Below are 50,238 nucleotides of genomic sequence, written 5' to 3'. Positions count from 1 at the left end.
TCCACCAATTTCTAGTCCCCTTCGTCTAGTGGCCTAGGACTCCGCCCTTTCACGGCGGCAACAGGGGTTCGAACCCCCTAGGGGACGCCAATACGGCTTGTCGGTTTAGTCCACCGGCCGGCCATCAAAAAAACCGCCTTCGGGCGGTTTTTTTGATGATACCCACTGATACCGCTGGGGCTTGCAGTGGCCCCTCAAGTCGTGCCTTCCACCGGGATGGTTTCGGTGTTCTTTATTTCTCGCAAGGCAAAGTTGGAGTTCACCTGCGCAATGCCCTGCAAGGTAAAGATCTTTTCGTTCAGGAATCGGTCATAGCTGGCCATATCCGGCACGATCACCCTCAGTACGAAATCTGCATTACCGGTAACCGCAAAACACTGGAGCACCTCCGGGTAACTGCTTACCTGCTGTTCAATCTCTTCGGTGCTGTCTATGGTATGCCGCTGCAGTGAAAGATTGACCAGCACGCACAGCCCCTGACCGATGCTTTCCGGATCCACTCTTGCGCTGTATCCCCGAATGATGCGACTTTCCTCGAGAGCCCTTACCCGTCGCCAGCAGGCCGCCGGTGACAACCCTACCTGGTCTGCCAGTAGCTGGTTACTGATACGCCCGTCCTGCTGCAGCACCGACAGGATCCGCCTGTCCAGCTTGTCCAGTTCAACCTGTTTCATTTGGTAACACCTGATTTTTGTCAAAGGTTCTTTCTTGTTATTGTCTTTTATCAAACATCCTTTCGCAAATGACTGAAACCTCACTCCAATAAGCAAGCACCTTTTGCGGACTTCCCTCTAGAATTCTGGTCATAAAATCGACAACAAGGAGGGCGCCATGTCCGCCGATACCCCCCAACTCGACAATTACAAACTGGAAGATCGTTACTTGCGGGAGTCCGGTCGGGTTTTCCTGACGGGAACCCAGGCTCTGGTGCGAATACCTCTGATGCAGGCAGCCCTGGATCGCAAACAGGGGCTGAATACCGCAGGAATGGTCAGCGGTTACCGGGGGTCTCCCCTGGGGGCATACGACCAGGCCCTCTGGCAGGCCAAAACCCTGCTTGATGACAACCGTATCGACTTCGTGCCGGCCATAAGCGAGGACCTTGCTGCCACCATCATGTTGGGCACCCAGCAGGTGGAGACCGATGATGACCGGCAGGTGGATGGTGTTTTCGGGCTCTGGTATGGCAAGGGTCCCGGGGTTGACCGCGCCGGTGATGCCCTCAAGCACGGCACCACCTATGGTTCATCCCCCCACGGGGGTGTTCTGGTGGTTGCCGGAGATGATCATGGTTGCGTGTCCTCCTCCATGCCTCACCAGTCCGATGTAGCTTTCATGAGCTTCTTCATGCCCACCATCAACCCGGCCAACCTTGCCGAGTATCTGGAGTTCGGTCTCTGGGGCTACGCCCTGTCCCGATACAGCGGCTGCTGGGTGGGGTTCAAGGCGATTTCCGAGACGGTTGAAAGCGCGGCTTCAGTGGAATTGCCCCCGCTGCCGGAATTCGTGACGCCGGATGATTTCACCGCGCCCGAAAGCGGTCTCCACTACCGCTGGCCCGACTTGCCCGGGCCCCAACTGGAAACCAGAATCGAACACAAGCTGGCCGCGGTTCAGGCCTTCGCCCGGGCGAATCCCATTGACCGTTGCCTGTATCGCAACCCGGAAGCCCGTTTTGGTATTGTGACCACCGGCAAGGGCCATCTGGACCTTCTCGAGGCCCTGGATCTGCTGGGCATTGATGAAGACAGGGCCCGGGATATGGGGCTGGATATCTACAAAATCGGCATGGTCTGGCCGCTGGAGCGCCGCGGTATCCTCAACTTCGTTCATGGAAAAGAGGAAGTTCTGGTCATTGAAGAGAAGCGCGGCATTATTGAGAGTCAGATCAAGGAATACATGTCCGAGCCAGATCGCCCGGGAGAGGTGCTGATTACCGGAAAACAGGATGAATTGGGGCGCCCGCTGATTCCCTATGTTGGCGAGCTGAGCCCAAAGCTGGTTGCCGGCTATCTCGCAGCCAGGCTTGGACGTTTCTTCTCTGTGGATTTCAGTGCCCGCATGGCAGAGATCAGTGCCATGTCCACCGCCCAGGATCCCGGGGGCGTCAAGCGGCTACCGTATTTCTGCTCTGGCTGTCCTCACAATACATCCACCAGGGTGCCTGAGGGCAGCAAGGCTCTCGCCGGCATTGGTTGCCACTTCATGGCTTCCTGGATGGGTAGGAACACGGAATCTCTGATCCAGATGGGCGGGGAAGGGGTCAACTGGATTGGCAAGAGTCGTTATACCGGCAACCCCCATGTTTTCCAGAACCTGGGCGAGGGTACCTATTTTCACTCCGGATCCATGGCCATCCGCCAGGCAGTGGCAGCCGGGATCAACATCACTTACAAGATCCTGTTCAACGACGCGGTCGCCATGACCGGAGGGCAGCCGGTGGATGGCCAGATAACCGTCCCCATGATTGCCCAGCAGGTCGCATCCGAAGGCGTCCGCCGGGTTGTGGTGCTCAGTGATGAGCCGGAAAAGTACAATGGCCATGAGGATCAGTTTCCAAAAGACGTCACCTTTCACGACCGCTCCGAGCTGGATACGGTTCAGCGGGAACTGCGGGATATCGCCGGCTGCACCGTGCTGATCTACGACCAGACCTGTGCCGCCGAAAAACGCCGGCGGCGCAAGCGTAATCAGTTCCCGGACCCGGCCAGGCGCGCCTTCATCAATCACCACGTGTGCGAAGGCTGTGGCGACTGCTCGGTGCAGTCCAACTGTCTTTCAGTGGTGCCCCGCAAAACCGAACTGGGCCGAAAGCGCAAGATCGATCAGTCTTCGTGCAACAAGGACTTTTCGTGCGTCAATGGCTTCTGTCCCAGCTTTGTCACGATTGAAGGCGGGCGGTTGCGTAAATCCCGGGGCATGGACACCGGCTCCGTGCTGACCCGCAAGCTGGCCAGTGTGCCGGCGCCGGAACTGCCCCGGATGACCGGATCCTATGACCTGCTCGTTGGTGGTGTTGGCGGTACAGGTGTGGTCACCGTGGGCCAACTGATCACCATGGCTGCGCACCTGGAGTCGCGGGGCGCGTCGGTACTGGATTTCATGGGCTTCGCCCAGAAGGGCGGCACCGTTCTGAGCTACGTGCGTATGGCGCCATCGCCCGAAAAGCTGCACCAGGTGCGGATCAGCAATGGTCAGGCCGACGCGGTTATCGCCTGTGATCTGGTGGTGGCGTCATCCCAGAAGGCTCTGAGTGTGCTCAGACCAAACCATACCCGCATTGTTGCCAACGAAGCGGAACTGCCCACTGCTGACTACGTGCTCTACCGTGATGCCGATATGCAGGCGGAAAAACGGCTGGGCCTGCTCCGGGATGCGGTGGGCGAGGACCATTACGATCAGCTTGATGCCAATGGTATTGCAGAGAAACTGATGGGTGATACGGTTTTCTCCAACGTCATGATTCTTGGCTTTGCCTGGCAAAAAGGGCTGCTGCCGCTGTCCCGGGAAGCCCTGATGAAAGCCATCGAGCTCAATGGTGTGGCCGTTGATCGCAACAAGGAGGCCTTCGGTTGGGGGCGCCTGGCCGCGGTTGATCTGAACGCCGTAACGGTCCTGCTGGATACCGGCCAGGCAAAAGCTGTGGAGGTAAAATCCGAGCCAACCCTGGATCAACTCCTCCAGACCCGTCACCGGCACCTTGTCAGCTATCAGAGCCAGCGTTGGGCCGATCAGTACCTGAACAGTGTTGCTGGAGTCCGCAAGGTTGAGGAAGCACTGGGGCACAACAACCTGCTGTTGACCCGGGCCGTGGCGCAGCAGCTTTATCGGTTCATGGCCTACAAGGACGAGTACGAAGTGGCCCGCCTCTTCACGGAAACCGATTTCATGAAAGAAGTGAATGACACGTTCGAGGGCGACTTCAAGGTCCATTTTCACCTGGCTCCCCCGCTACTCAACGGCAAAACCGATGCCCAGGGGCGTCCCAAAAAACGCCGCTTCGGCCCCTGGATGCTGGGTGCCTTCAGGCTGCTGGCGAAATTCCGCGCCCTGCGGGGAACCCCGGTGGATCCGTTCAGCTACTCCGCAGACCGGAAGCTGGATCGCGCCATGCTGAAAGACTATCAGAACCTGGTGGCCCGCATAGGCCGGGAACTGGACGCGAGCAACTATGAGACCTTCCTGCAACTGGCGGAACTTCCAGCGGATGTGCGCGGCTTCGGGCCGGTGCGTGAGCAGGCGGCAGAAGGAATCCGGGAGAAACAGGCCCAACTGACAAAGGCGCTGGACACTGGTCGCCCGACCCTCATCCGCACTCAGCCGGCCGACAGGGAGGTGGACCATGTTTGAAGTCCTGAAGTCTCTGCCACCGGACCCGATCCTGCAGCTGATGCAGGCGTTCCGGGAAGACTCCCGACCGGACAAGGTGGATCTGGGGATAGGCGTTTACAAGGATGACGCGGGTAATACGCCCATCATGGCCGCCGTGCATGAAGCCGAACGGCGTCTGCTTGAGGGTGAAATCACCAAGAGTTACGTGGGGCCGGCGGGTTCCGCTGGTTTCAATAGCGCAATGGCGGAGCTGATCCTGGGAGTCAACAGCCCGTTGATCCAGAGCGGTCGGACCGCCGTCGTCCAGACTCCGGGTGGCTGTGGCGCCCTGCGCATGGGAGCCGAGTTTCTGCGCCTCTGCAAGCCGGACACCACGGTGTGGGTGAGTACCCCGACCTGGGCCAATCACCTTCCCCTGCTGGGAGGCGCCGGCCTGACCATCCGCGAATATCCGTACCTGAATCCGCAAACGTTGCAGGTAGACTTCGATGCCATGCTGGAAACCCTCGAGAGGGCGGAAGCGGGTGATGTGGTGCTGCTCCATGGCTGCTGTCATAACCCCTCGGGCGCGGACCTGAGCCTGCCACAATGGAAGGACGTTGCCAGCCTGATCCAGCGCAAGGGGCTGCTGCCTTTCGTGGATATGGCCTACCAGGGGCTGGGCGAGGGGCTGGAACCTGATGCGGCGGGCCTGAGACACCTTGCGGGTGAGGTGCCGGAAATGCTGATTGCCGCGTCCTGTTCCAAGAACTTTGGTCTGTATCGGGAGCGCACGGGAGCACTTGTTCTTGTCTCAGGTACGGCCACCATCAACTCGGCGGCCACCAGCCAGCTGCTGAGCATCATCCGCTCCCATTATTCCATGCCGCCGGCCCACGGTGCCGCCATCGTGGAGACGGTGCTCGGAGATGACGGGTTGCGGGCCCGGTGGCAGGACGAGCTGACAGGAATGTGCGAGCGGATCCTGCACCTGCGCCATGCTTTTGCCGAGGCACTTGCGCCGGTGGGTGATTTCGACTTTATTGCACGGCAGCGTGGCATGTTCTCTTTTATGGGGATCAGCCCGGCGCAGGTGAACCGGTTAAGAGAGGAGTATGGCATATACATGCTCGGGAGCAGCCGGGTCAACGTGGCAGGGCTGAATGACCGGGTCCTGCCAGCGGTGGCAGATGCCTTGCGCGACGTCCTCAGGTAGGCAGCCAGCTTCAATTTCAGCAGATCAGACACTCAATCCGACAAAAACAACTAGCCGGAGACCACTATGAGTCAGAACACCCAACCACACCAGCAGGCCAATAACCTCTGGTCTTCACGGATGGCTTTCATCCTCGCCGCTGCCGGCTCGGCTGTCGGCCTCGGAAACATCTGGAAGTTTCCCTACATCACCGGGGAAAACGGCGGCGGCGCTTTCGTGCTTATCTATCTCGCCTGTATTTTCCTTATTGGGGTACCAGTATTGATCGCCGAAACCATGATCGGCCGTCGGGGTGGCCAGAGCCCCGTGGCGACCATGCGTACCTTGACCAGAACCGAGGGCACTGCCAGGGGATGGAGAGCGATCGGCTGGAACGGTGTTATCGCCTCATTCCTGGTGCTATCGTTCTACGCGGTTATCGGTGGCTGGGCCCTGGTCTATATCGGTAAGGCCGCTGCCGGTCTGTTTACCGGCGCGGACGCAGAAGCCATCGGTGGCCAGTTCGGAGGGCTGCTGGCGAACCCGTGGGAGCTGTTGCTCTGGCACTCGGTGTTCATGGCGATTGTTGTGTTTATTGTTGGCCGGGGAATCCGTTCCGGCCTTGAAAGAGCGGTGAATACCCTGATGCCATTGCTGTTTGTCCTGCTGATTGCCATGGTGTTCTATGCCATGAACAGCGGCAGCTTTGGTCGGGCTGTGAGCTTCATGTTCTCGCCGGATTTCAGCAAGCTGAGCACAGGTGGGGTGCTGACAGCCCTGGGCCATGCGGCTTTCACTCTCAGCATCGGCATTGGCGTGCTTATGGCCTATGGGTCCTACCTGCCGAAAAACGTCAACATCGCCAGAACAGCAATGACCATTGCCGTTCTTGATACCAGTGTTGCATTGCTCGCCGGGCTTGCCATCTTCCCGCTGGTGTTTGCCAACGGTCTCGAAGCCGGGACAGGTCCGGGCCTGATCTTCGTGACCCTGCCGCTGGCTTTCGGTCAGATGAGCGGCGGTGCGCTTTTCGGCACCATTTTCTTCGCCCTGCTGCTGGTAGCAGCCATTACCTCCGCCATTTCAATGCTGGAACCGGTGGTGGAGTGGCTGGAAGAGCACAAGGGCGTCGGCCGGGCCAAAAGTGCCCTGGGTGGCGGGCTGGCAATCTGGTTCATCGGTATCGGCACGGTGTTGTCGTTCAACGTGTGGGAAGATCTGCACCCATTGGGCTTCATCGCCTTCTTTGAAGGCAAGACCGTGTTCGACCTGCTGGACTTCCTGGTCTCCAACCTGATGATGCCTCTGGGCGGACTTGCCATTGCCCTGTTTGCAGGTTGGGCCATGAAGCGGGAAGGCCTGCCGGGTGATATTGGTCTGGAGGGCGGGGCGTTCAAGGCCTTTATGTTCGTGCTTCGGTACCTGGCGCCTGCCGGCATCGCCGTGGTATTCCTCTACAACCTGATCTAGTGTCCCGCCTGGCCTCCACGGACGGGGGCCGACGTACCGGGCAGGCTCAGCGCGAAGCAATCGCCCCTTTGCCAACGCCCTCGTAGGCCTTGACCCGAAGCGTGTCACCCGGAAACTCGGATTTCAGTCGCTCTGCAATGTGCGCCGCAATCAGCTCCACCGTGGTATCCGAGTCCAGCATATAAACCCGGCTTTCCGGTATCGTCAGCGCAAACTCCCCCTGGTTCGCCTCATACTCGAAGGTGACATAGGCTGTGCCATCCCCGGCCACCCAGCGCTGGGTCACGTCCTCCTCGGACCCCACGTAGATATCCTGCCAGAGCTTCGCCCAGCGATTCTCCAGGTCCCGATCCCGGTGCCCATTGCGGTCAATTCGGATGGGGGAGCGATGCCCGTGGGCAATGCGCTGGCAGTTGCCCAGGTGTTTCTTCAGGCCATGAACATAGTGGTAGTAAGCGCCTTCGATGACATCCTCCCGCAGCGAAATCTCCACGTCCGTCACATTCGCCGGCAGTACTGTCCGCAGTTCCTGCTCAAGAAGGGCGGCAACCGCGGACGGTACAACCCTCTCGCAGGACAGCCAGACCACCGCTTCGTCCGGTGACTGATGGAAAATATGCGTGCCGTCTTTCAACTGCCAGGTGAAGCGGTCAGGCTCATCTTCGTTCCATTCGAGCCCTTGATAGCCTCGGGGAATCACCAGCCGGTGATCCACACGTTCGTCGATGACCCGCTTGATGGTGCGTTTGACGTTACTGAAATCAAACACCATGCCCTGATCGTCCAGTTCACCGCCAAGAACCACGTCCACGATCCAGCTTTCGCCAACCAGCCCGCGGGTAGCGTCCAGGTAGGCGAAGTCGATAACCGTGAGATTGTCTACGAAAAGGTGATTCATCGGAGGAGCCCGGCAAGATGAGGTTGATTGATGGGCGAATTCTAGCAAAAATCCGCCAACGCTAGCAGCTTTGCATCCCGGGCAGGGCGAAAACATTGGAGCAGGTGGGCATGAAGACAACCGGTACAGGCATCCATGATGGCTTTCCCGTGCTGGTATTGGCCGCAGGTGCCTCCCGCCGGATGGGCAGGGCCAAGGCCTTGTTGCCCCTGCATTCGGGCACGCTGCTTGATCACGCGATTGGTCAGGCAAGGCACCTTGGTGGCCCGGTGACTGTTGTGGCAGGAGGCTGGTATCCACTGGTTCGTTATCGCTGCCGTGTACAGCCATCAGCCTGGATCTATGCCCGGGGCTGGCGTGAGGGGCTGTCGGCCTCGCTGAAGACCGGTTTTGCGAGCCTGGGAGCCTCTGCGAGGGGGGTGTTTGTCGTACTGCTGGACCAGCCCCTGATTCATCGGGATTCGCTGACCGCGCTGGCGGATGCTGCCTGGAGCAATCCGTTGCAACCCACTGCCGCAGACCTGCACGGTAAACCGGGTGCGCCTGCCTATATCCCCAGGCGTTTGTGGCCACAGGTAATGAAGCTTGAGGGGGACAGGGGGGCGGCCTCTGTACTGGCGGCCAATGCTGCTGGCAGGATTGTCATGGCCGGCGCCGGCTCGGATGTGGATACACCCGAAGACTGGCGCCGTATCAGGCGCCAGCTAGCCGAACAATCCTGACAGCCAGGCAATGCCCACTGCGAAAATGCCCAGACTTGCAGCCAGGCCCATGGTGTAGATTCGGGAGGTGGCTGAGCGCTGCTGGGCAACAAACAGGTCAATGGTACGCTGGGCGATATCCTCGGCGGTTTCCCGGGAAATCTCGTGCGCCTGCTGAATGGCTTCGGACTGCAGTGTCTGCCAGAACTCGGTATCAATGGTCTGCACGCTGGTGATGTGGTCTTTCAGCTCTGCCATGTGGTCACCGGTGAAACCGGTAGTGCGGGACAATTCCTTGCGAAGGTCGGCCAGTTCCCGGGCCAGGTTCAGGTTGACCTCCGCCGCTACGTCATCACGAAGATTACGGGTGCGCTCTTCGATCATCGCAGTCACCGCGTTCAGGCGTTCCTCGATTGCGGTTTCCTGTTTCTTGCCGGATTCATCCAGCGCCCGCTTGAGGTGGTCAAACTGTTCATCGAACAGTGAGCTGAGAAGTTCGTGCAGGCGATTGTTGATGTGGGTTTTTACCGCCGAACGGGCGATCTGTTCGATCAGATCACTGGTCAGCGGAACAACCTGTGGTCCGTCGGTGGCCTGGGGGGCACCATCGGCTTTTGGCGACATTTCCAGGGATGCATCGGCGGGGATGTCCAGAGCGTCTTCCTCCGGCGCGCGGGCAGTCGCAGCCGGTTCCGGTGGCTCGGGCAGGGTACCCTCGGTCACATCACTGTCGAGTTGTTCCAGAACCAGGCTGAGGCCATCCGTTTGTGGAGGCTTGGTAAGGATGTTGTAAACCCCGAAATTGCGGGCCTCCTCCATGAACGACTGCGATTTCTTGGAGGTGCACATGATGATTGGGATCGCCGCGGTTTCCGGGTTTCCCTTGATGGCTTTGGTGGCTTCCACGCCGTTCATGCCAGGCATCAAATGATCCATGAAAATGACATCGGGGCGTTTGTTGGAGTTGAGGAAGTCCAGTGCTTCCTCTGCCGAGCCGGCCATGTTGACTTCCATATCCCGGCCTTCCAGAAGTTTGCTCAGGGCAAACCGTGCCACTTTCGAGTCGTCCACCAGGAGTGCATTCTTGATCGCCATGTCACAACCTCAACCTTTACTGCATGTGTGTTCATTACCGGGCTGATAGTTACCAGCCTTCCAGATTCGGGCACTGTGTTGCCCGATAGCTCTTGTCCCGATAACAAACACCGGGTTCCTTGGTCCGGGCAGTGAATACCTCCCCGGCCGCCGTTGTCAGGCGTACCTGTCCGTAGGGTTCGCCATACCGGAAGGTTGCTTCGATCGAACTGCCATTGGGGTTGCGCAGCAGCCCCTTGCCGTGAAACGAACCTTCAATGTATTCGCCTTCGTACTTCTTGCCGTCGGCAAACACTTCCTTGCCTTGCCCATGAAACTCGCCATTGGAGAATTCCCCTTCGTAATGGCGGCCGTCCGGGTAGGTGAGGGTGCCTTCGCCATGAAACTCGTCGTTACGGAATCCGCCAACATAAAGCATGCCATCGGACGTGGTGAGGGAGCCGTGTCCATTCAGTTCGCCCTCGGACCACTGTCCCGTGAGTATGTCGCCATTGGCCATTGAAAGTGTGCCCTGGCCATTGAACTGGTCGTCTCGGAACTGACCGGTATACCGGGTATCGTCTGCATCCCGCCAGGTGCCTTCACCGTGCCGTCGGCCCTCGCGCCAGTCGCCTTCGTAGCGGCTTCCATCCGGGTACCAGGCGGTACCTTCGCCATCAAACTCACCGTCGACAAAATGCCCTTCATAACGAAGGCCGTCCGCGTTCTCATAGGTGCCATCGCCGGTTCTGACGCCGCCAACCCAGGTGCCGTTGCGGTAGTCCACATGGGTGTAGGCTTGCAGCTTGCCCACCAGTGTCTTTTCATTGCCGGCTTCCAGGGCCACGGTTTGCTGCCAGGGCTTGTAGCCTGCCTTGCGGATAACGACTTCGTATTGGCCGGGTTCCAGTTCCAGATCCAGTCGGGTGGCACCATAATCCTTGCCGTTAATGGTGACTTCGTCATCATTAACATTTGACCGCAGTACCAGCGTGCCGGTTGTCGGGCGAGGCTGTTCGGATTGATCCGGGGACACGTCCTTTCGGGATTCCTGCATTGCCGAGGATGGCTCTGCGACCGCCAGCATCTCCGGATCTTCCGGTAACTCGGGAATAAAGAAAGGTTCGGCAGTGATGGAGTTGCTACCCGGAGATGGGGGCTCTTCATCAACCGATGGCTTGCCGGATGCGGCAATAGCGCTGTCTTCCAGTGGCATTACAGGGGGAGCGGTTTCAACAGATTCCGCGGTTTGCTCGTCCTGGTAAAGATCGCCGGAGGGAGCTTCAGCTTCGGCTTCGGGGGGCTCTGACGTGGCCGCAACAACGGTTTCTTCGGTGTCCGGCTCACTGGCCACTGAGTCCGTACCCATGGAGAGCTCATTGCGTACAGACGCAAAGCCGGCTGTTACCAGAAGCATCAGGGCCAGTGCGTTGACGAACAGCAGTGGTCTGAAATCGACCATGGGCAACCTCTCAATTCCGAGTGCTTGTGTGACTACACAGGCTTATATTACCCAGTCGGGGCAATCATATGTAACACAAAGTCACGGAACTTAACGAGAATGCAGGACAAATCACACTTTGTCCGGAAGCTGGTCATGGTTGAGCTGTTCCCAGGCGCGCATGTAGACATCGGCCTCATACTGGTAGGGCGATTTGAACGGTGTCAGCACGAAATCGAATACCAGAAAGAAAAACCCGACAGATCCCCATGCGATCACCAGCGTACTTATGGTATTGGCCTGAACTTCCGGGTTGGCACCGACAAAACTCTCGAGTAAAGGGATCAGATCCGAGGCCAGGACCACAGGATTGAAGCTTGAAAGCACAAACGGTATCCAGAAGGCGAGGAAAACCGGAAAGAATCCGAAGGACCACAGCAGCCGGCGCAACAGGTATATGCCGATAGCGCGCCAGTACCGCTGCCTGATTTCGGGAACCCGGCGTATACGTTCCAGGTAACGGCGACGTTCAGCCCAGTACGCGGCCACTTCCGGGGCATGGACGTGGTGGCGCTTGCCGGTCGCCTTCTCGCCGGCGCCTGGTGCGCTCTCCGGACTTTCCGGAGACTGGTTACCCTGAGTTTCAGTGGTCATGGGATCGGCTACTGCCTTGTGGCTTCGGGTTAGTGCATGATAATAGAAAGTACGTGTTACCCTACAATCCCCATTTGGTTAAAGACAGGATAGTTTTAATGGCGGCAGTGATCGAAAACACAGTCCATCCGGCGTTCGAGAAGCTTCGCAGTCACCGGATCAGCACGCTGAATGTAACGGTTGAAGAGTATTGTCACCGTAAGACCGGTGCCCGCCACCTGCATCTGGCGGCGGACAACGACGAGAATGTGTTTTTTGTGGCCTTGCGGACCTTCCCCATGGATTCCACCGGCGTGGCCCATATACTGGAGCATACGGCGCTTTGTGGTAGTGAGCGATTTCCCGTGCGGGATCCGTTCTTCATGATGATTCGTCGCTCCCTGAATACCTTCATGAACGCGTTTACCAGCAGCGACTGGACGGCATACCCGTTTGCCAGTATGAACCGCAAGGATTTCGACAATCTGCTGACGGTGTACCTGGACTCGGTGTTTTTCTCCTCGCTTGATCCACTGGATTTCGCCCAGGAGGGCCATCGCCTGGAGTTTGACAAGCCGGACGATCCCTCGACGGACCTGGTTTACCGGGGCGTGGTCTACAACGAAATGAAAGGTGCCATGAGCGCGCCCACGTCACAGTTATGGCAGAACCTGTCCAGTCACCTGTTCCCGACCACCACCTATCACTACAACAGTGGGGGTGAGCCCGATCATATTGTCGACCTGAGCTACGACGACCTGTTGCGTTTCTACCGCCATCATTACCATCCCAGCAACGCGATTTTTGCCACCTACGGCGACATTCCTGCTTATGAACACCATGAGCGGTTCGAGGAACTTGCCCTGAAGCGGTTTGATCGGCTGGATGTGGAGTTGCCGGTCCGGGACGAGAAGCGGATGTTCTCCCCGGTGCGCGTTGACCAGAGTTACGCCGTCAGCGAAGGCGAGGAAACCGGCCACAAGACCCATATTGTGATGGGCTGGTTGCTGGGGCACAGCTTTGACCTGCAGGAAAACCTGGAAGGCCAGTTGCTGGCCAGCGTGTTGCTGGAAAACAGCGCCTCGCCATTGATGCGGGCGCTGGAAACCACGGAACTCGGTCATTCCCCATCCCCCATGTGTGGCCTTGAGGATTCCAATCGTGAGATGACCTTCGTGTGTGGCATCGAGGGCAGTGAACCGGACCGGCAGGGCGAGCTGGAGCAGTTGATCGAGCAGACCCTGGCAAAAGTGGTGGAAGAGGGCGTCAGCGAGGATCGGCTGGAAGCCATCCTGCACCAGCTGGAACTGCATCAGCGTGAGATCGCAGGTGACAGTTTCCCCTACGGCCTGCAGCTGATTATGACGGCCATTTCGCCGATGGTTCACGGGGGCGATCCGGTGGAGCTCCTGGACCTGGAGCCTGTACTGGAAAAGATGCGTGAGAAAATCCGGGACCCCGGGTACGTGCCCGGCCTGATTCGGCGCAAACTGCTGGAGAATCCACACCGGGTGACACTGACACTGCGCCCTGACGACAAGCTGGAAAGCCGTCGCCAGGCGGCGATCCGTGAGGCGCTGGCCCGCCGTAAGGCCTCGCTGACCGATGACGAGGTTCGCCAGATTATTGACCGCGCCAGAGCACTTGAAGAGCGCCAGACCCGCAAGGATGACGATTCCATCCTCCCCAAGGTGGACCTCTCGGATGTGCCGCTGCAACTGCCTGAACCGGAAGCGCGGTTTGCCGGCGATATGTCGGCGACTATCTACGCTCGGGGGACCAATGGCCTGGTGTATGAGCAGGTGATCGTGCCGGTGCCGAACCTGACTGAAGATGAACTGCTCCTGCTGCCTTATTACACCACGCTGATTCCCGAGGTGGGCTGTGGTGATCTGGACTACCTGCAGATGCAGGACCGGATTTCCGCCGAATCCGGCGGGATCAGCGCCTCGTTTTCGGCCAAGGGGCGGATCGATGATGTACAGGACCTGTCCGGTTATATTGTGTTCAATGGTAAGGCGCTGGCAAGAAACCGCGAAGCATTGACCCGCCTGCTCAAGGATGTGTTCGACGGCGCCCGCTTTGATGAAAAAGAGCGGGTTCGCGAACTGGTGGCCCAGATTCGCGCCCGCCGCGAACAGGGGGTGACCGGTAGTGGGCACGCCCTGGCGATGGGTGCTGCGTCCCAGGGCCTCAGCCCCGGGGCATGGCTGTCGTTCCGGCTGGGAGGCCTGGAAGCCATTCGCGGTGGCAAGGCTCTGGACAAGTCCCTGGAGGAGCCGGCGGAGCTGGAGAAGCTGTGTGAGCGCCTGGCTGCACTGCACGAACGAATCCGGCGCCAGTCCCGTGAGTTCCTGTTGATCGGTGAAGACGAGCAGCTGGATTCCATGCTCGGAGAACTGAAAACCGTGTGGGGTGAATCGAACCCCGGTGGTGGCGAATCCTGGAAGCCGGAACCGGTCAGCTACCAGACCCGGGAAGCCTGGCTCACATCAACCCAGGTAAACTTTTGCGCCAAGGCCTACAGCACCGTTGCTGTTGATCATCCCGATGCGGCGCCGCTGACAGTACTGGGAGGTTTCCTGCGTAACGGGTACCTGCACAGGGCTATCCGCGAGAAGGGGGGCGCCTATGGTGGCGGTGCCGGCCAGGACAGCGTTAATGGGTCCTTCCGGTTCTTCTCCTATCGGGATCCCCGGCTGGGTGAAACCCTGGGAGATTTCGACAAGGCCCTGGAATGGTTGCAGGAAGAGCAGCACGATCCCCAGGAACTTGAAGAGTCCATCCTGGGTGTGATCGGTCAGCTGGATCGCCCGCGCTCCCCTGCGGGTGCCGCGCGCCATGCCTTTCACAACCGTTTGTTCGGGCGTTCTCCGGAGCAGCGTGCCCGGTTCCGGGAACGGGTTCTGGCGGTGACGCTGGATGACATGAAACGCGTTGCCCGGGAGTGGCTGAAACCGGAAAACGCCAGTGTGGCAGTGGTCACCAGCTTCGAGAACCGGGATGCGGTGAAGGAGCTGGGTCTGGATATCCAGGAGCTGTAGATTTCCCGTTGAGGCAACAGGCCGGCGCCCCGTAACAGGACGCCGGCCTTTTTACGCGCGGACTAGCGGTTCCGTTTGAGCCCTGTGGACACCATGATGCGGGTTGATATTTCTTCCACCGAGTAAGCCGTGGTGTTGAGGTAGGGAATTCGCTCGCGGCGATACATCAGCTCAATCTCTTCTATTTCGTGCATGCACTGTTTAAGCGACGAGTACCGGGAATTGGGTCGGCGTTCGTTGCGAATAGTGGCAAGCCGCTCGGGTTCAATGGTCAGCCCGAAGATCTTTTCCTTGTGACCGCGCAGGGCCGCCGGCATTTTCTGGTCTTCCAGGTCCTCCTCGGTAATGGGGTAATTCGCTGCTTTCACCCCGTACTGAAGCGCCAGGTACAGGCAGGTGGGGGTTTTGCCGCTGCGGGAGGCACCGACCAGTATCAGGTCCGCCTCATCGTAATGCCGGGTACGTGCACCGTCGTCGTTGTCCAATGCGAAATTGACCGCCTTTATGCGTCGCTCGTAGCTGCCCTCGTTATTGATGGAGTGGGATTTGCCGACGGTGTAGGAGGACGAAGACTGCAGTTCCTGTTCCAGCGGGTTCAGGAAGGTTCCGAAGATATCCACCATGAAGCCGCTCGCCCCGGCAATGACATCCCGTATGTCACTGTCGACAATGGTGTCGAAAACCAGGGGGCGAGCCCCGTCCGTCTCGGCTGCCTTGTTGATGCGTTTGACCATTTCCCTGGCTTTGTCAGCGTCGTCAATGTATGGCACGGTAATGCGCTCGAAATCTATTTTCTCGAACTGTGCCAGCAGGCTGTGCCCCAGGGCCTCGGCGGTCAGGCCAGTACCATCGGATATAAAGAAAGCAGTTCGTTTCATGGTGTGTAGTCCGGCTCCGTATTTGGCGGGTTCCCTAGGTAATTCCCACAGGTTACAGTATCATACACGCCAAGTTCGAGAGCCCGCAGTGGAGAATGCAGCAATTGCAGGGTCAGGGTTGCGTGAGGGCCACCTCCACCGCTCCGGTATCGCTCTTTGCCACAACGAATCAAGGGAGACACGCTTTGGAAGATTACATTATCTGGTTTGACCACCTGGGAATGTCAGACGTTGACCGGGTCGGGGGAAAGAACGCCTCCCTCGGTGAAATGATCAGTAATCTCGCCAATGCAGGTGTTACCGTGCCCGGCGGTTTTGCCACGACGGCCCATGCCTATCGTGAGTTCCTCGCCAAAGACGGCCTGCGGGCAAAAATCGATAACGCTCTCGACGCCCTGGATATCAACGACGTCAACGAACTGGCGCGGGTCGGCTCGGAGATTCGTCAGTGGATTCTCGATACCCCGTTCCCGGAAGCCTTGGAAAAGCCTCTGGCAGACGCCTATGCAAAACTGCAGGGGGGCAATGACAGGATGGCGGTGGCTGTGCGTTCATCCGCCACAGCCGAAGATCTGCCGGATGCCTCGTTTGCAGGCCAGCAGGAGACATTCCTGAACGTGGTTGGGCTCGAGCAGGTTCGCACCTCGGTGAAGGAAGTCTTCGCCTCACTGTTTAACGACCGCGCCATTTCCTACCGTGTTCACCATGGCTTTGATCACAAGCAGGTGGCTCTCTCTGCCGGTATCCAGAAGATGGTTCGCAGTGAAACAGCGGCCAGCGGTGTCATGTTCACACTGGATACCGAGTCCGGCTTCCGGGATGTGGTGTTTATCACCGGTTCCTATGGTCTCGGCGAGACAGTGGTTCAGGGGGCGGTCAACCCGGACGAGTTCTACGTTCACAAACCCACCCTTGAAGCCGGAAGGCCTGCGGTTCTGCGCCGCAATCTGGGTAGCAAGGCCATCAAGATGGTTTACCACACCGATCCCTCGGCAGAGCAGTTCGTGGAAACTGTGAAAGTGGAGCAGGACGACCGCAACCGTTTCTGTATTACCGACGCGGAAGTGGAAGAACTGGCCAAACAGGCCATGATCATTGAAAAACATTACCAGCGCCCGATGGATATCGAGTGGGCAAAGGATGGCGACGATGGCCGCATCTATATTGTTCAGGCCCGCCCGGAAACTGTGAAAAGCCGTGCTTCCGCCAATGTCATGGAGCGCTACCTGCTGAATGAAACCGGTACCGTATTGGTGGAAGGTCGCAGTATCGGCCACAAGATCGGCAGTGGTCCGGTCAAGATCATCACCAGCATCAAGGAAATGGACCGGGTTCAGGCGGGTGATGTGCTGGTCACCGACATGACCGATCCGGACTGGGAGCCGGTGATGAAGCGGGCCTCCGCCATCGTGACCGACCGGGGTGGGCGAACCTGTCATGCGGCCATCATTGCCCGTGAGCTGGGTATTCCTGCCGTCGTGGGTTGCGGTGATGCGACAGAGGTACTGAAAGATGGCCAGGAAGTGACGGTTTCCTGTGCCGAGGGCGACACTGGCCTTATCTATGAGGGCAGCCTGGACTTCGAGCTGAAAGAGAATACCGTCGACTCCATGCCCAATATCCCCTTCAAGATCATGATGAACGTGGGCAACCCGGACCGGGCCTTTGACTTCCAGGCGCTGCCCAATGAGGGTGTTGGCCTGGCCCGCCTGGAATTTATCATCAACCGCATGATCGGTGTGCATCCCAAGGCGTTGCTGAACTTTGACGGCCTGCCGCGGGATATTCGTCAGACCGTGGAGAAGCGGATCTCCGGGTACAGCTCTCCGGTGGATTTCTACGTTGATAAACTGGTGGAAGGTATCTCCACCCTGGCAGCAGCCTTCGCGCCCAAGAAGGTGATTGTCCGCCTGTCGGACTTCAAATCCAACGAATACGCCAACCTGATCGGCGGTACCCTTTACGAGCCGGACGAAGAGAACCCGATGCTGGGCTTCCGCGGTGCCTCCCGCTATATCTCCGAGACATTCCGCGACTGTTTCGAACTTGAGTGTCGAGCCCTGAAAAAAGTCCGTAACGAGATGGGGCTCACCAATGTGGAAGTCATGGTGCCCTTCGTGCGGACCGTGGGTGAGGCCGAGCAGGTTGTGAATCTGCTGGCTGAGAACGGACTGAAGCGCGGTGAGAACGGGCTCCGGGTGATCATGATGTGCGAGTTGCCCGCCAATGCCATCCTGGCGGAGCAGTTCCTTGAGCATTTTGATGGCTTCTCCATCGGCTCAAACGATCTGACCCAGCTAACCCTGGGCCTGGACCGGGATTCCGGTATCATCGCGCACCTGTTTGATGAGCGGAACGACGCGGTCAAAGCGCTGCTGGCCAGTGCCATTCAGGCCTGCAAGAAGGCCAACAAGTACATTGGTATCTGTGGTCAGGGCCCGTCCGACCATCCGGATCTGGCGAAGTGGCTGATGGATCAGGGCATTGATTCTGTCTCTCTTAACCCGGATTCGGTCCTGGATACCTGGTTCTTCCTTGCTGACGAGAAAATTGACTGACCAATCGAGAAAAAGGAGGGCGCACGCGTGCCGATTGTAACCCCAGATCTGTGTGATGATCACCCGGAAGTACTTGTGGTAGAGCCGGGATTCCGGAATTTCGGCGCCGTGGATGCGTTCGGCGGCGAGATTGTGACGGTCAAGTGCTTTGAAGATAACTCGGTCGTCAAAGAGCAGGTTGCTCTTCCGGGTAACGGCCGGGTCATGGTGGTTGATGGCGGCGGTTCCAAACGTGCTGCGCTGCTCGGTGATATGCTGGCGGAGAAAGCGGCGGATAACGGATGGGCGGGGTTGATCATTTACGGCTGCATCCGGGATGTGGACGTGATCGCCCGGACTTCGCTGGGTGTTCAGGCACTGGGTACACATCCGCGTAAAACCGAAAAGCGGGGCGTGGGTGATCTGAATGTGCCTGTGACGTTTGGTGGCGTGACCTTCCACCCCGGCCACTACGTCTATGCCGACAACAACGGCATCGTGGTATCCGGGAAGCCGCTCAAGACTGACTGATACGACCAGTTGCCCGGCAGTCGCCTGCGGCTGCCGGTTTTATCCGTCTGATCATCCTGATCAGCGTTTGACCTGAACAATCTCCACGCCCAGCAGATACCCATCACCTTCGGGTTCACACCGCAGTACACGACAAAGCGTTTCGAAGGGAGGAAACTGGTCGTTGGTGGATGGCAGCAGGGTATGGATTTCGTCCCCTTCCGAAAACGCTCTCTCCACGAAAAGTTGCATGCCGGCGCCACTGAGGTCCTTGCAGATACCCGGAAAAGCGACACCGTCTCCATCCGTGAGCTCGATTTCCGAATTCATCTGCATGCGATGAAAATCGCGTTTCTCTGAGTAGTCTTTCATGAACTCCGACATCCCGACACCTCACCACGGTTGTTTTGTTCTTTATAATCGCAATGGGTGGTAGCGTCAAAGAATACGCGGGGTATCAGGCCCAGTTGTCCGTTTTCCGGGCAGGCTTCAGCAGTGGAACCACCAGGGCAAGAATGACACCCAGCAATACCAGGGCCGCGCCCAGCAACATGAAGTCCGACTCTTTTTTCCCTTCAAGCCGTTCCTTCTCGGCGGTCAGTACCTCCAGCTCATTGCGAAGCTTCTGGTTCTCCTCGCTCAGTTCACTGTTGCGGCGGTCCAGGTTAATGGAATCGGACGCTACTTCCTTGATGTTGCTGAGTTCTTCGCTGAGCTTTCCGGCGCGGGATTGCAGGGCTTCTTCGGAGTTTCTCAGCTCGTCGCGCTCGCTGGTGACCTCTTCAAGCTGTTCCCTGAGTTCACCAAGTTCATTGCGGGTTTGTTCCAGCTGCTTGTTGGCCTGTTCAAGTCTTTGCCTGGCGACAGGCGTTTCGGTGACGTAGCGGGAATTGATCCAGCCTTCGATGCCCTCAGGGGTCCGTACCCGGCTGTAGCCGGAATCGGACGTTTCCAGGAGCTCCAGGGCCGTGCCACTGCGAACTCCGGAATGAAGAATGCGGTACTGTGTCCCCTCGCCACTGCGAATCGGGGCATAGAGTGAATCGTCGACATAGACGGTCTTTGCATGGGCTGAGGCTGCAGCAACCATCAGTGCAAGAAAGCAGAAAATCAGACGTAAAGGCGTCACTGGTTTTGTTCCCTGATGCAGCGATTTGAGGCGCAATTTTGTCACAGATACCGGGCCATACAAGACAGCGTTCATTACAAAACACTCATGGAAGCGGATGCCGGCGCCAGGAGCCAGGTCATGGGAGTACGACCTTGAAGGGTTTGACGGTGACCCGCTGGTACACGCCGGCGTCCACGTAGGGGTCAGCGTCCGCCCATGCCTGTGCGGATTCCAGGGAATCGAACTCGGCGATGACCAGACTACCGGTAAATCCGGCATCGCCGGGTTCCGGGGTATCGATCGCGGGATGGGGGCCGGCAACGAGTAACCGGCCTTCGCCCTTCAACTGGTTGAGCCGGTCAAGATGAGCAGCGCGGGCGGAAGCCCTCAACGGCAGGCTGTCTTCAACGTCTTCGCTGATTATGGCGTAATACATGGCATTCTCCGGATATTTGCTGACACGGGGCAGTGCCGGGCTGATACACTGGCGCTGCCTACTATCTCTGAAATCGGAAACGATGTGACTATAACGCAAGAAGCTGAATTCTGCATTGATCTGCACTGCCACAGTACCGCCTCGGACGGTGCCCTGCCTCCTGAAGAGTTGGTTCAACGGGCGCGGGAGAAAGGCGTAACCCACCTCGCGTTGACGGATCATGACACGATAGCTGGGCTGGGCGACGCGGAAACGGCAGCGGCGGCCGTTGGTATTTCACTGGTGGCGGGTACCGAGTTGTCCTGCGTCTGGCGCAGCCACACCATACACATTGTCGGGCTTGATTTTGATACCGCCAACCCGGGTCTGAACGCTGCTCTGGTGCGGCAGAATGATAACCGCTGGCGAAGGGCACGGACAATTGCCGAAAAGCTGGGCAAGTTGAAAATTGAAGATATGGTGGAAAAGGCCACCATCAAGGCCGGCGGGGATGTGCCAGGGCGGCCCCATTTTGCCCGGGTGCTGGTTGATGAGGGCGTGGTCAAGGACTCCGCTCAGGCGTTCAAGCGTTACCTGGGTACAGGCAAGGCCGGAGACGTCAAGGGCTTCTGGCCGTCCCTGGAGGAGGTTGTGAAGTGGATTACCGACGCGGGCGGAATCGCAGTACTGGCACACCCGCGCAAATACAAGCTCACGGCCACCCGATTGCGTTCACTGACCAGCGATTTCCGCCAGGCCGGGGGCCGGGCCATTGAAGTGTCCACATCCGGCCAGTCCAGCGGTGACCTCGGCTTTCTGGCCGAGCTGTGCCGTCGGGAAAACCTGCTGGCCTCCCAGGGCAGTGACTTTCACTTTCCCGGAGCGCCCTGGTGCGAATTGGGTTCCATAATGAAAATGCCAGACGGGCTGGAGCCTGTCTGGCATCATTTCAGAAAACCGGTCGGTGTTACTGCTCCGGTTTAATCCGGAGCGTGGAACAACAGATACAGGTCGGTCAGCGAATCGGGAATCGCATCGGACATATCCCGGGACAGTTTCGGGCTGTTGCGGACATTCTGGAAGTCCTCGTCTTCGAACAGGCCCGACAGTGTCAGCATCGGTACCAGCAGGTCGGCGGTTTCTTCCTCTCCCGCTTCCAACCAGGCATCCTCGTTTTCGAGGAAGGTGTCCACAAAGCCTGCACACCAGTTCTCGAGCGCATTCATCGGGTCACCGTCTTCCGGCTCCGGCAATTCCAGGGGCTGCCCCATGTCGAGAGCATGGGCCATATCCCTGGAAAGCCGTTCCACGGCACTGCGGAAGGTATCCGGAATCCGGCCATCCGGCGCCTGGTCGGCGCCCGTGGCCAGTCTGAATATATCCTCAGTGCTTAATGATACCGGGCCTACCACGCTGGCGCAGACTACCCCGTGCAAACCGAAGAAATCCAGGGCGTCGTCACCCCAAGGTTCCGCGAACAAGATGTCTTCCAGCGCTTCGATGTCCGAATCTGATAGCATTCGTCAGTCACTCCCGGCCTTTTTGGCCTCTTCGGCTGCCCGCTGACGTTTACGGACTTCCCTCGGATCATTGTAGGCTCGGCCCGGTGTTACCGGTACATCCACCTGGTCGGTTTGCTTTTCAGGCTCCGCTGCCGCTTCTTGGGCTTTTTCGGCGGGCTTGTCTTCCTGTCCGGGCTGTTCAGCTTCCGCTTCTTTCGCAACCGGCGTTTCAACAGCCTCCGGTTTAACGTCCGGTTGTTTGCTGGTGTCGTCTGTTGCTTTTGGCTCTGATTCTGCCTTTGCTGCCGGCGCTACGGGCTGTTCTGCCTTTTCAGGTGCGGGACTTGCGGCCTCCTTCGCAGGGGCATTGTCCGCCGGGGTTTCGGGCTTGCTTTCGGCGTTCTGTTCCGGCTTCTCTGTTGCTTCAGGCTCTGCCTCTCCGGCAGTTGCAACCGGAGTTGGCTTTGCTTCCCCGGATGATGACCTGGCAGCAGCTTCTGGCGCGGTGTCAGTGGCGGTTTCAGCCTTCTTTGCTGCAGGCTTTCTGCCGGAGGACCGGCGCGGACGGGCAGGGCGCTTTGGTTTTTCCTCGCCCTTTGCATCGGCACCGCTGTCTTTGGTGTCGGCAGATCCGGCCTGGCTGGTATCCGTTTCAGTTTCCGGCGCTTTGTTTTCATCGACGGGTTTTTCAGCAACCGGGGATTCAGCAACGGATTCCGCCTGCTCGGCTTTGGCCACCTCTACAGGCGCTGCGGGCCGGGGCTGCTCCGGGGTGGTGTCTGCAGCAGCAGGTGAAGTTGCAGCTGCATTTTCGTCCCGGGCCTCTACAGGCTTTTCGGTCGCCTTCTCTTCAGGCTTGTCTGCAGGCTTGCTCTCTGGTGCATTGGCTGCAGCCACATCCGGTTTTCCGGCAGGCAGTACCACGGGTTTGTTTTCCGTTGAGTCCTCCGGCTGGGTATCTTTCTGATGCTTCTCACTGCGAGCAATCTTCCGATCTGCCGGTGTGGAGGCCGGAGTTTCCGCAGGGGAGCCATCGCGATTGCGATTGCGCCGCGGCTTGCGGCGCTTCTCGTCGGAGCCGGGCCTGTCGGCGGCAGGCGCTTTCTGGGTGCTGTCCTGCTGCTCCTGCTTGTCTTTTACCTCTCCGGTACCTTTCTGTTCCCGGGTGTCCTTCTGGTCGCGGCCCTGGGGCTTGTTGCGGCCCTGGCCACGGCCCTGGGGCTGGCCGTCCTTGCGATTGCTGTCCTTGCGGCCATCCGCGGTCTTGTCGCCACTGCCCTGCTGGGCCTGACCCGGACGTGCCTGGTCTTCGCCGCGATTGCGGTTGGCGCCACGATTACGGCCACGGTTATCGTCAGTGCGGCTGCTGTCACCACGGTTGCCCCCGGCCTGACGCCGGTCTGCGCCGCTGCGGTTGCCAGGGCGATTGTCGTCCCGGGCTACCCGGGATTTGCGGCGATCCTGCCGACCCTGGGTGCGGCGCTCATCACGATCGGAGCGGCTGGGCTGTTCCCGCTTTACCGGTGGCTCACCGATAACTTCCTCACCACTGAAGAAATCGGCAATCTTGCGGCCGAGCTTGCGGAACAGGCCTTCGCCCTGGTCTGCGGATGCCGGTTCCGCTGCCTTGTTCTGAACCTGTGCCTGGGCCGGCGCAGGCGCCGGGGCGGCGGGGCGAATGGCTTTCACCGCTGCCTGTTCGCGCACCGGCGGCTGGGCGGCCGGGGCTTCGAATATTTCTTCTTCGCGCTCGCTGTATTCCTGCGCCACCTGGTAGCTGGATACGTGCTCCACGCCAGCTTCATCATCACGCATACGCAGGATTTCAAAGTGCGGGGTTTCCATGTGGGGCGCCGGAACCACCACAACTTCCACTTCCTGACGGGCTTCGATATCAGCCAGCTGCTTGCGCTTTTCGTTCAGCAGGAAGGTGGCAACGGCCACGGGAACCACAGCGCGGACCTGGCCGGTCTTCTCCTTGGAAGACTCCTCGTAGATCAGGCGCATGATGCTCAGAGCCAGGGATTCGATGCCACGAATGGTGCCCTGACCCTCACAGCGCGGGCAGACCTCACTGCGGGTTTCACCGAGTGACGGACGCAGACGCTGGCGGGACATTTCCAGCAGGCCAAAGCGGGAAATCTTGCCCACCTGGACCCGGGCGCGATCGATTTCCAGCGCTTCGCGCATTTTCTGTTCGACTTCCCGCTGGTGTTTTGCCGGGGTCATGTCGATGAAGTCGATGACAATCAGGCCGCCCATGTCGCGCAGGCGCAGCTGGCGGGCAATCTCTTCCGCCGCCTCAAGGTTGGTCTGAAGCGCCGTTTCCTCAATGTCATGGCCTTTGGTGGCCCGTGAGGAGTTGATATCAATGGACACCAGGGCTTCGGTCGGATCAATAACAATGGAACCACCGGAAGGCAGTTTCACTTCCCGCTGGAAAGCCGTCTCGATCTGGCCTTCGATCTGGTAGCGGCTGAACAGAGGGATTTCATCGCTGTACAGCTTGATCTTGTTCTCGAACGAGGGCATGACGGCGCGGACGAAATTCAGGACGTCCTCGTAAACCGTGCTGGCATCAATGAGTACCTCGCCGATGTCCTGGCGAAGATAGTCGCGCACGGCTCGGATGATCACGTTGCTTTCCTGGTGGATCAGGAAGGGTGCCTTGCGCTCGCCGGCAGCCTGGGTAATGGCTTCCCAGAACTGGACCAGGTAATCCAGATCCCACTGCAGCTCTTCGGTAGTGCGGCCGATACCGGCGGTGCGCACAATAATGCCCATGGATTTTGGCACCTGGACGTCATTCATGGCTTCTTTGAGTTGTGCCCGCTCGTCGCCCTCGATGCGCCTGGAGATGCCCCCGGCGCGGGGGTTGTTAGGCATCAGTACCAGGTAGCGGCCGGCAAGGGAAATGAAAGTGGTCAGGGCGGCGCCCTTGTTGCCACGCTCTTCCTTGTCCACCTGAATAATGACTTCCTGACCTTCGGAGACCACATCCTTGATGTTGATCTTGCCTTCGATCTGGCCGGGGGATTTCTTGAAATACTCCTTGGAGATTTCCTTGAGAGGAAGAAAGCCGTGCCGGTCGGCGCCGAAATCCACGAAGGCGGCTTCCAGACTTGGCTCTACACGAGTGATACGTCCCTTGTAGATGTTGGCTTTTTTCTGCTCGCGGGAGCTGGATTCGATGTCCAGGTCGAACAGACGCTGGCCGTCAACCAGGGCTACGCGCAACTCTTCTGGGTGAGTTGCATTGATCAGCATTCTTTTCATGGAAAGAAATGGTTCCTGTCGTTTGGTTTGGACAGAAAACCCGGGGGAATGGCATCAGCGAAGCAGAACTTGCGTGCCGTGGGCCCCTTGTTTCAGGAGCAAGCCGACGGCCAGACGAATCAGATCCCTGCGGGAAGTCTTCCCGGGGTTCCGAGGCCACCGCCGACAGTTCGTCTGCCCGAAGGCAGGGAGGTGTCGTGTAGGGTTAATGTCTGTTGACGCATGTTATCCGTTTTCAGGTTCACGCGGGTGCCTGGGTCTCACGTCGTATTCGTATGCTGGACGGCCCGGCCCTGCGTGCTGGTAAAGATTCTTCGCGATGTCGCCCGACGGTTTTCCGTACGGTTTTTGTTCTCCCGGTTTCCGGTCAGTTGTCGTTTTCGACGTCTTCCGTTTCAATCCGGGAGGATTCGGTCGCCGTACCCGCTAATGATTGGGCTTTCGGCGTTCAAACTCTCAAATAGTGTCGGTATACTTCTGCCGCTCCGGCTTCTGGCATACTGGCCAGGCCGTAGACAAACGGTAGAGCACGCCGGAATATAACAGTATTCGCCCGGCCCTTCAATCCCGCAGTTTTTTGGCGGTAAGGTAAGCATGTCCAGATCTCCCAGGCATAAACAATCCTCATCCTCTGTGCGCCCGGACAGAGGCTCGCGGAGCAGTCAGTCGGCGGGCGCCGGGGCTTCAGAGGTCAGGCAGGGTGTGCGAAAGGTAGTGGTGGGTGAGGACAACGCCGGCCAGCGGGTGGACAACTTCCTGATGGCGCAGATCCGCGATGTGCCCCGCAGCATTGTCTATCGCATCATCCGTAAAGGCGAGGTGCGGGTAAACAAGGGGCGGGTCAAGCCTGATACCCGCCTCAGCACAGGGGATGAAGTGCGAATTCCCCCGGTAACCCGCAAGGAGAAGCCGGAACAGGTGGTGCCCGGCTCCCGGGTTCAGGGGGTGATGCAGGATGCGGTCATTTTCGAGAATACCGAGATGCTGGTGGTCAACAAGCCCTCCGGTATTGCGGTCCATGGTGGCAGTGGTCTGGACTTCGGGCTGATCGAAGTGCTGAGGGCGGCCAGGCCCGAGGCAAAGTTTCTGGAGCTGGTGCACCGGCTGGATCGGGACACCTCCGGCCTGGTGATGGTGGCGAAAAAGCGGTCTGCACTGCGGTATCTTCAGGATGAGCTGCGCCACAAACGCATTCGCAAGAAGTACCATGCGCTGGTGGCAGGAGACTGGCCGCCGTCGGTCAGGCGGGTGAATGAGCCACTGTTGCGTTTTGAGCTGGGCTCGGGTGAACGGCGGGTCCGGGTGGACAGTGCCGGGAAAGAATCTCTCACGCTGTTCCGGTGTCTGGCATCCTATAATGGCTACAGTCTTGTGGAGGCCTCGCCGGTTACCGGGCGGACGCACCAGATTCGGGTTCACTGTGCCTGGGCGGGTCATCCGATTGCCGGGGATGACAAGTATATGGATGATGTAAGTCTTCGGGCCTTCCGCGCGGCAGGTGGGCAGCGCCTGATGCTCCATGCCCGGGCGCTGGACTTTACGTTGCCGGTATCCGGCGAGGCCGTTCATCTTGAGGCACCCTACGATGCGGCGTTTGGCGATACCATAGCCAGGCTCGCAGCCCGCCGCGAGGCATCCGAATAACCGGTCATGCCGATCAGGCTATTGAGCATGACCACAGCAGAGTAGTAAGAATGGACGTAAAGGTTGTAATTTTTGACTGGGACGGAACCCTGGTGGATTCCGTCGATCACATCGCCGACAGCCTGCACCAGGCTGCCACTGAACTTGGCTACCCGGAACTGGAGCGCGAGGCCTACCGCGACATTATCGGTCTGGGCATGATCGAGGCACTGGAAAAACTGTACCCTGGTATCAGCCGCGAGGAAATGAACACGATTCGCGAAGGTTATGCCCGCTACTTTTTTTCCAAGGTGACCACACCGCAAAATGTCTTCGAGGGAATGGCCGATGTACTGGCCGACCTCCGGGGAGGTGGGCGCGGGTGCTCGGTGGCCACAGGGAAAAGTCGCCGTGGCCTCGAGGGCGCGCTGATTTCGAGTGGCCTTGGGCCACACTTTGACATCACCCGTTGCGCTGATGAAACCCGCTCCAAGCCGGATCCTGCCATGCTCGGAGAGATTATCCGTTTCTATGGAATCGAGCCGCATCAGGCGGTAATGATCGGCGATACCCGTTACGATCTCGAGATGGCGCAGCGCATCGGAATGCCGTCCATCGGAGTGGAGTGGGGCGTGCACAAGCGGGATGTACTGGGGCATTATTCACCGCATGCGATCGTCGATTCAGTGAAGGATCTGCGGGACGTGCTGGGCCTCTGAACCTTAACAGCAACAGGATGAGTCAATGAGCGATTGGGAGTCAGACAGGAATCCCGGCTGGGGGAGTGAACCAGAGAGTGGTGCGGGAAGACAGTCCGGTGGCCGCAGATCACCGGCAATGCCCCCGGAATCAGCCCGAGACTGGAAGCTGATCGAAAAACTGGTGATGTCGCTCCAGTCGGAGCAAAGAAGGAGCCGGCGCTGGGGGATTTTCTTCAAGCTGCTGACGTTCGGGTACCTTTTTGCATTGCTGTTCATGATCAAGTTTCCCCTTGGTGGGGCTCTGGATTCCGCAGCTAAAGGCGAGCATACAGCGCTTGTGGAGGTCGATGGCACCATTGCCGCCGACGAGCTGGCCAGTGCGGACAATATTGTCGGTGCGCTGCGTGAGGCGTTCGAGGCGGAAAGTTCCGTGGGAGTCATTCTGCGGATCAACAGCCCGGGCGGCAGTCCCGTGCAGTCCGGATACATTTATGACGAGATTGTCCGCCTGCGGGACGAGTACCCGGACAAGAAACTGTACGCTGTTATCTCCGATATTGGCGCTTCCGGTGCCTATTACATTGCTGCCGCGGCGGATGAGATCTACGCGGACAAGGCCAGCCTGGTGGGCTCCATTGGTGTGGTTGCCGGTGGTTTCGGGTTTACCGGTATCATGGAAAAGATCGGGGTGGACCGTCGCCTCTATACGGCTGGCGAGAACAAGGCATTTCTCGATCCATTCTCCCCTGAGCAGGAAGACGAGGTTCAGTTCTGGGAGAGTGTTCTTGAAACCACCCACGGCCAGTTTATTGAAAGCGTACGCAAAGGGCGTGGCGATCGCCTTGCTGACGACGAGCGCCTGTTCTCGGGGCTTGTCTGGAGCGGTGAGCAGGCGCTTGAGCTGGGTTTGATTGATGGCCTGGGCAGTTCGTCCCACGTTGCGAGGCAGGTGATCGGCCAGGAAGATCTGGTGGATTACAGCCGCCGGAAATCACCGTTCCAGGATATTGTGGATCAGTTCGGTGTATCTATCGGTAGCGGTATTGCCCGTTACGTGTCCGAATCACGATTCGAACTGCGTTGATGTGCTTGGGGCTGCGTAAGCGGATTCAGCCCCCAGTTCCGGAGCATGTCGGTCAGCGCAATCAACGGCAGCCCCACCAGGCTGTTGGGGTCTCTGCCTTCGAGTTGGCTGAACAGTGCAATGCCCAGGCCCTCCATTTTAAAGCTGCCAGCGCAGTCATAGGGGGTTTCGGCATGCAGGTAATGGCTGATTTCTTCCAGGGTAAGGTGCCTGAAGTGGGCATGGAAGCATTCGCAATGGCTCTGTAGTTTTCCTGACCCTGAGTCAAGCAGTACCAGGCCGGTCATGAAAGAAACCCGTTTGCCGCTGCTTCGGGCAAGTTGTTGCACTGCGCGCTCATGGTTTCCGGGTTTGTTCAGCAAAGTACCGTCCTGAAGGCAGGCAACCTGGTCCGAGCCGATAATCCAGTGGTCAGGATAAGCCGGTGCAAGGGCTCGGGCCTTTGCGGTGGCCAGCCGGGTTGCCAGCTGTTCTGCGTTTTCGGTGTCAGTGGGTGATTCATCAATATCCGGAGACACCGCCTCGAAGGGTATTCCCAGCCGTGTCAGTAATTGCCGCCGGTAAGGCGATGACGATGCAAGCAGCAGTGGGCGTGGTTTCATTGACTTCCTCGGGGTTGCCTGGAGTGGCCCGGGCGGGCCCGGACACGATGGTATTATCGTAGAATACACCTATCCCCGGTGTAACCCCTGCGCAAATGCGCATGAAGTCTTTGACAGCAGCGGGCCGGGCCCCTAAAATTGCGCGCCTATGTCAAAAGCCTCAAGCGCCGAGCTGCCCAAAACTGTCGATCCTTACCGTTTGGCAGAGCAAAACATTGTGTTGGAGGGAGAGATTCCTCTGATGGCATTGGCTCGCTTTGGTGACTCCGTTTACGGATTTGAGGATGGCGCGGTGTGCCGGGTAGAGCTGTCATTTTCCATGGACAGCGAGCGCAGGCGCATAGTGACGGGCAAACTGGAAGCGCCGGTAACGCTGGAGTGTCAGCGTTGCATGGGCCCCATGCAGCAAACGCTGGTGTCCGGCTTTACGCTGGGTCTGGTGACCAGTGATGCGCAGGCACAGCAGTTGCCAAAGGAGCTTGAACCGTTCCTGACGGACGATTTCAGTGCGAATTTGTGGTCGATGACCGAAGATGAGTTGCTGCTGGTTCTGCCTCCGTTCCCGCTTCATGAGCGCGACGAATGTCCCGCCAGAGAGGAACTGGAAGCTTTCGAGCCGGATGACACCGGTGAAGAGCCGGTGAAAAAGTCTGAAGACAACCCGTTCAGTGTGCTGGCGGATCTCAAGACAAAGAAACATTAATCAGGCGTCGTTTTTTTACGGAAAGCCGGCGCGAATTTAACGAACATACGTTTATCAGGTCAGGAGCAAAATCATGGCTGTACAGCAAAACCGAAAGACCCGCTCAAAGCGCGGCATGCGCCGTTCACACGACGCCCTGAGCACTGCAGCTCTGTCCACCGATACCACCACGGGTGAGGTGCATCGTCGCCACCACGTGTCTCCGGACGGTTTTTATCGTGGCAAGCAGGTAATTGAGGCTCGCGACGAGTAAACCGTCGCGGGAATTCATTCGCCAGTGCCAGATGGAGGAACGGTGAAGCCGGTCACCATCGCTATTGACGCCATGAGTGGTGATCGCGGAGCCGCTGTGGTGGTCTCCGCTGCACTGGATGCAGTGAAAGAAAACGAAGCCTTGAGTCTTGTTCTGGTGGGAATCCGGAGCGAACTCGAGGCTTTGTTGCATGAGGGGCACCCGCGAATACGGATTGTTGAAGCGGCTGACATCGTGCGTATGAACGAGCGTCCGTCCCATGCGCTTCGGCACAAACGCAATTCGTCCATGGCTGTTGCTCTCGGTCTTGTCCGGGACGGTGTTGCCCAGGGTTGTGTCAGTGCCGGCAACACCGGTGCGCTGATGGCATTCGGCCGATCCCTTATCCGTATGTACCCGGGCATTGAACGCCCGGCGATTGCCAAGCTGATCCCGTCATTGCGGGGCCGGTGCCATGTGCTTGATCTGGGCGCGAATGTCGACTCCACAGCTGAAAATCTCTATCAGTATGCACTGATGGGATCGTTGATGGCGTCAGCCATCTGTAACCAGCCTGAGCCCCGGGTTGCCCTGCTGAATGTGGGCGAGGAAGAGATCAAGGGCAACGAACAGGTGCGTTTGGCCTCCCACATGCTGGCTCAGAGTGACACCATCAACTACATCGGATACATCGAGGGCAGTGACCTGTTCCGGGATGTGGCCGACGTGGTGGTCTGCGATGGTTTTGTCGGCAATATTGCGCTCAAGACCGGCGAGGGTGTTGCCGGATTGCTGATAGAGCTGCTGGAGCAGGCATTTACGAAAACCCTGTATGGCAAGTTTGTTGGTCTGCTGGCCAGGCCGATGATCGGGCGCCTGCTCAGACTGATGGATCCATCCCGGCATAATGGTGCCAGCCTTCTGGGGCTCCAGGGAGTGGTTATAAAAAGTCACGGAAATGCCAACGAGCGTGCCATGCTGGCCGCCATCCGTCAGGCGGTGCGAGAAGTGGAGCTGGAAGTGCCCAGCCGGATTAATGACCGCCTTGATGACCTGATGTTCTGATTATCCCTCTCTGAAAAGACAGCCTCTGAGACTAAAGTATGTTCCCGTTTTTGCCAGATTGGCCGGATCGGGCCCCAGGTTGTACTATTGGCTAATCTCCCGTAACCCCACATTGACGGTAAGATTCGCACTATGAAATCAGCCTTTATTTTTCCCGGACAAGGATCACAGTCTGTAGGCATGCTGGCGACAGCAGCCGAAAGCTGGCCGATCATAGAAAAAACCTTCTCGGAAGCCTCCGATCTGCTGGGGTATGACCTGTGGCATTTGTGCCAGCATGGTCCGGCAGAGGAACTGAACCAGACCACAGTGACACAGCCCGCGTTGCTGACTGCCAGCATCGCGTTGTGGCGGCAATGGTTTGTGGCTGGAGGCAAGGCCCCTGACTTTCTCGCCGGGCACAGCCTGGGCGAATACAGCGCGCTGGTAGCCGCCGAGAGCCTCAACTTTTTCGATGCCATCAAGCTGGTGCGTCTGCGTGGGGAATTGATGCAGACGGCAGTTCCTGCCGGAGAAGGCAGGATGGCCGCGATCCTCGGGCTTGAGGACGACGACGTGACCGCCGCCTGCGCGGAAGCCGCCAATGGTGATGTGGTCTCCGCGGTGAATTTCAATGCCCCCGGCCAGGTAGTCATTGCCGGTTCCGCTGCGGCGGTGGAGCGTGCCATCGAGGCCTGCAAGGCCCGTGGCGCACGCAAGGCAATGCCATTGCCGGTGAGCGTTCCGTCCCACTGTGCGCTGATGAAAGGTGCCGCAGAGGAGTTGGCGGCAGCGCTTGACGAAGTCAGCTTTAACGACGCTGTCATTCCCGTGGTTCAGAATGTGACAGCTGCAGTGGCCCAGGACAGCGATTCCCTCAAGAGCAATCTGGTCAAGCAGCTATACTCTCCAGTGTTATGGACCGACTCTGTCCGCAAACTGGTGGCCAGTGACGTCGGGATCGCGGTAGAGTGCGGCGCCGGCAAGGTACTTGCCGGCCTGGCGAAGCGGATCGATCGTGACCTTTCGGTCTATGGAATTGAAGATCCGGACGCCCTCGCAAAAGCGTCAGAGGCGTTCGGACAGAAATGATAGGAGCATTGCATGTCTCTTGAAGGCAAGACCGCACTGGTAACCGGTGCAACCCGCGGAATCGGAAAAGCCATCGCCAGGGCATTGGCTGAGCAGGGTGCGACGGTGGTGGGCACGGCTACCAGTGAAGCCGGTGCCGAGTCCATTTCCGCCGACCTGAAAGCGGTGGGTAACAAGGGTTTCGGTATTGTAATGAACGTCGCGGACCCTGACAGCATCGACGCTGGCCTGAAAGAGGTGAGTGAAAAAGCCGGTGCGCCGGTGATTCTCGTCAACAATGCCGGCATCACTCGTGATAACCTCCTGATGCGCCTGAAAGACGACGACTGGTCGTCTGTGATTGAAACCAACCTGTCTAGCGTCTATCGCACCAGCAAGGCTGTATTGCGTGGCATGGCGAAAGCCAGGTGGGGCCGGGTGATCAACATAAGTTCGGTAGTGGCCGGCATGGGGAATCCCGGGCAGGCCAACTATTGCGCTGCCAAGGCAGGTGTTGAAGGCTTCACCCGCAGCCTGGCGAAAGAAATGTCGAACCGGGGCATCACCGCCAACTGTGTTGCCCCGGGATTTATTGACACGGATATGACCCGAAAACTGGACGACAAGCAACGCGAGGCTATGATGGAAGTCATACCCGCCGGTCGTCTGGGTGAGCCGGAAGAAGTGGCAGCGGTTGTTGCCTTCCTGGCCTCGGAGGCCGCTGGTTACGTGACAGGCGAAACAATTCACGTCAATGGCGGTATGTACATGGGATAGTCCCTTCGGGGGCGTGTGCGCAAACCCTTGTTGCACAACATGTTTGAATGGAACCCCTGCTTGTTTGCAGGTATGGTTTAAACTAAACTGGCAGCATTCGAGTTGCTTGGTTGACACAAAAGTGAGGACATTATGAGTACAGTTGAAGAGCGCGTGAAGAAGATCGTTTGTGAGCAGTTGGGCGTTAAAGAGTCCGAGGTTCAGAACACATCTTCTTTTGTAGAGGACCTTGGCGCTGACTCACTGGACACCGTTGAGCTGGTCATGGCACTTGAGGAAGAGTTCGAGACCGAAATTCCGGACGAGGAAGCGGAAAAGCTGGCGAGTGTCCAGGACGCGATCGACTACATCGTCGCGCATACCTGATACTCAGCACGTTTTTTACGCCAGGCAGAAAGCCGTCCATGTGATTATTCAGTGGACGGCTTTTTTATTGTCCGGCACATACTGTGGCAGAAATGGAACAGACTTCAGGTGAAGGGGATATGGCTAAACGACGTGTTGTGATAACAGGCATGGGAATGCTGTCGCCACTGGGTAACGATGTGGATTCGTCCTGGAACGGGATCCTGGCGGGGCGCAGCGGCATTGGCGAAATCGACCGGTTCGACACGACGGCATACAACACACGGATTGGCGGCGGCATCAAGAACCTGGACATGGAGCCTTACCTGTCCGCCAAGGATGCCCGGAAACTGGATGCGTTCATTCATTACGGCCTTATTGCCGCCCAGCAGGCGGTCGACGCGAGCGGATTGGACCGGTATACCGGTCTGGACAAGGAGAGAGTCGGTGTGGCGATTGGCTCGGGGATCGGTGGCCTCGAGTATATAGAGAAGAATATTATCAACATGGAACACTCTGGCCCCAGAAAGGTGTCCCCCTTCTTTGTGCCGGCGTCCGTTATCAACATGATTTCCGGCAACGTTGCCATTCGCTTCGGTTACCAGGGCCCCAACATTGCCATCGTGACGGCCTGTACCACAGGCACCCACAACATCGGTTATGCCGCCCGCACCATCGCCTATGGCGATGCCGACGTGATGCTGGCCGGTGGTTCGGAAATGGCCACTACCCGGAGCTCTATCGCCGCTTTCTCCGCGGCAAGGGCACTTTCAACCCGAAACGACGAACCTGAAAAGGCGAGCCGTCCCTGGGACAAGGGCCGGGACGGGTTTGTGCTCAGTGATGGCGCCGGTGTTGTCGTGCTTGAGGATCTTGAGCATGCAAAGCGCCGGGGTGCGAACATACTCGGTGAAATCATCGGATTCGGTATGAGCGACGATGCCTTTCACATCACTTCCCCGCCAGCAAATGGAGAAGGTGCTGCTCGCTCCATGAAAAATGCGATCCGCGACGCCGGGCTGGCCCCCGAGGCCGTTGACTACATCAATGCCCATGGCACCTCAACCCAGGTAGGCGATGTTGCCGAGGTTGCGGCGGTCAAATCGGTATTCGCTGACCATGCTTACGAGCTGGCAGTCAGCAGCACCAAGTCCATGACGGGCCACCTGCTGGGTGCGGCAGGTGCGGTTGAAGCGATTTTCTCCTTGCTGGCCATTCGCGACGGTGTACTGCCTCCCACCATTAACCTGGATGAGCCGGACGAAGGCTGTGACCTGGACTTTGTTGCCGGCCAAAGTCGCAAGGCCGATGTCCGGGTGGCCCTGTCCAACTCCTTCGGATTTGGCGGCACCAACGGCACCCTGATTTTCCAGCGTTACGAGGACTGATTGCGGCTGTGCTGAACGTTATCCGGGCCGAGAGCAACGGGATCCCTGCCGGCGACCGCGGGCTGGCCTACGGCGACGGCCTGTTTGAAACCATCCACATGCGTGGTCGCAAAGCGGTGTTGCGGGCGTTTCACCTGGACCGGATGGTAGCGGATGCCGGGCGTTTGGACATACCGGTTCAGAGGGCTGAGCTGGATGCGGGCATAACGCAGGCAGGGGTTGACCAGGCAGTCGCTTTCCAGAGCGAGGACTGGGTGCTGAAGCTGATTCTGACCCGCGGCAGCGGTGGGCGCGGGTACCGGCCGCCTGAAAACAGCCGGCCCAACCTGATCGTGTTCGCATCACCCATGCCGCCGATTCCGGACAGCGCCGGTGTGGTGGCAGAGCTTTCCCGTTTTCCCCTGACCGTAAATCCGCAACTGGCCGGTATGAAAACCCTCAACCGGCTGGAACAGGTGATGGCGAGCCGCGAGTTTACCGGCCGCGAGTTCGAGCTGATCATGAGCGACACCGCCGGTAACCTGGTTGAGGGCACACGGACGAACCTGTTCATCAGGCTCGGGAACGAGTGGTTTACGCCTCCTGTCGAATGTCTTGCGGTGGCCGGTGTGATGCGGCGATACCTGATGGAATGCCTTGGCAGTGCCGGCTACTGTGTCCATGAGGAAAACCTGCCTCCCGCCATGCTCTCGTCGGAAAATTTCCGGGGCCTGTATCTGGCCAACAGTGTCGTGGGTATTGTTCCGGTTCGCAAACTGGGCGGTGTTGATTTGCCAGTGGAGGGTGGTATTGAGACAATCTGTGACCCTCTGAAAACTTTGGAATAAAACGCTTGTTCAAGAAGTTATTAATCAGTCTGTTTTGTTTGATCATTCTGGCCGTCGCCGGGGGTGCTCTCTGGGTATGGCAGGGGCTCCAGACCCTTGAGCAACCGGTAGCACTGGATGAGCCGGTGCTTTTCAGTGTTGCTTCCGGAAGTGGCTACGGGCAAGTGGCCCGCAAGCTCGAGGCTGATGGCCTCGCCGGTGACAGTCTGTGGCTCAGGGTCCATGGCAGGCTTTTCCCGGAACAGACTCGCCTCAAGGCCGGAGAATATGAGTTTACGCCGGGAATGAGCACCCTCGACATGATTTCCATGATGGTGGCCGGAGCGACCAAGCACTGGCAGATCCAGTTCATTGAGGGTTGGACCTTCCGGGATATGCGTCAGGCGCTGGCGGCCAGCGAGCGCCTGGAGCAGGTAACCACGGAGTGGACCGACGAGGAGATCATGGAGGCCGTGGGCGCCGAGGGCGAACATCCCGAGGGCCGTTTTTTCCCGGATACCTATCGGTTTACCAGTGATGAGTCTGACCTGGACCTGTTACGCCGCGCCTTCGGGCGCATGGAAGAGGTGCTGGCAGATGAGTGGGAATCCCGGGCGGAAAACCTGCCGTACGATTCACCTTACGAAGCGCTGATCATGGCCTCCATCGTGGAGCGTGAAACCGGCGCGGTCCATGAACGTCAGGAGGTGGCGGGTGTTTTTGTTCGCCGGCTGGAGAAAGGAATGCGCCTGCAGACGGACCCCACAGTGATTTATGGTATGGGTGACAGCTACCAGGGAAGGATCACCCGCCGGGATCTGCAGACACGAACAGACTACAACACCTACCGGATTGACGGACTGCCACCAACACCCATCGCATTGCCGGGAAAAGAAGCGATTCATGCGGCACTGAATCCCGCGGACGGGGATGCCCTGTATTTTGTTGCTCGCGGTGACGGTACCCACAAGTTTTCCCGCACCTTGCAGGAACATCAGAAGGCCGTGCGGGAATTTCAGCTGAACCGCCGCTCTGACTATCGTTCTTCGCCCGCTCCGGTTCCTGTTCCGGATACCGAGGACAGTGAGCAATGACCAGTCGAGGGCGCTTTATTACCTTTGAGGGCACTGAGGGCGTGGGTAAATCGACTCAGCTGGCGAATGCGGCAGGTACCCTGAAAGCACTGGGTGTCGACTATATTGTCACCCGGGAACCCGGCGGAACGCCCATGGCGGAGTCCATTCGCGAGTTGTTGCTGGCTCCCCGTGACGAGCCGGTCAATGACATGACCGAGCTGCTGCTGATGTTCGCTGCCCGTGCCCAGCATCTGCATACCCGTATACTGCCGGAACTCGAAGAAGGGCGCTGGGTATTGTGTGACCGCTTTACCGATGCCACGTTCGCCTACCAGGGAGGAGGGCGGGGCATGCCAGCCGAGAGCATTGCCCAGCTGGAGAACCTGGTTCAGGGGTGCTTTCGCCCGGACCATGTCATTTTGCTGGATGCACCGGTGGAAACCGGCATGACCCGTGCCCGCCACCGGGGCGAGCTTGATCGCTTTGAGCAGGAGGCCGTGGCGTTCTTTGAGCGCATACGCCAGACCTACCTTCGCCGTGCTGAAGCGGATCCTGCCCGCTACCACATAGTGGATGCAGCGCAGACTATGGAGGTGGTAAGCCGGGACGTGACAGAGCTGGTACGAGGGCTGGTCGATCGGGCCTGATCGTGCAAATTGCGCGGTGTTCTGCTTTAATTGAGTAACATTCTCAGTAAATCTCCGGATCGCCGGTATGTTGAACGCACGTTTGCTCAAGCTTCCAACGGCTTCCCATCACCATCGCCACGAGCATCACCAGATCGTGGTAGGGGTTCGCGGAGAGGCAGACCTGAACGTCGACGGTACCGGCTCCCACCTGGATACCTGGCGAGCGTGCCTGGTGCCAACCGAAGCCAGGCATGATTACTGCGGTGACCTCCAGAATCATGTTCTGGTGATCAACCTTGATCCCTACATGCCCGCTCTTAACAGCCCGGCCCACGGTGAATACGAAACACTGGCCCCGCTGTTCGAGAAGCCGCGTACACTGGTGCTGGATAGCAAGTTGCAGGGCCTGGTGCAGTTCGTGGCGGGAGAGTTTGACCGATCACCGGATAACGAAGGTATGAAGCGCCACATGGGTGCGAGCATCCTGCACTGCATGGCAGAGCGCCTGAATGATGGCCGGGATGTGCATCAGAACCGGCACGCCATCAGCCCGGATACCATTCGCCGCTATATCATGGAAAACATCCAGCGCAAGATCACCGTCAACGACCTTGCCGGTGTGGCCTGCCTCAGTGTCAGTCGTTTTCACGAAATGTTCCGGGAAGTGGTCGGTGTCACTCCGCATCAGTTCCTTCTGCAGACCCGCCTCGAACAGGCCGTGCAGTTACTCACCATGACGCCTCTGTCGGTATCGGAAGTCAGTTACCGAACCGGTTTCTCCTCCCAGAGTGCCCTCACCAATGCCCTCAGGAAGCATAAGGGCACGACCCCCTCCCGGCTGCGAACCAGCGGCAAAGTTGCCTGACTTGCTAAAAAAATCCTAATTCCGGATAAATTTACAAAATAATCGTAGGATTTTGTAAGTTTATGATCCGTAGTAATACTAACTTATGGGGGTAGCTGGTCATCATCAGGGCGCCGGACGGATTTGAGCGTGTTGTCTGACCCAAAAAGAACAAAGATTCCTGCATTCGGCGGTCACAGCCGGTGTCATCGACGAGGCGCTAACATGTTCAATGCAAGCAAGGTACTGGAGCCTGCATTTCAGGAACAGCCAAGATCCTTTTTCTGGCAGGGCATTATCGCCAACTACGCCGTCGATGAAACACGTTATCTCAACGAGCTGATTCCCCTGGCCCAGAGTGACGCCGCAGAACACCGGGCAGTCACGGAGATGGCCACCAGCCTGATCAGAAAGGTCAGGGAACAGGACGATTCCGTCCACATGATCGATGCTTTGCTTCAGGAATACAGCCTGGATACCCAGGAAGGTATTCTGCTGATGTGTCTGGCTGAGGCACTGATGCGTATCCCTGACAAGTACACCGCCGATGCCCTGATCCAGGATAAATTATCCGACGCCGACTGGAAAAAGCACGTTGGCCGAAGCGAATCAACGCTGGTCAACGCCTCTACCTGGGGGCTGCTTCTGACCGGGCGAGTGGTGAAAATGGACAAGCGCCTGGATGGCTCGCCCTCCAGCATCTGGCGACGCCTGGTCAAGCGCAGTGGCGAACCGGTAATTCGCAGTGCCATGTACCAGGCCATGGCGATTATGGGCAAGCAGTTCGTTCTCGGCCGGGACATCGATGAAGCCCTGAAGAATGCCCGCGAATCCCGGGACCTTGGTTACACCTATTCCTTCGATATGCTGGGCGAAGCGGCAATGACCAGCGACGATGCCGCCCGCTATCTGAAGGATTACATGGATGCCATTGAATCCGTCGGAAACGATACCTATGCCGGCAAACAGGCTCCGGCGCCTTCCATTTCCATCAAGCTCTCTGCGTTGCATCCCCGGTACGAAATGTCCCAGGAAGAACGTGTTTTGCGGGAACTTGGCGACACTCTGACCGATCTTCTGGCCTTTGCCCGCGAGAAGCAGGTATCGATAACGATCGATGCGGAGGAAATGGATCGACTGGAGATCTCCCTGAGGTTGTTCGAGAAGCTGTTTACCTCGCCGGTCGTCCGGGGGTGGGGCGGATTCGGGCTGGTTATCCAGGCCTACTCCAAACGGGCCCTGCCGGTTTTGTGCTGGCTTACCAAGCTGGCAAAGGAGCAGGGCGACGAGATTCCGGTCCGGCTGGTCAAAGGCGCTTACTGGGATACCGAAATCAAGATCTGCCAGCAGCTGGGGCTCGACAGCTATCCCGTTTTTACCCGTAAGGAAGCCACGGATACGTCCTACCTGGCGTGCCTGCGATTCCTGCTCAGCGGATATACCGACGGCGCGTTGTATCCACAGCTGGCCAGCCACAATGCACACACTGTGGCTTCGGTATTGGCCATGGCAAAGAACAAGCGACGCAGGATCGAGTTCCAGCGTCTGCACGGCATGGGCGATGCGCTCTACAACAGCATTCTCAGGGAGAACGACATACCGGTGCGTATCTACGCTCCCGTGGGTGCCCATAAGGATCTGTTGCCGTATCTGGTTCGTCGCCTGCTGGAGAATGGTGCCAACTCATCGTTTGTCCATCGTCTGGTGGATGCGGAGACCCCGGTTGATGACCTGGTCCAGAATCCGGTCCATCAACTCCAGAAATACGATTCGCTGCCCAACGACCGAATCCCGGCACCGACCCATATCTATGGTGACGAGCGTCGCAATTCCAGGGGCATCAATATCCATGTGGCCGCCCATCTTGATCCTTTGCTGAACCATCTGTCCCGCTGGTGGGAGCATAACTGGGAGGCGGCGCCGGTCATTGGTGGTGAAAAACGACGCCAGGGCAGCCCCGTGGAAGTGACCGCGCCCTACGACATCACCCAACCGGTGGGGCACGTGTACTGGAGCAGTGAAGAGCAGGCATCCGAAGCCCTGGAGGTGGCGGTAGCGGGTTTCCCGGCATGGCGGGAGCACCCGGTGGAAGACCGGGCGAGGTGCTTGGAAAAATACGGGGATCTGCTTGAAGCCAACATGGAAGAGCTTATGGCGATTTGCTGCCGTGAAGCAGGCAAAACCATGCAGGATGGCATAGATGAGGTCCGCGAAGCGGTGGACTTCTGCCGTTACTACGCGATCCAGGGCAGGGCCAGGTTCCGGGACGCCATGGCGTTGCCCGGGCCCACTGGCGAAAGTAATGAACTGTATATGGAGGGGCGTGGGGTATTTCTCTGCATCAGCCCCTGGAATTTTCCGCTGGCTATCTTTACCGGGCAGATCATGGCGGCGCTGGTGGCCGGTAATACCGTCATTGCCAAACCAGCGGAGCAGACAAGCCTGGTGGCAGGCCGTGCCGTTGAGCTGATGCTCGAGGCCGGATTCCCGCCTGATGTGATTCAACTTTTACCCGGTGATGGTGCAACAATCGGCGGCAAACTGACCCCGGACCCCAGGATTGCCGGCGTCGCCTTCACCGGTTCTACACAGGTAGCGCACATCCTGAACCGTGCCCTTTCCCAGCGACAGGGCGCCATCGTGCCCCTTATTGCTGAAACCGGTGGGCAGAATGCCATGATCGTGGACAGCAGTGCGTTACCGGAACAGGTGGTCAGGGATGTGATCCAGTCTGCCTTTGCCAGTGCGGGACAGCGTTGTTCGGCATTGCGTTTGCTTTATATTCAGAACGATGTGGCGGAACGGATGGAAAGTCTTCTGGCAGGGGCCATGCAGGAACTTTCCGTCGGCAATCCGGCATTATACAGCACCGATGTGGGGCCAGTGATCGATGATGAGGCGCGTTCGGCGCTGCAGTCACACCTCGCCGAGTTGAACAGGGGGGCGAGATTTATCGCCAGTACACCGTTGCCGGCTTCCTGTCAGTCCGGCTACTTCGTTCCCCCGTCAGCTTATGGCATTTCCGGCATAAATGAGCTTAAAAGCGAGCATTTCGGGCCGATTCTTCATGTAGTCCGCTACACTGCAGAGAAGCTGGATGATGTGATTGAGGAAATTAATGCGTCCGGATACGGGCTGACACTCGGTATCCACAGCCGCAGTGAATCCACGGCTGCTTATATCGAACGACAGGTGAAGGTCGGCAACACTTATGTGAATCGCAACCAGATTGGTGCGGTTGTCGGGGTACAGCCATTCGGTGGTCGGGGCTTGTCGGGTACCGGCCCCAAAGCAGGGGGCCCCCATTATCTTTTGCGGTTTGCCACCGAGCGGACACGAACCATTAATACGACAGCGGTCGGTGGAAATGCATCACTGCTGTCACTTGGTATTGAAAAGGTCTGAGGAGCGCTGGGCTCTGAAAGCACTCAGGAAGGAAAACGAAACAATAAGGAGGCAACACGGTTTTTTGATGTGGAGGCAGGCGTTATAGGCAGTAACGTCGTAATTGGTGAGTAAGAAAGGGAGTTAAAACAACAAAGGGTGCGTTTACCCTGATCTGCAGGGTATAGGCGCCAACCGGTCGGAGCTGAGTCCGTCCTATCTGAACTGGAGGAGTTTCATGGCTATTGGTGTATGGATCAGTCTGTTTCTTTATTTTGCGCTCATGATCGCCATCGGCGTTTATGCAATGCGCAGAGCTACGTCTTCATCCGAAGATTATATGTTGGGTGGACGCGCCCTCAGTCCAAAAGTGGCGGCGCTTTCAGCCGGTGCTTCAGACATGAGTGGCTGGTTGCTTCTGGGCTTGCCCGGGGCGTTGTTTGCATCGGGCCTTGGTTCGGCCTGGATTGGTATCGGCCTGCTTGTGGGTGCGTTCTTCAACTGGACGCTGGTTGCGCCACGGCTTCGTGAACAGACTGTTCATTATGGCAACGCGATTACCATCCCGTCTTTCCTGGCAAACCGGTTCCCGACTCAGGCGCTTTCCCTGCGTACCGTGTCCGCGATCGTTATCGTTATCTTCTTCGCGGTCTACACCGCATCCGGCCTGGTAGCTGGCGGCAAGCTGTTCGAAAGCGCGTTCTCCGGAATCTTCAACTTCGGTGGTATGAGTGACTATGGTGCGGGTATCGTCATCACCCTGGGTGTGGTACTTGCCTATACGGTTGTTGGTGGCTTCCTGGCCGTAAGCATGACCGACTTTGTCCAGGGCTGCATCATGATGCTGGCGCTGGTGATCATGCCGGCGGTTGTACTCTTCGGCGAAGGCGGCGGCGGGTTCGCCCAGGCGGCACAGACTCTGAATGAGGAAGATCCGAACATACTGTCGTGGACGGAAGGACTGACCTTCATTGGTTGGCTCTCTGCGGTGACCTGGGGCCTGGGTTACTTCGGCCAGCCGCACATCATCGTACGTTTCATGGCGATCCGTACCCTGAAAGAAGTGCCAATTGCCCGTAATATCGGCATGTCATGGATGCTTATTTCACTGATCGGTGCAGTCTCTCTGGGCGTGTTTGGCCGGGCTTATGCATTACGCAACGGTATGGATGTAGAGGATCCTGAAACCATCTTCATCATTCTGGCGGACATGCTGTTCCACCCGCTGATTACCGGCTTCCTCTATGCGGCTCTTCTTGCGGCTGTCATGAGCACCATCTCCAGTCAGCTGCTGGTGTCTTCGTCTTCACTGACAGAGGACTTCTATCGCCTGTTCCTGCGTAAGGAAGCGGACGACAAGGAATGCGTAAGGGTCGGCCGGATCTGTGTTGTCATTGTCGGGCTGGTTGCTGCGGTCATCGCCTCCGATCCGGACTCGCAGGTTCTTGCTCTGGTCAGTAACGCCTGGGCCGGCTTCGGTGCTGCCTTCGGTCCGCTGATCATCCTGTCCCTGATGTGGTCCCGCACCAACGGCGCTGGTGCTATCGCCGGTATGGTCGTCGGCGCGGCCACCGTCATGTTCTGGATCTCTATGGGCTGGAACGCAGAGTTCATGGGTGGTCCAGGTGTGTACGAAATCATTCCCGGCTTCATCCTGTCTATGATCTCCATACTGGTGGTCAGCAGCGTGACTGCCGATGCTGGCGAATATCAGCACATCACCCGGTAAGACAGAGCGCTTACAAGGCTCTGAGTAAAGACAGGGGCTCCTTCGGGGGCCCCTTTTTTTGTTTTTTGGGCTTGTTGCTGAGGGGGCTGGGCCCGCCGCGGGGTACCTTTTCTTCTGGGAAAAAGAACTCGCTGCGCTCAGACACCTTTTTCCCGGCAGAAAAGGCACCCCACACCAGGCCCGAACGGACTTCAATGGATCACGCTAGACCATAAAACTGCAGCCCATTTGATCGGGAACCGCTGCTTATACACTTGGCAAGAGGCATTTTACTGGGGGTAGGCGGCCCCACAAATAAGTGACTAGCAGGTAGAAATATCCGCGAGGTCAAGCCGGGCACGGGGTGGGGATACCTTTTCTGCCAGAAAAAGGTGTCTGAGCGCAGCGAGTTCTTTTTCCAAAGAAAAGGTATCCCCACCGCGGGCCCAGCCCAGGATCTCGCAGGCTACTTATACACTGCCAGCCACAAAAAAACGCCAGCCCGAAGGCTGGCGTTTTCATGGAGCTAAACCTTGAAGGTCAGATCTTAAGCAACGTTCGCTTCAGATGCCTTCTTGGTGTAGTTCTCCATCTGGTCGAAGTTGAGATACTTGTAGATCTCTTTCGACATGCTGTTCAGGTCCTTGGCGTACTCCATGTACTCCTCCGGGGAGGGCAGTTTGCCCAGCACCGCACCCACAGCCGCCAGTTCCGCGGAGGTCAGGTACACATTGGCACCATCGCCGAGGCGGTTGGGGAAGTTGCGGGTGGATGTGGACAGCACGGTGGACTTGGCGGCCACGCGAGCCTGGTTACCCATGCACAGGGAACAGCCCGGCATCTCGGTGCGCACACCGGCGGTGCCGTAGGTGTTGAAGTAGCCTTCTTCCATCAGTTGGGCCTGGTCCATCTTGGTTGGCGGAGACATCCAGAGCCGGGTCTTCAGCGGCTCCTTGTTCATCTCCAGCAACTTGCCAGCGGCACGGAAGTGGCCGATGTTGGTCATGCAGGAACCGATGAACACTTCGTCCACCTTGTCGCCCGACACTTCCGACAGGAACTTGGCATCGTCCGGATCGTTCGGGCAGCAGACGATCGGCTCCTTGATCTCGGCCAGGTCGATTTCCACCACGTGGGCGTATTCGGCATCCTTGTCGGCACGCATCAGCTTCGGATCAGCAAGCCACTCTTCCATCTGCTGGGCACGACGCTCCAGAGTACGCGGGTCGCCGTAACCTTCGGCAATCATCCAGCGCAGCATGGTGATGTTGGAACGCAGGTATTCGGCCACTGACTCTTCAGACAGGTTGATGGTGCAACCGGCTGCGGAACGCTCGGCGGAGGCGTCGGACAGTTCGAACGCCTGCTCAACGGTCAGATGCTCCAGGCCTTCGATTTCCAGGATGCGGCCGGAGAATTCGTTGATCTTGCCTTTCTTTTCAACCGTCAGCATGCCCTGCTTGATGCCGTACAGCGGAATGGCGTGTACCAGGTCACGGAGGGTGATGCCCGGCTGCATTTCGCCCTTGAAGCGAACCAGAACGGATTCCGGCATATCCAGCGGCATAACGCCCGTGGCTGCTGCGAAGGCTACCAGGCCGGAACCGGCCGGGAAGGAAATGCCCATGGGGAAGCGGGTGTGGGAGTCACCACCGGTGCCCACGGTGTCTGGCAGCAGCATGCGGTTCAGCCAGGAGTGGATGATACCGTCGCCCGGGCGCAGGGAAACACCGCCACGGGTGCGGATGAAGTCCGGCATGGTGTGCTGCATTTCCACGTCAACCGGCTTCGGATAGGCCGCGGTGTGACAGAAGGACTGCATCACCAGGTCCGCCTGGAAGCCGAGGCACGCCAGGTCTTTCAGTTCATCACGGGTCATCGGGCCAGTGGTGTCCTGGGAGCCGACGGTGGTCATGTGCGGTTCGCAGTAGGTGCCGGGACGAACGCCTTTGCCTTCTTCCAGGCCGCAGGCCTTGCCGACCATCTTCTGGCCCAGGGTGAAGCCCTTGGTGCCGGCTTCGGGATCGTTGGGCAGACGGAAGACGTCAGTAGCGCCCAGGCCAAGAGCGGTGCGGGCCTTGTTGGTCAGGCCTCGGCCGATGATCAGCGGGATGCGGCCGCCAGCCTGGACTTCGTCCAGGATCACGTCGGACTTGAACTTGAACTCGGAGATGGTCTCACCGGCCTCGTTCAGGATCTTGCCTTCGTACGGGCGGATCTCGATCACGTCGCCCATGTTCATGTTGTCGACCGGTGCCTCGAATACCAGGGCGCCGGCGTCTTCCATGGTGTTGAAGAAGATCGGGGCAACCTTGTTACCGATACAGACACCGCCGGCGCGCTTGTTGGGAACGCCAGGAATGTCCTCACCGAAGAACCACAGAACCGAGTTGGTGGCAGACTTCCGTGAAGAACCGGTACCGACCACGTCACCAACGAAGGCAACGGGCAGGCCCTTGGACTTGATTTCTTCGATCTGGCTCATGGGACCGGTAACGCCGGGCTCTTCCGGCTGCAGGCCTTCACGGGGCATTTTGTAGGCGGCACGGGCGTGCAGCGGAATGTCCGGACGGGACCAGGCATCGGGAGCCGGAGATAGGTCGTCGGTGTTGGTTTCGCCGGTGACCTTGAACACGACCATTTTGGTGCTCTCGGGAACCTTCTTCTTGTTAGTGAACCACTCGGCGTTGGCCCAGGATTCTATAACGTCTTTGGCTACGGCATTGCCGGCGTCCATCTTCTCTTTAACGTCATTGAAGGCATCGAACATCAGCAGGGTGTGCTTGAGTTCTTCGCCGGCCAGTTCGGCCAGCTCGCTGTCGTCGAGAAGGTCAACCAGAGTGGCGATGTTGTAACCACCCTGCATCATGCCCAGCAACTGTACGGCTTTCTTCTTGTCGATCAGCGGAGAAGTGGCCTCTCCTTTGACAATCGCGGACAGGAAAGCAGCCTTGACATAGGCGGCTTCGTCAACGCCCGGCGGAATACGGTTTTCCAGAAGATAAACGAGAGTTTCTTCTTCACCGGCCGGGGGATTTTTCAGCAGCTCGACCAGCGCGGCAGTCTGCTCGGGATTCAGAGGCTTGGGGGGAATTCCCAGAGCTTCGCGTTCTGCAACGTGTTCACGATAGGCTTCTAACACGATATGGACCCTCATCAGTTGGAATGTCCCGCGCCGTGGCGTCTTTGCCTGGCGGGAGTTTTATGGCGAAAAGGCGTTAAGTTGGCGCTGCATTCTATAGGAAACCCCTTATAAAGTTAAGTTGGACAGAGGTCGGAGGTCTCTGTTAAGTGATGTATACTTGGGCCCCCGAAAATCTGACCTGCTGTGAACCATGACTGATGTACTGAGCGCCATCCACGAATTCCTGCCCTGCAGAACCCCCAAGCGCTGGATTGAAAATGCCCTGGCCAACCAGGACCTGATGCTGATCGACCACGCCCATTGCGAGAAAAAGGCGGCCTCGACAGCGCTGAGCCTGATGTATCGGTATGTGGACAACACCGACCTGCTCAACAAGATGTCCCGCCTGGCCCGTGAAGAATTGCGCCATTTCGAGCAGGTACTGGCGATCATGAAAAAGCGCAAGGTTCGCTATGATCACCTGACGCCGGCACGCTATGCCGCGGGCCTCAGAAAGGAGGTGAGGGCAGAGGACCCGGGTCGTCTGGTGGATGTTCTTGTCGTGGGTGCGATTATTGAGGCCCGCTCATGTGAGCGCTTCGCCGCTCTGGCCCCCCACCTTGATGACAAGCTAGCGGATTTCTACACGGGGTTACTGAAATCCGAGGCACGGCACTATCAGGATTACCTGACGCTGGCCGAGCAGGCCGCCGGGGGGGCTATTGATGATCGCATTGAGGCGTTTCTGACGATCGAGAAGTCCCTGATCGAGTCTCCGGATACTGAATTCCGGTTCCACAGCGGGCCCGTGGCCTGATCCGGTTTTCGCGGCAAGGGGCGCTAAAGTTCCCGGCAAAGCTCCATCCATCGATCAATCCCTGCGCTGCGATACTTCTGCCTGTGCAGGATGAAGTAGAACTGGCGGTCGAACTGCCGGTGTTCAGGTACCGTCAGGGGAACCAGTGAGCCTCGCCGGAAGGCATCCGCGAGGCATACCTGCGACAGGCAGCCGATGCCGAGGTTGGCTTCCACCGCCCGTTTGATGGCTTCGGTATGCTCCAGTTCCAGCCGTATGTTCAGGTCAGGAAGCAGCCCGTGCATGCCCCGCTCGAAGGTCTGTCGGGTACCGGAGCCAGGCTCCCGCATAACCCAGGTGGCGGATAGCAGGTCTTCGTCCGAAAGCGTCGCCTTTTCTGCAAAGGGATGCTCCGGCGAGCAGAATACCACCAGCTCATCACTTCGCCAGGGAATGACTTCCAGCTCGGAAGACTGCAACTCACCTTCGATCAGCCCGATGTCCAGCTCAAAATCACTGACCCGTTTGGCAATGGTGCGCGTATTGGCAACCTCAAGGGCCACTTTGGGGTGTGTAGGGGTATTCATGTATTGGGCCATCACACCCACGGCCAGATAGTTACCGATAGTAAGGGTGGCGCCAACCTTCAGCTCACCGATTTCGGTATGCTTGCTGAAAGCCTGCTCCAGTTCGCCGGCCCTGGCCAGCAGGGCCTCTACCTTTGGGCGGTACAGGCGGCCCAGCTCGTTGAGCTGGAGACGTTTGCCCACGCGATCAAAGAGCTGGATATTGAACTGGCTTTCCAGTTCTTTCAGCGCACTGCTGGCAGCAGACTGGGACATGGCCAGGGAGTTCGCCGCACGGGTGATATTCTGGAAATGTGCGGCGGCGAGAAAAACCTCTAACTGGCGGAAACTGAACTTCATAATCGATAAACCCGAATAAGGTTATGAAAATATCCCATTTTGTCGATAGGTTACCTGTGGGTTATTATTTACACAATGATTTTCATTCACTTGCTAACGGCTACTGAACGGGCGATACCATGAGCAACCTCAACAAAGAGCGTGTAACAAGTGTTCGTCACTGGAACGACACCCTCTTCAGCTTTACCACTACCCGTGATCCCGGATTCCGGTTCAAGAACGGCCATTTTACGATGATAGGCCTGGAAACCGATGGCAAGCCACTGATGCGTGCTTACAGTATCGCCAGTGCCAACTATGAGGAAGAGCTTGAGTTCTTTTCCATCAAGGTACAGGACGGCCCACTGACATCGCGCCTGCAGAAAATCCAGGTTGGCGATGAAATCATGGTCAGCCGCAAACCCACCGGTACCCTGATCATGGACAATCTGCTGCCGGGCAAAAACCTGTGGCTGATCAGCACGGGCACAGGGCTGGCACCGTTTATCAGCATCATAAAGGACCCGGAAGTGTACGAGGCCTTTGACAAGGTGATTGTCACCCATGGCGTGCGCTACAAGTCGGAACTGGCGTACCAGGAAGAGATCGAAGAACTGCCGAACAACGAATTCTTCGGTGAGATGGTGGAAGGCAAGCTGCTGTACTATCCCACGGTAACCCGTGAGGACTTCCGTAACACCGGGCGGCTGACCGACGCCATGGAAAACGGCAAGCTCACCAAAGACCTGGGCCTGCCGGAGTTTGATCTGGAAAACGACCGCTTCATGGTGTGTGGCAGCCCGAGCATGCTGAAAGACACTTGCGCCATCCTCAACAACATGGGCTTCAAGGAAGCACGTCACGGTAACCTTGGGCACTATGTCATCGAAAGGGCGTTTGTGGAGCAGTGATGGGCGGCTTTCGCCGACTGCAACTTCCGATGGTCCCGAGACCCCGGAGCGAGAGCTTCGGGGTTTTTGCATTCTGTGGTTTGACGAAAGGATGGCACCGTTGCCGGCGTGATGGTAATCAACGTATTCTCAGGCAGTACAGGCTGAAACCAATGAGCCAGAGGTGGGTGTTTGAAAAAAGCCATGTTGATCCTTGGTGTAGCGTTGCTGGTTGCTGCGCTAGCCAGTTATGCCTCGCGGCCAGTGCCGATTGAGCAAAAGCTCATTTCGATTCAGGCCAGGGAGGTAATGCCCGGATTTGACGATATCGGGGGTGAGCCCATTGAGGTTCAGGCGGCCATCCTGGACCTGGGTGATGATCCCCTGGTGTTGCTCAAGGCGCGGGCAGCGTTGCTTGCCTATCCTGAAATGGCCCGTACCATCCTTCCACTTTACGCTTCCGAGCCGGAGTTCCGCGAGGTCTTGCGCCGATACGGTGAGAACGCCTTGCCGCCCATCCATTACTTTATCCAGCATCCGGTCAGTTCTGTCGAGTGGATGAACAAGGCAGCCCGCCAGTATGAGCGTGCCAGGGATTACATTGCACAGCTCAGAGGCAAGGATGTCGAACCGGGGCAGGAAGCCGACCCTCTGACGCCGGAAGAGCGTGGCTGGTACGCCGTGAATTTCATACGCAATGAAGGGCATGATTTTCTCGGGCAGTTTGTGGTGGATGCCAGCGGCCAGACCCAGTGGGTACAGACGGAACGGATCACTGAAGGCATAACCCAGTTCTTTACCAGTGGTGTGCGACAACTGGAGGCGAACTACCGAACCGGCGAAGATATTTCTGTCAGTGATATCGGCTGGGCGTCCGTGGATGTGCTGGTATTTGGCAGCGCGGTCAAGGTACTACGGGCTGGCCGCACGGCAGCAAAGGCTACCCAGGGTGCCCGGCTTTCCACCCGGTCCGCCGCGTTGGCGGCGCGTATTACCGGTAGCGGGCGGCTGATCCTCCGTAGCGCACGCTATGCCAGATGGCCTGTTATCGTGGGTGCAGGGTACCTGGTGGTTACCCATCCCAGTCTGATTAATGACTTCTTTGCCGGTGTGGCGGATGTGCTGGGTGTTTCTCCGATGTTGATCCAGCTGGCGGGCTGGCTGTTGATTCTGGTGCCGGCTTTTTACCTGGCGAGCTGGTTACTGTGGCCAGCCATAGCCCTGCTGAAAGGTTTGCTGGCTGTAATGTACCGATTGGCCGGCCACAAGCCCGGCTATTTTTCCGGACCTCTGTAGATCCGGACGTGCAGCAGATCAGCGCAACCAGTTTCGCAGTTTGATCACCAGCACTTCTGCGTTGGTCAGTTCCCGGCGGCGCTCCAGCAGTTCGGCAAGAACATCGGGCCGGTCAGTAATGATGTTGTCCACGCCCATGTCGATAAAGCGTGACATCGCGTCCGGGCTGTTGACCGTCCAGACATGAAGCTCATTGCCGGATTGATGTGTTCGC

42 protein-coding genes and 1 tRNA gene (1 of these 43 cut by a window edge) are annotated in these 50,238 nt (G+C 58.2%); 28 read left to right on the top strand and 15 right to left on the bottom strand.

Going from position 1 to position 50,238, the window contains the following annotated elements; all coding sequences use genetic code 11:
* The first annotated feature begins 14 nt into the window (after positions 1–14).
* Positions 15–90, top strand: a tRNA-Glu gene (locus HLUCCO03_RS11770).
* Between the two features lie 104 nt (positions 91–194).
* Here the strand turns inward: HLUCCO03_RS11770 and HLUCCO03_RS11765 are convergent.
* Positions 195–674 (bottom strand): Lrp/AsnC family transcriptional regulator, encoded by a 480-nt coding sequence (locus HLUCCO03_RS11765; RefSeq protein WP_027832475.1) that lies wholly within the window; start codon positions 672–674, stop codon positions 195–197.
* A gap of 157 nt (positions 675–831) precedes the next feature.
* Here HLUCCO03_RS11765 and HLUCCO03_RS11760 point away from each other — a divergent pair, with 157 nt between their 5' ends.
* From HLUCCO03_RS11760 to HLUCCO03_RS11750, 3 genes are all read left to right on the top strand, one after another.
* Positions 832–4,350: an indolepyruvate ferredoxin oxidoreductase family protein gene (locus tag HLUCCO03_RS11760; RefSeq protein WP_036197579.1), complete on the top strand. Its 3,519-nt coding sequence runs from the start codon at positions 832–834 to the stop codon at positions 4,348–4,350.
* Positions 4,343–5,527, top strand: coding sequence for an amino acid aminotransferase (locus HLUCCO03_RS11755; RefSeq protein WP_027832473.1), 1,185 nt, complete (start codon positions 4,343–4,345; stop codon positions 5,525–5,527). The genes HLUCCO03_RS11760 and HLUCCO03_RS11755 overlap by 8 nt, the downstream gene beginning before the upstream one ends.
* A gap of 66 nt (positions 5,528–5,593) precedes the next feature.
* Entirely contained in the window at positions 5,594–6,976 is a 1,383-nt protein-coding gene (locus HLUCCO03_RS11750) for a sodium-dependent transporter (protein WP_027832472.1), read from the top strand.
* A 46-nt stretch (positions 6,977–7,022) separates the two neighbouring features.
* Here the strand turns inward: HLUCCO03_RS11750 and HLUCCO03_RS11745 are convergent, their stop codons facing one another.
* Positions 7,023–7,874 carry a 6-carboxytetrahydropterin synthase gene (locus HLUCCO03_RS11745; RefSeq protein WP_027832471.1) on the bottom strand — a complete coding sequence of 284 codons (852 nt, stop codon included), beginning with the start codon at positions 7,872–7,874 and terminating at the stop codon, positions 7,023–7,025.
* A gap of 110 nt (positions 7,875–7,984) precedes the next feature.
* Between HLUCCO03_RS11745 and HLUCCO03_RS11740 the strand changes: the two genes are divergently transcribed.
* On the top strand, positions 7,985–8,596 hold the full coding sequence (locus HLUCCO03_RS11740) for an NTP transferase domain-containing protein (protein WP_081813628.1): 612 nt from the start codon (positions 7,985–7,987) through the stop codon (positions 8,594–8,596).
* On the opposite strand, the gene HLUCCO03_RS11735 is transcribed toward HLUCCO03_RS11740, so the two are convergent.
* The 3 genes from HLUCCO03_RS11735 to HLUCCO03_RS11725 all read right to left on the bottom strand — a co-directional run bounded on the left by HLUCCO03_RS11735 (position 8,579) and on the right by HLUCCO03_RS11725 (position 11,744).
* A complete protein-coding gene (locus tag HLUCCO03_RS11735) occupies positions 8,579–9,670 on the bottom strand; it encodes a response regulator (protein WP_027832469.1) in 1,092 nt (363 codons plus the stop codon). The two genes, HLUCCO03_RS11740 and HLUCCO03_RS11735, sit on opposite strands and share 18 nt — an antisense overlap.
* A gap of 49 nt (positions 9,671–9,719) precedes the next feature.
* The gene (locus tag HLUCCO03_RS11730) at positions 9,720–11,111 is read right to left on the bottom strand and encodes a PEGA domain-containing protein (RefSeq protein WP_027832468.1); all 1,392 of its coding nucleotides are present in this window, start codon (positions 11,109–11,111) and stop codon (positions 9,720–9,722) included.
* Positions 11,112–11,222: 111 nt separating this feature from the next.
* Positions 11,223–11,744 carry a hypothetical protein gene (locus HLUCCO03_RS11725; protein WP_027832467.1) on the bottom strand — a complete coding sequence of 174 codons (522 nt, stop codon included), beginning with the start codon at positions 11,742–11,744 and terminating at the stop codon, positions 11,223–11,225.
* A gap of 98 nt (positions 11,745–11,842) precedes the next feature.
* Here HLUCCO03_RS11725 and HLUCCO03_RS11720 point away from each other — a divergent pair, with 98 nt between their 5' ends.
* Entirely contained in the window at positions 11,843–14,767 is a 2,925-nt protein-coding gene (locus HLUCCO03_RS11720; protein WP_027832466.1) for an insulinase family protein, read from the top strand.
* 62 nt (positions 14,768–14,829) lie between these two features.
* On the opposite strand, the gene HLUCCO03_RS11715 is transcribed toward HLUCCO03_RS11720, so the two are convergent.
* Entirely contained in the window at positions 14,830–15,645 is an 816-nt protein-coding gene (locus HLUCCO03_RS11715) for a pyruvate, water dikinase regulatory protein (RefSeq protein ID WP_027832465.1), read from the bottom strand.
* A 185-nt stretch (positions 15,646–15,830) separates the two neighbouring features.
* On the opposite strand from HLUCCO03_RS11715, the gene ppsA reads away from it, so the two are divergent.
* The gene (gene ppsA / locus HLUCCO03_RS11710) at positions 15,831–18,203 is read left to right on the top strand and encodes a phosphoenolpyruvate synthase (protein ID WP_027832464.1); all 2,373 of its coding nucleotides are present in this window, start codon (positions 15,831–15,833) and stop codon (positions 18,201–18,203) included.
* A 27-nt stretch (positions 18,204–18,230) separates the two neighbouring features.
* Positions 18,231–18,713, top strand: a complete 483-nt coding sequence (gene rraA, locus HLUCCO03_RS11705; RefSeq protein WP_051603891.1) for a ribonuclease E activity regulator RraA — start codon at positions 18,231–18,233, stop codon at positions 18,711–18,713.
* A 60-nt stretch (positions 18,714–18,773) separates the two neighbouring features.
* On the opposite strand, the gene HLUCCO03_RS11700 is transcribed toward rraA, so the two are convergent.
* From HLUCCO03_RS11700 to HLUCCO03_RS11690, 3 genes are all read right to left on the bottom strand, one after another.
* Positions 18,774–19,064: a PilZ domain-containing protein gene (locus tag HLUCCO03_RS11700; protein ID WP_027832462.1), complete on the bottom strand. Its 291-nt coding sequence runs from the start codon at positions 19,062–19,064 to the stop codon at positions 18,774–18,776.
* A gap of 85 nt (positions 19,065–19,149) precedes the next feature.
* A complete protein-coding gene (locus HLUCCO03_RS11695) occupies positions 19,150–19,821 on the bottom strand; it encodes a TIGR04211 family SH3 domain-containing protein (protein ID WP_027832461.1) in 672 nt (223 codons plus the stop codon).
* A 118-nt stretch (positions 19,822–19,939) separates the two neighbouring features.
* Positions 19,940–20,239: a YciI family protein gene (locus tag HLUCCO03_RS11690; RefSeq protein ID WP_027832460.1), complete on the bottom strand. Its 300-nt coding sequence runs from the start codon at positions 20,237–20,239 to the stop codon at positions 19,940–19,942.
* An 84-nt stretch (positions 20,240–20,323) separates the two neighbouring features.
* On the opposite strand from HLUCCO03_RS11690, the gene HLUCCO03_RS11685 reads away from it, so the two are divergent.
* The gene (locus tag HLUCCO03_RS11685; protein ID WP_027832459.1) at positions 20,324–21,202 is read left to right on the top strand and encodes a PHP domain-containing protein; all 879 of its coding nucleotides are present in this window, start codon (positions 20,324–20,326) and stop codon (positions 21,200–21,202) included.
* Here the strand turns inward: HLUCCO03_RS11685 and HLUCCO03_RS11680 are convergent.
* Both HLUCCO03_RS11680 and rne read right to left on the bottom strand, forming a co-directional pair.
* On the bottom strand, positions 21,199–21,738 hold the full coding sequence (locus HLUCCO03_RS11680) for a YecA family protein (RefSeq protein ID WP_027832458.1): 540 nt from the start codon (positions 21,736–21,738) through the stop codon (positions 21,199–21,201). The two genes, HLUCCO03_RS11685 and HLUCCO03_RS11680, sit on opposite strands and share 4 nt — an antisense overlap.
* 3 nt (positions 21,739–21,741) lie before the next feature.
* On the bottom strand, positions 21,742–24,996 hold the full coding sequence (gene rne, locus HLUCCO03_RS11675; protein WP_027832457.1) for a ribonuclease E: 3,255 nt from the start codon (positions 24,994–24,996) through the stop codon (positions 21,742–21,744).
* A gap of 702 nt (positions 24,997–25,698) precedes the next feature.
* Here rne and rluC point away from each other — a divergent pair.
* Genes rluC through HLUCCO03_RS11660 form a run of 3 tightly spaced genes read left to right on the top strand, consistent with a single transcriptional unit; the run spans position 25,699 to position 28,404 of the window.
* On the top strand, positions 25,699–26,640 hold the full coding sequence (gene rluC / locus HLUCCO03_RS11670; protein WP_292016699.1) for a 23S rRNA pseudouridine(955/2504/2580) synthase RluC: 942 nt from the start codon (positions 25,699–25,701) through the stop codon (positions 26,638–26,640).
* Positions 26,641–26,690: 50 nt separating this feature from the next.
* On the top strand, positions 26,691–27,338 hold the full coding sequence (locus HLUCCO03_RS11665; RefSeq protein WP_027832455.1) for an HAD family hydrolase: 648 nt from the start codon (positions 26,691–26,693) through the stop codon (positions 27,336–27,338).
* 25 nt (positions 27,339–27,363) lie between these two features.
* Positions 27,364–28,404: a S49 family peptidase gene (locus HLUCCO03_RS11660; RefSeq protein ID WP_027832454.1), complete on the top strand. Its 1,041-nt coding sequence runs from the start codon at positions 27,364–27,366 to the stop codon at positions 28,402–28,404.
* Here the strand turns inward: HLUCCO03_RS11660 and HLUCCO03_RS11655 are convergent.
* Positions 28,371–29,006 carry a nucleoside triphosphate pyrophosphatase gene (locus HLUCCO03_RS11655; RefSeq protein WP_051603890.1) on the bottom strand — a complete coding sequence of 212 codons (636 nt, stop codon included), beginning with the start codon at positions 29,004–29,006 and terminating at the stop codon, positions 28,371–28,373. The two genes, HLUCCO03_RS11660 and HLUCCO03_RS11655, sit on opposite strands and share 34 nt — an antisense overlap.
* Positions 29,007–29,154: 148 nt before the next feature.
* Here HLUCCO03_RS11655 and HLUCCO03_RS11650 point away from each other — a divergent pair, with 148 nt between their 5' ends.
* From HLUCCO03_RS11650 to putP, 13 genes are all read left to right on the top strand, one after another.
* Positions 29,155–29,709, top strand: coding sequence for a YceD family protein (locus tag HLUCCO03_RS11650; RefSeq protein WP_027832453.1), 555 nt, complete (start codon positions 29,155–29,157; stop codon positions 29,707–29,709).
* Positions 29,710–29,782: 73 nt separating this feature from the next.
* Positions 29,783–29,962 carry a 50S ribosomal protein L32 gene (rpmF, locus tag HLUCCO03_RS11645; protein ID WP_027832452.1) on the top strand — a complete coding sequence of 60 codons (180 nt, stop codon included), beginning with the start codon at positions 29,783–29,785 and terminating at the stop codon, positions 29,960–29,962.
* Between the two features lie 42 nt (positions 29,963–30,004).
* Positions 30,005–31,006: a phosphate acyltransferase PlsX gene (gene plsX / locus HLUCCO03_RS11640; RefSeq protein WP_027832451.1), complete on the top strand. Its 1,002-nt coding sequence runs from the start codon at positions 30,005–30,007 to the stop codon at positions 31,004–31,006.
* A gap of 132 nt (positions 31,007–31,138) precedes the next feature.
* Complete coding sequence (fabD, locus tag HLUCCO03_RS11635; RefSeq protein WP_036197576.1) at positions 31,139–32,077, top strand: ACP S-malonyltransferase; 939 nt, start codon at positions 31,139–31,141, stop codon at positions 32,075–32,077.
* A 12-nt stretch (positions 32,078–32,089) separates the two neighbouring features.
* Positions 32,090–32,833, top strand: a complete 744-nt coding sequence (gene fabG, locus HLUCCO03_RS11630; RefSeq protein WP_027832449.1) for a 3-oxoacyl-ACP reductase FabG — start codon at positions 32,090–32,092, stop codon at positions 32,831–32,833.
* Positions 32,834–32,965: 132 nt separating this feature from the next.
* Positions 32,966–33,199: an acyl carrier protein gene (gene acpP / locus HLUCCO03_RS11625; protein WP_007154069.1), complete on the top strand. Its 234-nt coding sequence runs from the start codon at positions 32,966–32,968 to the stop codon at positions 33,197–33,199.
* Between the two features lie 119 nt (positions 33,200–33,318).
* Positions 33,319–34,566 (top strand): beta-ketoacyl-ACP synthase II, encoded by a 1,248-nt coding sequence (gene fabF / locus HLUCCO03_RS11620; RefSeq protein ID WP_292016697.1) that lies wholly within the window; start codon positions 33,319–33,321, stop codon positions 34,564–34,566.
* A gap of 8 nt (positions 34,567–34,574) precedes the next feature.
* The gene (gene pabC, locus HLUCCO03_RS11615; protein WP_027832448.1) at positions 34,575–35,393 is read left to right on the top strand and encodes an aminodeoxychorismate lyase; all 819 of its coding nucleotides are present in this window, start codon (positions 34,575–34,577) and stop codon (positions 35,391–35,393) included.
* 5 nt (positions 35,394–35,398) lie between these two features.
* Positions 35,399–36,466 (top strand): endolytic transglycosylase MltG, encoded by a 1,068-nt coding sequence (gene mltG / locus HLUCCO03_RS11610; RefSeq protein WP_027832447.1) that lies wholly within the window; start codon positions 35,399–35,401, stop codon positions 36,464–36,466.
* The gene (tmk, locus tag HLUCCO03_RS11605; protein WP_027832446.1) at positions 36,463–37,095 is read left to right on the top strand and encodes a dTMP kinase; all 633 of its coding nucleotides are present in this window, start codon (positions 36,463–36,465) and stop codon (positions 37,093–37,095) included. Before mltG ends, tmk begins: the two co-directional genes overlap by 4 nt.
* 67 nt (positions 37,096–37,162) lie before the next feature.
* On the top strand, positions 37,163–37,942 hold the full coding sequence (locus HLUCCO03_RS11600; RefSeq protein ID WP_027832445.1) for an AraC family transcriptional regulator: 780 nt from the start codon (positions 37,163–37,165) through the stop codon (positions 37,940–37,942).
* Positions 37,943–38,146: 204 nt separating this feature from the next.
* Complete coding sequence (gene putA, locus HLUCCO03_RS11595; RefSeq protein WP_027832444.1) at positions 38,147–41,326, top strand: bifunctional proline dehydrogenase/L-glutamate gamma-semialdehyde dehydrogenase PutA; 3,180 nt, start codon at positions 38,147–38,149, stop codon at positions 41,324–41,326.
* Between the two features lie 217 nt (positions 41,327–41,543).
* The gene (putP, locus tag HLUCCO03_RS11590; protein WP_027832443.1) at positions 41,544–43,034 is read left to right on the top strand and encodes a sodium/proline symporter PutP; all 1,491 of its coding nucleotides are present in this window, start codon (positions 41,544–41,546) and stop codon (positions 43,032–43,034) included.
* A gap of 526 nt (positions 43,035–43,560) precedes the next feature.
* On the opposite strand, the gene HLUCCO03_RS11585 is transcribed toward putP, so the two are convergent.
* Complete coding sequence (locus tag HLUCCO03_RS11585; RefSeq protein ID WP_027832442.1) at positions 43,561–46,155, bottom strand: bifunctional aconitate hydratase 2/2-methylisocitrate dehydratase; 2,595 nt, start codon at positions 46,153–46,155, stop codon at positions 43,561–43,563.
* 193 nt (positions 46,156–46,348) lie between these two features.
* On the opposite strand from HLUCCO03_RS11585, the gene HLUCCO03_RS11580 reads away from it, so the two are divergent.
* Entirely contained in the window at positions 46,349–46,954 is a 606-nt protein-coding gene (locus HLUCCO03_RS11580) for a tRNA isopentenyl-2-thiomethyl-A-37 hydroxylase MiaE (RefSeq protein ID WP_027832441.1), read from the top strand.
* A gap of 23 nt (positions 46,955–46,977) precedes the next feature.
* Here HLUCCO03_RS11580 and HLUCCO03_RS11575 read toward each other — a convergent pair whose 3' ends face one another.
* Positions 46,978–47,859, bottom strand: a complete 882-nt coding sequence (locus HLUCCO03_RS11575; RefSeq protein WP_027832440.1) for a LysR substrate-binding domain-containing protein — start codon at positions 47,857–47,859, stop codon at positions 46,978–46,980.
* 119 nt (positions 47,860–47,978) lie between these two features.
* On the opposite strand from HLUCCO03_RS11575, the gene HLUCCO03_RS11570 reads away from it, so the two are divergent.
* Positions 47,979–48,749, top strand: coding sequence for a ferredoxin--NADP reductase (locus HLUCCO03_RS11570; protein WP_027832439.1), 771 nt, complete (start codon positions 47,979–47,981; stop codon positions 48,747–48,749).
* A 171-nt stretch (positions 48,750–48,920) separates the two neighbouring features.
* Complete coding sequence (locus HLUCCO03_RS11565; RefSeq protein WP_051603889.1) at positions 48,921–50,024, top strand: hypothetical protein; 1,104 nt, start codon at positions 48,921–48,923, stop codon at positions 50,022–50,024.
* Positions 50,025–50,042: 18 nt separating this feature from the next.
* Here the strand turns inward: HLUCCO03_RS11565 and HLUCCO03_RS11560 are convergent, their stop codons facing one another.
* Positions 50,043–50,238, bottom strand: partial view of a glycerophosphodiester phosphodiesterase family protein gene (locus HLUCCO03_RS11560; RefSeq protein ID WP_027832437.1) — the 3' end only. Its footprint extends 1,601 nt past the window's final position; the window shows 196 of its 1,797 coding nt (coding positions 1,602–1,797); its start codon lies off the right edge, out of view; its stop codon occupies positions 50,043–50,045.

It is taken from the genome of Marinobacter sp. HL-58 (assembly GCF_001314605.1).
In the GTDB taxonomy this organism is placed as follows: Bacteria; Pseudomonadota; Gammaproteobacteria; order Pseudomonadales; family Oleiphilaceae; genus Marinobacter.
Note: the sequence above shows the minus strand (reverse complement) of the source record. Positions and strands in the feature narration are given on the sequence as shown.

What these genes read in the sequence shown, in the direction of transcription:
- HLUCCO03_RS11580 (WP_027832441.1), top strand. Translation starts at nt 46,349, where the DNA reads ATGACTGATGTACTGAGCGCCATCCACGAATTCCTGCCCTGCAGAACC.
- HLUCCO03_RS11740 (WP_081813628.1), top strand. Translation starts at nt 7,985, where the DNA reads ATGAAGACAACCGGTACAGGCATCCATGATGGCTTTCCCGTGCTGGTA.
- HLUCCO03_RS11570 (WP_027832439.1), top strand. Translation starts at nt 47,979, where the DNA reads ATGAGCAACCTCAACAAAGAGCGTGTAACAAGTGTTCGTCACTGGAAC.
- HLUCCO03_RS11655 (WP_051603890.1), bottom strand. Translation starts at nt 29,006, where the DNA reads ATGAAACCACGCCCACTGCTGCTTGCATCGTCATCGCCTTACCGGCGG.
- fabD (WP_036197576.1), top strand. Translation starts at nt 31,139, where the DNA reads ATGAAATCAGCCTTTATTTTTCCCGGACAAGGATCACAGTCTGTAGGC.
- HLUCCO03_RS11680 (WP_027832458.1), bottom strand. Translation starts at nt 21,738, where the DNA reads ATGCTATCAGATTCGGACATCGAAGCGCTGGAAGACATCTTGTTCGCG.
- HLUCCO03_RS11700 (WP_027832462.1), bottom strand. Translation starts at nt 19,064, where the DNA reads ATGAAAGACTACTCAGAGAAACGCGATTTTCATCGCATGCAGATGAAT.
- HLUCCO03_RS11690 (WP_027832460.1), bottom strand. Translation starts at nt 20,239, where the DNA reads ATGTATTACGCCATAATCAGCGAAGACGTTGAAGACAGCCTGCCGTTG.
- tmk (WP_027832446.1), top strand. Translation starts at nt 36,463, where the DNA reads ATGACCAGTCGAGGGCGCTTTATTACCTTTGAGGGCACTGAGGGCGTG.
- acpP (WP_007154069.1), top strand. Translation starts at nt 32,966, where the DNA reads ATGAGTACAGTTGAAGAGCGCGTGAAGAAGATCGTTTGTGAGCAGTTG.
- putP (WP_027832443.1), top strand. Translation starts at nt 41,544, where the DNA reads ATGGCTATTGGTGTATGGATCAGTCTGTTTCTTTATTTTGCGCTCATG.
- HLUCCO03_RS11715 (WP_027832465.1), bottom strand. Translation starts at nt 15,645, where the DNA reads ATGAAACGAACTGCTTTCTTTATATCCGATGGTACTGGCCTGACCGCC.
- HLUCCO03_RS11720 (WP_027832466.1), top strand. Translation starts at nt 11,843, where the DNA reads ATGGCGGCAGTGATCGAAAACACAGTCCATCCGGCGTTCGAGAAGCTT.
- HLUCCO03_RS11730 (WP_027832468.1), bottom strand. Translation starts at nt 11,111, where the DNA reads ATGGTCGATTTCAGACCACTGCTGTTCGTCAACGCACTGGCCCTGATG.
- HLUCCO03_RS11735 (WP_027832469.1), bottom strand. Translation starts at nt 9,670, where the DNA reads ATGGCGATCAAGAATGCACTCCTGGTGGACGACTCGAAAGTGGCACGG.
- HLUCCO03_RS11575 (WP_027832440.1), bottom strand. Translation starts at nt 47,859, where the DNA reads ATGAAGTTCAGTTTCCGCCAGTTAGAGGTTTTTCTCGCCGCCGCACAT.
- HLUCCO03_RS11725 (WP_027832467.1), bottom strand. Translation starts at nt 11,744, where the DNA reads ATGACCACTGAAACTCAGGGTAACCAGTCTCCGGAAAGTCCGGAGAGC.
- HLUCCO03_RS11745 (WP_027832471.1), bottom strand. Translation starts at nt 7,874, where the DNA reads ATGAATCACCTTTTCGTAGACAATCTCACGGTTATCGACTTCGCCTAC.
- HLUCCO03_RS11600 (WP_027832445.1), top strand. Translation starts at nt 37,163, where the DNA reads ATGTTGAACGCACGTTTGCTCAAGCTTCCAACGGCTTCCCATCACCAT.
- HLUCCO03_RS11750 (WP_027832472.1), top strand. Translation starts at nt 5,594, where the DNA reads ATGAGTCAGAACACCCAACCACACCAGCAGGCCAATAACCTCTGGTCT.
- HLUCCO03_RS11665 (WP_027832455.1), top strand. Translation starts at nt 26,691, where the DNA reads ATGGACGTAAAGGTTGTAATTTTTGACTGGGACGGAACCCTGGTGGAT.
- HLUCCO03_RS11660 (WP_027832454.1), top strand. Translation starts at nt 27,364, where the DNA reads ATGAGCGATTGGGAGTCAGACAGGAATCCCGGCTGGGGGAGTGAACCA.
- HLUCCO03_RS11650 (WP_027832453.1), top strand. Translation starts at nt 29,155, where the DNA reads ATGTCAAAAGCCTCAAGCGCCGAGCTGCCCAAAACTGTCGATCCTTAC.
- fabF (WP_292016697.1), top strand. Translation starts at nt 33,319, where the DNA reads ATGGCTAAACGACGTGTTGTGATAACAGGCATGGGAATGCTGTCGCCA.
- HLUCCO03_RS11765 (WP_027832475.1), bottom strand. Translation starts at nt 674, where the DNA reads ATGAAACAGGTTGAACTGGACAAGCTGGACAGGCGGATCCTGTCGGTG.
- HLUCCO03_RS11760 (WP_036197579.1), top strand. Translation starts at nt 832, where the DNA reads ATGTCCGCCGATACCCCCCAACTCGACAATTACAAACTGGAAGATCGT.
- fabG (WP_027832449.1), top strand. Translation starts at nt 32,090, where the DNA reads ATGTCTCTTGAAGGCAAGACCGCACTGGTAACCGGTGCAACCCGCGGA.
- rne (WP_027832457.1), bottom strand. Translation starts at nt 24,996, where the DNA reads ATGAAAAGAATGCTGATCAATGCAACTCACCCAGAAGAGTTGCGCGTA.
- putA (WP_027832444.1), top strand. Translation starts at nt 38,147, where the DNA reads ATGTTCAATGCAAGCAAGGTACTGGAGCCTGCATTTCAGGAACAGCCA.
- rpmF (WP_027832452.1), top strand. Translation starts at nt 29,783, where the DNA reads ATGGCTGTACAGCAAAACCGAAAGACCCGCTCAAAGCGCGGCATGCGC.
- HLUCCO03_RS11755 (WP_027832473.1), top strand. Translation starts at nt 4,343, where the DNA reads ATGTTTGAAGTCCTGAAGTCTCTGCCACCGGACCCGATCCTGCAGCTG.